This window comes from Aeromonas sp. PI_26 (assembly GCF_027854445.1).
Lineage (GTDB): Bacteria > Pseudomonadota > Gammaproteobacteria > Enterobacterales > Aeromonadaceae > Aeromonas > Aeromonas veronii.
Genome location: NZ_JAJNOE010000001.1, coordinates 1 through 56,705, shown reverse-complemented (window position 1 = coordinate 56,705; position 56,705 = coordinate 1). Strand labels below are relative to the sequence as shown.

Genomic DNA, 56,705 nt, shown 5'->3' with positions numbered 1-56,705 from the left:
GAGGTAGAGAAGCTCAAGGGCTTTATCCGCCGTGGCGACATCTTTCAGGTGGTGCCGTCCCGCTGCTTCTCCTTGCCCTGCCCGAGCCCCCTGGCCGCCTATCGCCGCCTCAAACAGACCAACCCCAGCCCCTACATGTTCTACGTGCAGGATGAGGGCTTCACCCTGTTTGGCGCCTCGCCGGAGAGCGCGGTGAAATTCTGCGCCGCCAGCCGCGACGTGGAGATGTACCCCATCGCCGGTACCCGCCGCCGCGGCTTCAACCCGGATGGCAGCATCAACCGGGATCTCGATGGCCGCATCGAGCTGGAACTGCGTCAGGACGAAAAAGAGGTGGCCGAGCACCTGATGCTGGTGGATCTGGGCCGCAACGACATCGCCCGCATCTCGGAGCCCGGCACCCGCTACGTCAAGGAGCTGCTGAAAGTGGATCGCTACAGCCACGTGATGCACCTGGTCTCCAAGGTGGTCGGCACCTTGCGCTCAGACCTTGACGCCCTGCACGCCTATCAGGCCTGCATGAACATGGGCACCCTCACCGGCGCACCGAAGATCCGCGCCAGCGAGCTTATTCGCATGGTGGAAGGCAAGCGCCGCGGCAGCTACGGCGGCGCGGTCGGCTACATCAACGGCGCCGGCGAGATGGATACCTGCATCGTCATTCGCTCGGCTTTCGTGAAAGATGGCGTGGCCCATGTGCAGGCCGGTGCCGGGGTGGTCTATGACTCCAAGCCGCAAGCAGAAGCGGACGAAACCCGCGCCAAGGCGGCCGCCGTGCTGGCCGCCATCGCTGCCAGCCATGGCACCTCCCTGCAAGCTCTGAGTGCCCAGCAGGAGCAACATAAGGACGTGAGCCATGACTAATATCTTCCTGCTCGATAACTTCGATTCATTTACCTACAACCTCGTTGACCAGTTCCGATCCCTCGGCTATCCGGTGCGGATCTACCGCAACAGCCTGCCGGCCAGCCGCATCATGAGCGAAATCGCCGCCTGTGAAGGGGACGCCGTACTGGTGCTCTCGCCGGGCCCGGGCGCCCCCCACGAAGCGGGTTGCCTCATAGACCTCATCAAGCTGGCCCGTGGTCAGGTACCCATCCTCGGTATCTGCCTCGGTCATCAGGCCCTGTGCGAAGCCTACGGCGGCACCGTCGGCGCGGCAGGCGAAATCGTCCACGGCAAGCGTTCGCTGATTGAGCACAACGGCCACGGCGCCTTCGCCGGTCTGCCGAGCCCGCTGCCGGTGGCCCGCTACCACTCGCTGGTCGCTACCTATGTTCCGGAAGAGCTGACGGTGATTGCCCACTATCAGGGCATGCCCATGGCCATCGAGCAGCAGGATGAGCGGGTGCTGGGCTTCCAGTTCCATCCCGAATCCATCATGACCTCGGAAGGGGCCCGTCTGCTGACTCAGGCGCTCGCCCATATCACTCGTCCAGAAAGCAGCGTGCGGTAAGGTAAGGAGACCAACATGCATCATCATCTCAACACCCTCTATCAGGGTCAGTCTCTGAGCCGTGAAAGTACCCGCGACGCCTTCGGCCAGGTGGTACGTGGCGAAGTGGACCCCATCGTACTCGCAAGCCTGCTGACCGCCCTCAAGATCAAGGGAGAGACCCCGGAGGAGATCGCCGGCGCCGCCGAGGCTCTCTTGGCAGAAGCGCGTGACTTCCCGCGTCCGGACTATGAATTTTGCGACATCGTCGGCACCGGTGGCGATGGTCTCAACACCATCAACGTCTCCACCACCTCGGCGCTGGTCGCCGCCGCTTGCGGCCTGAAAGTGGCCAAGCACGGCAACCGCTCGGTCTCGAGCAAGTCGGGTTCGAGCGATCTGCTCGATAAAATGGGCATCAAGCTCGACATGAGCCCGGCGCAGGCGCGCCGCTGTCTGGACGAGCTCGGCATCTGCTTTTTGTTCGCCCCCCAGTACCACGCCGGGGTGCGCCACGCCATGCCGGTGCGTCAGGCCCTCAAGACCCGCACCCTGTTCAACGTGCTGGGGCCGCTTATCAACCCCGCTCGTCCCACCTATCAGCTGATGGGGGTCTATGCCCCCGAGCTGGTGCGCCCCATCGCAGAAACCCTGCTGGCACTGGGGCTGAAAACCGGTATGGTGGTTCACGGCGCCGGGCTGGATGAGATTGCCATCCACGGCCCGACCCAGGTGGCCCAGATCCGTGACGGCGAGATCCGCGAATTTATGATCACCCCGGCTGACTTTGGCCTCGAGACCTATCCGGTCAGCGCCATTCAGGGCGGTGAGCCTGAAGAGAACCGCGCCATCACCGCCGCCATTCTGGAAGGGCGTGGCACCCCGGCCCACAACGCCGCCATCGCCGCCAATGTGGCGCCGCTGCTGCTGATGGCGGGCAAGGCGAAGGATCTCAAGAGCGCGGCGGCCGAGGTGCTGGCGGTGCTGGCTAGCGGCAAGACGGCGGAGCTGGCCGCTCGGCTCGCCACTTTAAGCCATCAGAATGCGGGCCAGCAGGAGGCATGATGTCAGCCACCACATTGCACAGCAGTCATTCAGAACGCCCGCAGGGCAAGAGCCAGTTTCGCAAGGATAACGAGATGTCAGACCTTATTGCCCCCCATGCATTTCTGAACATGGCCTCCATCAGCCAGACCATCCTCGGCAAGATCGTGGCGGCCAAACAGGAGTGGGTCGCCGCCCGCAAGCAGGCCCAGCCGCTGGAGAGCTTCCAGAGCACGCTGACCCCCAGCGATCGGGATTTCGTCGGGGCGCTCAAGGCGGGCTCCACCCGCTTTATTCTGGAGTGCAAGAAGGCCTCCCCCTCCAAGGGCTTGATCCGCGACGATTTCAGCCCGGAGGCCATCGCCGACATCTATGGCAAATACGCCACCGCCATCTCGGTGCTGACCGACGAGAAGTTCTTTCAGGGGGATTTCGCCTTTTTGCCGCGGGTGCGCAGCCGCGTCAGCCAGCCGGTGCTCTGCAAGGATTTCATGATTGACCCCTATCAGGTCTATCTGGCCCGCCACTATCAGGCGGACGCCATCCTGCTGATGCTCTCCGTGCTCACCGACGAGGGCTATCGCGCCCTGTTCGCGGTGGCCAAAGAGCTGGGCCTTGGCGTACTCACCGAGGTGAGCAACGAGGAGGAGCTGACCCGCGCCATCGCGCTGGGCGCGCCGGTGATTGGCATCAACAACCGGGATCTGCGCGACTTGAGCGTCGATCTCGCCCGCACCAAACAGCTGGCCAAAGACATTCCAAGCGATCGGGTGGTGATCAGCGAGTCCGGCATCAACCACCGCGCTCAGGTAGCGGATCTGCGCCACCACGCCAAAGGCTTTCTGGTGGGCTCATCCCTGATGGCCGAGCCGGACCTGGAAGCGGCAGTGCGCAAGCTGGTACTGGGCCAGAACAAGGTGTGCGGCCTCACCCGCGCCGAGGATGCTGCCGCCGCCCATCAGGCGGGCGCGGTATTTGGGGGTCTTATCTTTGTGGCCAAAAGCCCGCGCTATGTGGACATCCCCGCCGCCCGCGCCGTGATGGCGGGCGCACAGCTCTCCTACGTCGGGGTATTTCGCAACGCCCAGCCCGCCACCATCGCCAAGACGGTGGAGGCGCTGGGGCTCGCCGCTGTCCAGCTGCACGGGGATGAGGATGCCGCCTATATCGAGATCCTGCGTCCCCTGCTGCCAACCGGCTGCCAGATCTGGAAAGCCGTAGGCGTCTCTCTTGGCAAGGAAAGCGGCGAGCCGCTGCCCGCCCTCGACTACCCGGCCGATCGCCTGCTTCTGGATACGAAAGTCGGCAGCCAGAGCGGCGGTACCGGTCAGGCGTTCGACTGGGCCCTGCTGGCCACGCTCGACAAGAACAAGCTGATGCTGGCGGGCGGCCTTAACCCCGACAACGCCCTGCAAGCGGCACAAGTGGGCTGCCTCGGCCTTGATTTCAACTCCGGGGTAGAGAGTGCCCCGGGCCAGAAGGATGCGCACAAGATTGCAGCCGCCTTCGGCGCACTGCGCAACCTGTAACGCAACCCTTTTTGACGTTTCGATTTAGCTAATACAAGGAAGAAGCCATGACCCTGCTCAACCCGTTTTTCGGTGAATTTGGTGGCATGTATGTGCCCCAAATCCTTATCCCGGCCCTGCTCCAGCTGGAGAAAGCCTTTGTCGATGCCAAGGATGATCCAGCCTTTATCGCCGAGTTTCAGTCCCTGCTGACCGAGTATGCCGGTCGCCCGACCCCGCTCACCCTGACCCGCAATCTGACCAAGGGCACCAAGACCCGCCTCTATCTCAAGCGTGAAGACCTGCTGCACGGCGGCGCCCACAAGACCAACCAGGTGCTGGGTCAGGCGCTGCTGGCCAAGCGGATGGGCAAGAGCGAGATCATCGCCGAGACCGGTGCCGGTCAGCATGGCGTGGCCACTGCACTGGCCTGCGCCCTGCTCGGCCTCAAGTGCCGGGTCTATATGGGTGCCAAGGATTGCGAGCGCCAGAAGCCCAACGTCTTTCGCATGAAGCTGATGGGCGCCACCGTCATTCCGGTGCACTCAGGCTCGTCCACCCTGAAAGATGCCTGCAACGAGGCACTGCGCGACTGGGCTGCCAACTACGAGTCGGCCCACTACCTGCTCGGCACCGCCGCGGGCCCGCACCCCTTCCCCACTATCGTGCGGGAGTTCCAGAAGATGATCGGCGAAGAGGCCAAGGCCCAGTGTTTCGAGAAGGAGGAGCGGCTGCCCGATGCGGTGATCGCCTGCGTCGGCGGCGGGTCGAACGCCATCGGCATGTTTGCCGACTTTATCGATGAGCCGTCGGTGCGTCTGATCGGTGTCGAGCCGGGCGGTCACGGTATCGAGAGCGGCGAGCACGGCGCACCGCTCGGTCACGGCAGCAAGGGGGTCTTCTTTGGCATGCACTCCTACCTGATGCAGGACAATCAGGGGCAAATTCAGGAGTCCTACTCCGTCTCGGCGGGGCTGGATTTCCCCTCCGTCGGCCCGCAGCACGCCCATCTGGCTGCCATCGGCCGCGCCGAGTACCCCTCGGTGACCGACAAGGAGGCGCTGGACGCCTTCCAGGAGCTGGCCAAATCCGAAGGCATTATCCCGGCGCTGGAGTCCTCCCACGCGCTGGCCCACGCCCTCAAGATGGCCCGCAGTGAACCGGAAAAAGAGCAGGTGCTCATCGTCAACCTCTCCGGCCGTGGCGACAAAGATATCTTCACCGTCGCTGACATTTTTGAGAAAGAAGGAACCTTGTCATGAACCGTTACGCACAACTCTTCTCCCGTCTGGACAAGGCCAATCAGGGCGCCTTTGTGCCGTTCGTGATGCTGGGTGACCCCAGCCCCGAATTGTCGCTGGCCATCGTCGATGCGCTGGTCGCAGGGGGCGCCGATGCCCTCGAACTCGGCATTCCCTTCTCCGATCCGGTGGCGGACGGCCCCACCATTCAGGGCGCCGCCCTGCGCGCGTTTGCCAGCCACACCACCCCGGACGACTGCTTCGAGCTGCTCGGCCGCATCCGCGCCAAGTACCCGCAGTTGCCCATTGGCCTCTTGGTCTACGCCAACCTGGTCTATGTGCGCAAAATTGACGGCTTCTACGAGAAGTGCCAGCAGGCAGGTGTGGATTCGGTGCTGGTCGCCGACGTGCCGGTGCAGATGTGCGCCCCCTACAAGGCGGCGGCCGACAAGTTTGGCATCGACAGCATCTTTATCGCCCCGCCCAATGGCGATGCCGAGACCCTGAAACAGGTGGCGGAGCTCGGCAATGGTTACACCTATCTGGTGAGCCGCGCCGGCGTCACCGGTGCCGAGACCAAGGCCGGTATGCCGGTGGAGGGGCTGATCAATACTCTGCGCGAGTTCAACGCCCCCCCCGCCCTGCTCGGCTTTGGCATCAGCGAACCGGCTCAGGTGCGTGAGGCCATCGCCGCTGGCGCCGCCGGTGCCATCTCCGGCTCCGCCGTGGTAAAGATCATCGAGACCCACCACCAGAACCCGGAGCATATGCTGACTCGTCTGAAGGAGTTTGTGGAAGGGATGAAGGCCGCGACCAATCGATAAAGAATGACATTGGCCAAATGCTATTGGCCGTGAGTGCAGAAAGGGAGCCTGACCGGCTCCCTTTCTATTTCCTGCTTGTTGCCACTCCCAGCGTCTTTGTCCCCTCTCCCCTTGGGAGAGGGCTGGGGTGAGGGTATTTCCGCACTCTCTGCTAATCCGACTGCTCACTTAAACAACAGTTTTCCCTAATTGATTGAACCAGCTTAGATTTCTATCACCTTCCTCTTTCCATGTCTCAATCCGGCCCCTTAAAATAGCCAAACGACAATCCATCTCTCGGGAGAGTGTCATGGAAGCAATTGTTGCTATCTCACGGGTGAAAAGCAGCGGACTGGGGGCTGAAACTCAGGGGCGGTAGCGTGGTTTTTTGTAGGTTGGCTCAGAGCGTTGTGAAGCCCAATCTGCGAGCATCATTATTCCACCCAGATCGGGATAAACAAGGATGTAGCAGATCCGTAAAACAGATTTACAGGTATATTTTCGGTAAACGTTGGGCTTCACTTCGTTCAGCACCAACCTACGATTTTTAGCCTAACATACGAGATGGTAAAGATTATTATTTAAAATATGCTTTCCGCAGTAATTATCAAAATAGTATGGTGTTATATGAAAAACTATATTATTGGACTTATACCACCTTCCATCTAATAACCCTTAGATATTCGGTCTCATAATGCAAAACATCATCGCCACCCTTTTAGAATCACAGCTTGAGTCATTCTCAAAAGGATTTTTAGACACATCAAGAACCGTATTTTATAACGATAAGGAAAAGAGGCTTATCCACAACGGCGAATTTGGAATGCTTCGGGAGGCCTGCGTTAGAGAACTTCTAAAAAACTTTCTTCCAAACATATATGGTGTCGCTCAAGGATATGTAATCGGTCAGAATGATGAAATAAGTCACCAGTGCGACCTAATAATTTACCACAAGAGCTATACTCCTTACTTCCACACACCTGAAGAGCAGAGATTCTTTCCTATAGAATCTGTAATTGCCGTAGGTGAAATAAAATCAAAAGTCGACGGTACGGTTCTTGATGATGCGCTAGAAAAACTAGCCAATATAAAACTCATGCGAGAGGCTATAACTGACGCAGAAATTGCCCTATGCCGTCCAAGTACAGACAGAGATTATGCCCCAAAAGATTATCTCCGGGACCAAGTTGTTACATTTATTGTTTGCGAGGAATTCACCTGCAGTAATGAGATATTGTCGGGACGCATCAAGAAATCTTGGGCAGACTCGCTACCACGACATAGGGTGAATTTAATTTGCGCTATAAGAAACGGGACATGTACATATAAAGATGGTAACAATAGACCATGGATGTACCCAATAGAACCAGATGGAACCGAGCTGCCTGTGCGCCTAGTAGTACCGGCCCCAGGTAAATATGGCCACATTGCATTGTTCCTCAGATACCTAATAATTCTCATAGAAGATAACACTGTGCTATATCCAGAGCTAACAAGGCACCTAAATAGCCTTTTTGTTTGCAGTAACATTGACATATCTTAAATCTAACCATGCGATCAAATTGTTCGTTCAGCTCACTGTAGGCGGCTAAAGCCGGCCCATTAGGTTATTTTTATATTCGTAGGATAAACATCGGTCTATAAAGCAATAAATTAGCACAATATCAGGACACCCACCTTTCTGAGCAAGACGCCACATAGCCAGAATCAAAGAGATGGGTGTCCTGGGTCTGATTTGTTACTCAGCCACAATTTATCCAATAACAATTTCCCTCCCCACCACTACCTCTCCTTTCTCCACTCCCGCCACCCCATCAATATCAGCATCAATACAACCCCCGGCAACCAAACCCAGTAGAGCTCGGAGAGGATCACCGCTTCACCTCGGGCAGTGAGATAGGCCTCCAGCTTGAAGGGGGCGACCCGGATCACCTGCCAGGGGGCAAAGAAACGCTCGTCACGCCACGGCCAGAGCCAGCCAACCCCCTTGCCGCCGGTGGTGAGCGAATCGAGCAGGCTGTGGGAGAGCAGCGACACCAGCAGAAACGACCAGACGGTGGCGGCGCTGGCCCGAAATTGGCGGTGAAACAGCATGGCCAGCGTGGGCAGGGCAAAGGCGAACAACAGGGAGTGGGTAAAGCCGCGGTGGCCAAAGACATGGCCGTAGGCGACCCCCAGTTTGAAGGCAAGCACATCGGCATCGGGCAGCATAGCGATAGCGACCCCAGCCAGCAGCAGGCGCGGCGGGATAATCCGGCTGCCAAGCCCGAGACCAAGGCAGAGGGGTACGGCAGCGTGGGTGACGATGGTGGGCATAGAGTGAAGCTCCAACAGAAAACGTGAGCCTACCCTACCCCCGCTCGGTGAAGTGAAGGTGAAGTGCGTCCACTGTATTGGCTCGCTGTTAGATAAACGCAGCGCCAATCTGCGTTGGCGCGTTAACTTGACATGTTCATTTAACAGCGGCTGACATGCAGAACGGGATCGTGATAAGTAGTCTCTTCGATTCACATCACAGGGATAGTGGCAGCGATGAATGTACCAAAAAGCGTCGTGCAGATTGCGAGCGTTATCAGCCTTTGGTTAATGACAGGATGCATGGCAGAGGCCGCCTCTGCGCAGCCGCAGCAAGAGCCGTACGCGCTGATCTATAACGGGCCGGTTTCTGATGGGGATAGCACCAGAGCGATTGCGGATGTGGTCAAGCAGGTGGGCTTGCCGGTCAGGTATCTCTCCAATATCGGGGCGCTGCCTGCAGAGCTCGATAATGCCAGGGTGTTTATCGTTGGCGGCACTGAGGATGATGTTGAGCCGCTCCTCAATGGGTTTACCCCGCAAGCGCGTTCGGCGTTAAAAACCTATTTGCTAAGCGGTGGCCGCTACCTCGGGATCTGTGGGGGTGCCTTTGTGGCATCCACCGGCTGGTCTGAAGAAGAGGGCTTTGTGCCGGCGCTGGGCCTTGTCCCTGCCACATCCGATGATTATGACGGCGACTTTAGCGCCAGGATCTTCCCGATCAGCTGGCTTGGTGAAGAGCGCCAGATGTATTACCAGGCCGGTCCGCAGTTTACGCCGGTGCCAAGCTCCGAGCAGGTCAAGGTTATCGCCCATTTTCAAAACCATCAGATTGCCGCGCTGATCAGCTCATACGGCAAAGGCAAGGTGGCGGTTTCCGGGCCACACCCGGAAGCACCCGAATCGTGGAAAGCCAACGCGGTGGACGGCAACCAGATGGAGTCGAATATTCATCTGGCCGCAGGACTCGTTAACGAGTTGCTCTCCGAAGAGCCCGTCACCGATTCGAAGTAGGCGCGTCCCTACGCCCCTGGATGTGACCCCATTGCTCGGCCCGGAAGTGAGGGCAGCCAATCAGCCGCAATCCATAAAAAACCACCGACCTGCAAAAGGTCGGTGGTTTTTTTATCGGTGGTAGATAACGGGTAGCCGATACGAAGCGTTCGCTACCTCAACTTTCGCCCGGGAGCGAGCACTACTCTTCCTGCTCCTCCGGTTGTCTCTCCTCACCCCGTATCTGTAGCAGCTCTTCGACCCTGGCTTGCCACTTGTCGTGGGCCTGTTTGCGCTCCTGCTGCATAAATGCTTCTCGCATGGTGTCGATTTTCTGGTCAAGTGTTTCCATCAGAGTGTCTCCTTGTGTGACCGCGTAAAGACTGGCTGACGGCGCGTTGGCCAACCTGCTCCCCTAATCTGACACCGCTAATGCCGTTACTGCCCAATCAAATAATCGATTGGAAATGCTAAAACCAATCTAAAAATTCTTTTTCGTGTTTATTCCACCACGCCAGCGCAAGGGAAACAGACCGCTCAGAGCGGGATGATCCGGCACGTGGCCAACACATGATTGAGTGCAGTCGTCCCCCTTTTCAGGGGAATGAGGCGCCGTTGCCCCATCCGTCCAGTGGGGGGTACCGGCAGATTTCCGGGATGTTGCTGTGCCCATGATCACACAGTCACAACTCTCGCCCTCCTCTCACCGCGCCCCCGCTTTTTATCATCTAGAGTTAGCGGGCAGTCCAAAGCTGCTGATTTATATACATTCGCCGCCAAGAGGGATCTTTTTTCATGACCGAGCATATCGATCTGCTACCTATCAACACGGATGATGAGCAGGACGCAGGCAACCGTTACCTCTACTACACCGAAGGGGATCTGGCCCGCATTCTTGCCAATCTGGAACAGCTGCGCCACGCGGTGTTTCCGGCCGCCATCGGAGAGAGTGAAACGGGCGCCACCGTGCCCCACAACTTTCCGTCCGTCTGTCTGGTGGGGCTGGGACGCTGCGGCTCCAACATCGCGCAGGATGTAGCCTCGCTGGTCTACAACGCCCGCAGTTTTTATCTCAATGAGTTCAACAGTGAAGAGCAACGCAAGCGGGAGAAGGAGTTTGGCCCGGTAAGCTGGATCCGGCGCAACCTGCGGCTACCAAACAACGGTGCCCGGCCGGTCTTTCTGATCGAGCCCATGGTGATGCTGGGGGATCTGGACAAGGACATCGATGGCCGCATCCGCCACTCCAATCGCAGCGGCGAAGGTGGCTCCTTGCGTGACTACGCCAAGATGCGGGTGATGGACTTGTCGGAGATCCACGCGGGAGGCGCGGGTAACGCCCCCATCCTGGGTCAGTATCTGGCCAAGATCATCCTCAACAAGAGCCCCCACTACTTCGCCAACTCCGAGTGGCAGGCCATTCATACCTATCTGGTGGACTCCTGCGGCATCAAGGCCAACCAGTCCCGCCTCTATTTCTACATCTTCAGTGCCGGGGGCGGTACCGGCTCCGGCATGGCCTCCGAGTTCGGGCTGGCCCAGCAGTACTCCTACATGAGCAAGACCTTTTCACCCCCGTCAGAAGAGGAGGAGCACCTCTCCCTCGGGGAGCACTTCATGTTCGATCCCATCTTCACCAGCGGCATCTGCATCCTGCCCAATATCTGTGATCGGGGTATCGAGATCTCGGAAGCGCTGCACATCAACGCGGGGCGTTTGCTGTGCAAGTATCTGGCCGAGGAGTGGGACTTCTCCTATCACTTCGACAACGAGCAGGCGTGCGATGCCAGCATGCTCAAGCGGATCAGGCCCTGGAATGCCATGATGCTGATCTCCAACGACATCATGCGCTACGCCGAAGAGAGCGACGATGGCGAGATCCAGCATGTTGATGTCAACACCATGGAGAAGTACGCCAACCAGTACATCTCCCAGCAGATCTTCAACATTCTTACCGCTCAGGCCGTCACCACCGACTACGACGAGAACTACTTTCGCCGGGCGGGCATCGATATCAGCGAGACCATTCGGCTCGATGCCAACGACCTCTTTATGAGTCTGGCGGGGCCGGTGGCGGTGGCGTATGCCGAGTCCATCTCGCCCCCCGGCGGCCTGTTTGACAAGGAGGACGGGCTCAATGTGGACGATCTCTTCACCCGTTCCATCGAGCTGCCCCATTTCAACAAGATGACCCAGGCCATCGAGGGGATCAGTTTGCTGCCCATCGAGGCGGGCAACTATCGGGAGTATCTGGACGACTATGTGAAAAGCGGCCATGACCCGGCCCACCTCAACGAGCTGCACTTCTTCAAGAACTGCTCCTCTGTGGTGTCGATCATCTCCCTGCCCAAGGAGTACAAGCTCTCCTATATGGATCTCAACCGGCTCAAGTCTCACCTCAACGGGCTCTTCCCCAATACCACCCTCAAGCGGTATGCGCTGGTCATCGGGGCGTCGGCCAACATCTCCCTCACCACCCTGATCGTCAAGAGCCCCTGCCTGAGCGATGACTTCCTGACCCTGATCGTGGCCTTTATCAAGCGCTGCTTTGCCAAGGATCACTATCGCTTCGATGAGCATCTGGACAAGGCGGTGATCGAGATGATCTGCAATGAGGAGTGGAACGATGCGCTGCTCGACAGCATGCTCAACGAGTTCGAGAACCCGGCCAAGATCCTCGATACCAACTGGTACGCCATCAAGCCCATGTATGAGAAGAAATATCGGGAGCTTATCCGCGAGAAGGAGAAGTTCGTCTCCATCAACGATATTCGCCTCAGCCGCGAATCGGTGAAAAAGGCGCTGCTCTATCTGCGGGAGATCTATCGCCACCGGGTCAGCAAGACCCGTATCCTCTCCCTCAATCCAAGGCTGGGGGAAGCGAACGCTCGCTAGCACCCTGCTCATAAAGCAAAGCGCCCGCCCCAGATGGGGCGGGCGCTTTTTTTACTGGCGCAGCCACGTTTTATCTCATCAGAGGGAGACAAAGATCCCGGCCAGGGTGGCGCTCATCAGGTTGGCCAGGGTCGCCGCCAGCACCGCCTTGAAGCCCATATTGGCCACATCGTGGCGGCGCTCCGGCGCCATGGTGCCGATGGAGCCGAGCTGCACCGCAATGGAGCCCAGATTGGCGAAACCACAGAGGGCGAAAGTGATGATGATCTGGGTGTGGGCGCTCAGATCTGCCTTGATATTGGCAAAGTCCAGATAGGCAACGAACTCGTTCATGATCACCTTCTGACCAATCAGGGATCCTGCCGCCATCATCTCGCTGGCGGGCACGCCAATCAGCCAGGCCACTGGGGCAAACAGATAACCCAGCAGCTGCTGCAGGGAGAGATCGGCCCAGCCGAACCACTCGCCGACAGTGGTGAGACCGGCGTTGATCATGGTGATGACGCTAACAAAGGCCAGCAGTATGGTGCCGATGGCCACCGCGATCTTCATGCCGCCCATGGCGCCGCCCGCCAGCGCGTCGATGGCGTTGCTGTAGTCGCTCTTGTCGAGGGTGATCTCGGTCTGATCGCTCACCTGCTGCTGCTCCGGCACCAGCAGTTTGGCCATCAGCAGGCCACCGGGCGCAGCCATAAAGGAGGCGGCAATGAGGTATTTAAGATCCACACCCAGACCGGCGTAACCGCCCAGCACCGAACCCGCCACCGAAGCCATGCCACAGGTCATCACCGCAAAGAGCTCGGAGCGGGTCATACCGGCGAGGAAGGGGCGAATAAGCAGCGGCGACTCCCCTTGCGACAGGAAGATATTGCCGGTGGCCACCAGGGATTCGGCGCGGCTGGTGCCGAGCAGACGGTGAATGGCGCCGCCCAATACCCGGATCACCCACTGCATGATGCCGAAGTGGTAGAGCACGGCGATCAGCGCGCTGATAAAAATCACCAGCGGCAGCACCCGCACGGCGAAGATAAAGCCATTGCTGGCCAGATCGCCAAACACGAAACGGATGCCGCTGTCGGCGAAGCCGAGCAGGGCGGAGACGCCATTGCTCATGGCACCGAGCATGATTTGTCCGGGGGGGAAATAGAGCACCAGGGCAGCAAAACCGGTTTGCAGGGCGAGTGCACCCAGCACGGTTCGCCAGCGGATGGCTCGGCGGTTTTCACTCGCCAGCCAGGCGATAAACATCAGGGCCAGCATACCGACCAGACTCAATAACAGTGTCATCTTGCACCTATGAAGAGAGGAGTTTCATATGGCAAGTCTGCAGACAGGCGTCGCGGGCGATCCGGCGGGAGAGATGCCGACCCACGCGACACGCAGACCACAAACCTACAGGTTAGTGGCGGGTCCCATCCTGGGGTCATTCACGTTCCGGGTGACAGCATGTATCGGGTGACGCCAGCGCCGTCGCAGGAGGAGATGCGGCCGGGTGGCAGGTCGGGCGGCGATGGTACAGTGATCATCGTCACAGAAAAAGCGGTAAAACGATTGGCCGGAGTAACTTTTTCAACTTGTTCACACAACGAAACAGGGCCAGCGTGAAGCGGGCCCTGTTTCAATCCGTACTTGAGTACTCAGATGATTACTTGAGGCGCTTGCCGCTCGCATCCACCACCTGCTCGCCATCCTCCTTGGCGAAGGCCCCTTTTTGCTGATCGGGCAGAATATCGAGCACCACTTCCGACGGACGGCACAGTTTGGTGCCAAGCGGCGTGACCACGATGGGACGGTTGATGAGGATGGGGTGAGCCAGCATGGCATCGATCAGTTCATCATCGCTGAAACGATCTTCCGCCAGCCCGAGCGCCTCGTAGGGGGGCACGTTCTTGCGCAGCAGATCCCGCACCGGCATGGCCATGGCGGCGATCAGCGCCACCAGCTGGTCACGGGAGGGGGGCGTCTCCAGATAGTGGATCACGGTGGGCTCCACGCCGCTGTTGCGGATCAGCTCCAGGGTGTTGCGGGAGGTACCACATTCCGGGTTGTGATAGATGGTGATTGCACTCATTTGCGTGTCTCTCATTAATCAAGTGAATAGAAAATGGATAGCATCAGTTCGCGGCCAGCCGTTAGCGGCCATCAGTTAACGGCTCAGCCCCGCTTCGTACCAGGGTTTGCTGGCGTTAACTACCCGCACCACCAGCAGCATGACCGGCACCTCGATCAGCACCCCGACCACGGTGGCGAGCGCCGCGCCGGAGTGAAAGCCGAACAGGCTGATGGCGGCGGCCACCGCCAGCTCGAAGAAGTTGGAGGCGCCGATCAGGGCTGAAGGACAGGCGACCGAGTGCTTCTCCCCCACCTTGCGGTTGAGCCAGTAAGCCAGTCCGGAGTTGAACAGCACCTGGATCAGGATGGGCACCGCCAACAGGGCGATAACCAGCGGCTGCTCGATGATGGCGTTGCCCTGAAAGGCGAACAGCAGCACCAGAGTGAGCAGCAGGGCCGCCACCGACCAGGGCTGGATGCGGGTCATGACGCCGTCAAAATGGGCCTCTCCCTTTTTCAGCAAAGCCTTGCGCAGCAGTTGGGCGATGATGACCGGGATGACGATATAGAGCACCACAGAGGTAAGCAGGGTATCCCACGGCACTATGATGCTGGAGACCCCGAGCAGCAGCGCCACCAGCGGCGCGAAGGCAAACACCATGATGAGGTCGTTCACCGCAACCTGCGACAGAGTGAAGTAGGGATCGCCGTTGGTTAGGCGACTCCAGACAAACACCATGGCGGTGCAGGGGGCCGCCGCCAGCAGGATCAAACCCGCCACATAGCTGTCGAGTTGATCCGCCGGCAGCCAGTCGGCAAACAGCACGCGAATAAAGAACCAGCCGAGGAAGGCCATGGAGAAGGGCTTGACCAGCCAGTTGATAAAGAGAGTGACCCCAATGCCCTTCATGTGGCCCTTCACCTGATGCAGGGCGCCAAAGTCGATCTTGAGCAGCATGGGGATGATCATCACCCAGATCAGCAGCCCCACCGGCAGGTTGACCTTGGCCACCTCCATGGCGCCGATCGCCTTGAAAAGATCCGGCAACCCCTGCCCAAGCCCAATCCCCACCAGAATGCAGAGGGCGACCCAGGCGGTCAGATAACGTTCAAAAAAGCCGATGGCAGGCACGGCCTTGGCATCACATGTTGCAGACATCACAGCTCCCGATGCGGCGCAATTCCGCATCTTCTATTGGTTCAAAACAAGGGTTTATAACAAGTAACGGCATATTCAAGCCGCCCCGGCAGCAGACCGGGACGGCGACTCAATGGTGCTGGCAGAGACGGCGCAGGGCATCGGGCCCCACCGGCTCCTCGGCGAGCAGCGGCACCACGGCGTAGCGGCTGGCGTGTTGCTGCTCGACCGCCTCGATATAGGGCAACTGGCGCTCGGCCCGCAGTTGCAGCAGCGGCGAGCTGACCGCGGCTTGCTGCAAGCTGTGGTTGATGAGCCAGCCCCAGGGCTCGATGCCGGCCCGGCGCAGGTCGGCTTGCAGATTGGCCGCCTCCTGTACCGGCGTCGGCTCGGGCAGCGTCACAATCAACACCTTGGTCTGCTTGGGATCCTGCAACTGCATCATGGGGGTAGTGAAGTGCAGCCCCTTGTTTCCCATCTGGCGAGCGATCTCCCTGTGGTAGGCGCCGGTGGCGTCGAGCAGCAGCAGGGTGTGGCCGGTGGGGGCAGTATCCATCACCACAAAGTGCTTGCCCGCTTCGCGAATAATGCGCGAGAAGGCCTGAAACACGGCGATCTCCTCGGTACAAGGGGAGCGCAAGTCCTCCTCCAGCAGCGCCCGCCCCTGCTCGTCCAGCGCAGCCCCCTTGGTGGCCAGCACCTGAGCGCGGTAACGCTCGGTCTCGGTGTGGGGGTCGATGCGGCTCACCTCCAGATGGGGCAGGCTGCCTGCTAGGGTCTCGCTCAAGTGCGCGGCAGGATCCGAGGTGGTGAGGTGCACCGGCAGGCCGCGGCTCGCCAGCTCCACCGCCACGGCAGCCGCCAGCGTGGTTTTGCCCACCCCGCCCTTGCCCATCAGCATGATGAGGCCATGACCGTCGGCGGCCAGCTCGTCCACCAGCGAACTCAACTCGGGCTGGGCTTGCTTGACAGTGGGCTGTACTGCCGGGGATTGAGCGGCTGTTCCCTCTGATTGCAGCAGCTGGCGCAAACTGTCGACCCCCACCAGATTGGTGGCCAGCAGCGGGATATGATCCTGTGCCAGCCCCTTTATCCCCTGCGGCATATGGGCGAGAGCCCGTTGCTCACGCTGCCAGAGCGCCATTGCCAGCGGATCTCCGGCAATGGCGCCTTCGGAGAAGAGGCCATTGATCACCAACTGCTGATTCAGCAAGCCGATGGCGGCAAGCTCCTCGTTGGTGCGGGCCACTTCCCGCAGAGTGGATTGCTGGGCCCGCGCCACCAGCACCAACCGGGTGCGAGCAGCATCGGCCAGCGCGGCGACCGCCTCGCCATACTGGCTGCGCTGTTTCTCCAGCCCCGCCAGCGGGCCAAGGCAGGAGGCATCCCCCTTGCCCTGCTCCAGAAATTCGCTCCAGGCACCCGGCAGTTGCAGCAGCCGGATGGTGTGGCCGGTAGGCGCCGTATCAAAGACGATATGGTCATACTCGGCCAGCAGTGTTTGGTCGGTCAGCAGCGCGGTGAATTCGTCAAAGGCGGCGATCTCGGTGGTGCAGGCGCCGGAGAGCTGCTCCTCGATGCTGCGTACCACGCTCTCGGGCAACTTGCCGCGCACCGGCCCGACGATCCGCTCCCGATAGGCTTTGGCTGCCGCGGGGGGATCTATCTCCAGCGCCGACAAACCGGGCACAGCGGCGATGGCTGTAACGCGATTGCCGATCTCGGTAGCAAACACCTGCCCCACGTTGGAGGCGGGATCGGTGCTCACCAGCAGCACCCGCTTGCCGGCATCGCAGAGTGCCACCGCACTGGCGCAGGCTAGCGAGGTCTTGCCCACCCCGCCTTTGCCGGTGAAGAAGAGAAACGGCGGTGGATTGGTCAGAAAGTGGTACATAGTCTCTCCCGAGTGGTACGTCGCGACTTAGCAGCAACCGCTGCCAGAGCAGCAGCCACCCTTGACGATCCCCTTGATGGCCGCTTGCGGCGCAGGCAGCCCGGCATAACGGGCGAGCTCGCTGCGGCTCGGATAACGGCCGGTCAACACCACCTGCCCCTCTACCAGCACCAGTGGCAACCCCTCCTCCCCGGCGTGTGTCAGAAAAGCGCTGACGGCAGGTGTCTCGGCAAACTGCATCGGCTGCTGGGCCAGATTGAAACGCTCGATGGCAACGCCCTGCTCCTTGGCCCAGGCGAGGTCGGCTGCGAAAGTGACCAGAGCCTGATCAACCTCGGTGCCACAAACTCCGCTGGAGCAGCAGAGGGCGGGATCAAAAATCTGAATGGAGGACATGGCATTACTCCTTGTTGCAGCAGGGCTGCGCAGGCAGAACATGGGGGGAACAGGCTGACTCGGCACGCATCACGCCGCACGCCTCGGGATGACCAGCGCAGCACTCCTCGGTGAGGTAGGCGATCACATCCAGCATCAGGGGAATATTGGCGCGGTAGCGAAGAAAGCGCCCCTCCTGCTCCACCGACAGCAGGCCGGTGTTGAGCATCGCCTTGAGGTGAAACGAGAGGGTGTTGGGGGCAATATCGAGCTCGCTGGCCAGTTCACCGGCGACCCGCCCCTCCAGCCCGGCCTTCACCAGCAGCCGCCATACATCGAGCCGGATGCCGGATGCCAGCGATTCAAAGACCTTGGTGGCCATCTCTTTGTTCATCTTCACTCCCCTTGGTGCGACTTTTCATTTCAACTATACAAGAATTATTGAAATGATCAAGATACGTACCAAACCGAAGATACGAGATTCTGGTATCAAACCGGGCTGACTGGAGAATCGACGAGTGAACAACAGTTGCGGACGACCACACAGGGTTCATTGCAGATAAACAGACGCCCTCCAGAGGGAGGGCGTATCAGAGCGTTTGACCGGCAGCACAGTCAAAGCTGTCTGGGCAATCAGACAAACGCGTGCCTTATTTGGCAGCAGGCACCGCGTTAAAGGTGAGCAGGGCCGCCTTGTTGGCATCGCTCAGAGTCAGCTGGTTGCCGTTGATGGAGTAGGTTGCCACCTTCTCCAGCTTTTGCAGGAACTCGGTCTCTTTGTTCATGGCGTCGCCGATGCACATCATGCGAGTGGAGCCCATGGCGCCCAGCGTCAAGACACCGTCACCCTGCTTGGTGATACCGCCAAAATAGCGGTTGCAGCCGCCCTTGCCCGCCACCTTGCCGTCGACCACTTGCAGGGTGAAGGTATCGCCGGTGGCGCCTTGCAGCTGCCAGCTGGATGCTTGCAGTTGAGCCATGCTGGAACCTGTTGCCATTGCGCAGCCTCCCAGTGCCAGCGCGGCCAGCAGAATCAGTTTCTTGTTCATGGATTCACCTCTTAATGATTAGAGCCATCAATACGGCAGCCTGTTTATCATGGCTGGCGCCCATGCCAAAGGATTTTATTGTGATCTCCCTTCACTTTACTACCAGCTGGCATGTGCCATGCTTAGGCTCAGTTCCGGACCCAGGGAGGGGAAACGAATGGTCAAATCACTCATCATCACACTGCTTGCAACCTGCGCCAGCATGGCCGTACAGGCCGCCGACTGGGCAGTGGTTCAGCCGCAATCCAACCCGTCTATCTATGTCAAAAGTTACTCGGGTGTGCTGCTCAATGGCCATAGCCATCACAGCGACAGTTTTGATCTCTGGCTGGTCAATAGCGGCTATCAATATCCGGTGGTGGATGATGTGACCCTCTTTATGGAAGCGGGCCCGGCGGTGGCGGATCAGAATCGCACATCCGGTTTCAATATGAGTTCGGGGGTACGCTACCAGCTCTCTCCGGCATTCAATATCGGCAGCCAGATCAAGCATCTCGATCTCAACAAGGCCAGCACCCTGCTGGAGCTCAACTCCAGCCTGCTGCTGACCCCCAGACTCTCCCTCACCGCCAACTACGGCGTCAGCGCCATCACTGCCGATCAGGCGCTGAGCCTGGGGGTCGGTTTCAACTTCTGAATCAGATCAGCGGCGTGGCACTCACCACCACGCCGTTGCGATCCGCATAGACGTAATCCCCTTCGTGGATGGTCACACCGGCAAAGCTGACCACGGCCCCCAGCTCACCCAATCCCCGCTTCTCGGTCTTGACCGGACAGGCCGCCAGCGCCTTGACCCCGAGCGCCAATGTCGCCAGGGTGCCCACATCCCGCGCCGCGCCGTGGATCAGGATCCCCTCCCACCCCTGCTCCACCGCCTTGACCGCCAGTTGATCGCCAAGCAGCGCACGGCGCAGCGAGCCGCCGCCGTCGATCACCATCACCTTGCCGTGACCGGGGCGGGTCACCAGATCCCGCACCAGACTGTTGTCTTCATAACAGGAGAGCGTTACGGCGCGACCATAAAAGAGGGCCTTGCCGCCAAAATCCTGAAACACCGGGTCGGCCACTTGCAGCAAGTCGCCATGTTGATCGCAGAGGTCGGGCAGGAGATCCAGCATGATTTGATTCCTTTCAGATACATGAAGATGTTCATTCTTTCATCAGGCAAGGTTTCTGGCAATCCAGAAGGATTCAATATTGCCCAGACAAACTGCTGACTTACCCGTCAATAATGGTGTCAGCCAGAGCTGGCCATCCTCCACCCAGTAGATGGCGTTCTGGCCAAAACGCGCAGCCAGCTGACGGGCTTGTGGCAGGGATAGCGCCACCGCCAGCGATGACTCCTGCCAGCGTTCGTCCGGGTCAGATCCCCAAAATGGCCCCACCACGGGCACCTGCAAATCCACGGTCAGATGGCGCCACAGCGCCCGTTCCCGCCGCATATTGCGTCGTTCTGTGACCCACTGGCTGGCCGGATTCCAGGCTGTGATGATGGCAAAGGCAGACCAGTCTGGTGGCTCAAATGGCGCGATAAAGCAGATTTTCTTGTAGTTTTCCCACAAATTCATGTCAATCACATGTTACATTCCATTACATTTTGTAGGGGCGAAAACCCGGTTCAGGCCAAGTATGATGCTGCTGTACCAGGGTTTGACCTATATCAAATCAGAGTTAAAAAGTTGCTATCTGACGGCAAAGAGTGTTGTTATGCTCCTGTTAACTGATAAAATGCGGCCACTTTCGTAATGGACGACCTTTCCAGGCTCTGCTCGACCAGACTTGTCGGGAACCTATAAGTGGCACAGGGATACTTGCCGGTACTGATGCCTAATTCGCGATATTCCGACCTGACTCTCATACCCAGGATGACGTAATAAATTTTCAGGATCAGTCAGGAAATCGGTTTGAAACGCCAAAGAGTGTTAAATTTAAGATAATTAACTGATAAGAATCTGGGAATACTCATGCAAACACCACACATTCTGATCGTCGAAGACGAGCTGGTCACACGCAATACCCTGAAAAGCATTTTTGAAGCCGAAGGCTACATCGTGCTCGAAGCCAACAACGGCGACGAGATGCATCAGGCCCTCACTTCCCACACCATCAATCTGGTGATCATGGACATCAACCTGCCGGGCAAGAACGGCCTGCTGCTGGCCCGTGAGCTGCGTGAAAACGACAACATCGCCCTGATGTTCCTGACCGGTCGTGACAACGAAGTGGACAAGATCCTGGGTCTGGAGATCGGCGCCGATGATTACATCACCAAGCCGTTCAACCCGCGCGAACTCACCATCCGTGCCCGCAACCTGCTGAGCCGCACCATGAACGTGGCTGCCGGTGGCGAAGAGAAGAAGCTGGTTGAGCGCTACCTCTTCAACGGCTGGGCGCTGGATATCAACAGCCGCGCACTGGTCAGCCCGACTGGCGACATGTTCAAGCTGCCGCGCTCCGAGTTCCGCGCCATGCTGCACTTCTGCGAAAACCCGGGCCAGATCCAGACCCGTGCCGAGCTGCTGAAGAAGATGACCGGCCGTGAGCTCAAGCCCCACGACCGTACCGTCGATGTGACCATCCGTCGCATTCGCAAACACTTCGAAAGCGTCAACGATACTCCGGAGATCATCGCCACCATCCATGGCGAAGGCTACCGTTTCTGTGGTGAGCTGGAGCAGGAATAAGCTCCCGCGACGCTGTTGCTCTGAAAAGGCGCCTCGGGCGCCTTTTCTGTCTCTGCGATTTGCTTTAAAAGCTGAGAAACCGTGAGCGTGACGTCGAACGGCGCACAAGACAGATGAAAAACAAAAAGCCCACTCGCAGGAGTGGGCTTTTTGTTTTGAAGCTGGAGCGGGCAGCGGGAATCGAACCCGCATCATCAGCTTGGAAGGCTGAGGTAATAGCCATTATACGATGCCCGCCTGGCATCTGAAATTTGGAGCGGGTGATGGGAATCGAACCCACGTATGCAGCTTGGGAAGCTACCGTTCTACCATTGAACTACACCCGCGTCAGGGCTCCTACTATATGCATTTTGCCGCCGAGCGCAATGGCGCCTTTGCCACTTTTTTCAATAAATCAATCTGTTCGGACAAGGATTGAACAGACGGTTGCTTTTTCAATCAAACATTTTCAACACAGATAATTTACAAGGTTGCCAAGGCCAAACGGCAAGGATAGTCTTGCGCCACTCGACGCGAGGATGGTGGTAATGGATAAAAAAACGCAAAAACGTCTCTATGGCTGGTTGCGCAAGCAATCGAGTCACGGTCGCCGCTGGATCACGATATCCATCGCTTTTGGCCTTGGCCAGGGCATTCTGATGGTGGCGCAAGCCTGGCTGCTGGCGACCCTGTTGCACGGCTTTATCATCGAAGGCTCAACGCCTGAGCAATCCATCACGTTCTTTATTACCCTGCTGCTGGTGACGCTTGGCAAAGCGGCGCTGGCCTATGGCCGCGAAGTGGCCAGTTTCAAGGCGGGCAGCGCGGTGCGCCAGACCATCCGCCAGCTGGTGCTCACGCGCTTAAGTCGCCTTGGCCCTGCCTATATCCAGCGCCGTCCGGCCGGTAGCTGGGCCAGCCTGTTGCTGGAACAGATTGAAAACATGCAGGATTTCTTCTCCCGCTATCTGCCGCAGATGGCTATCGCCGTCTTTATTCCGGTGGTCATTCTGGTTGCCGTGTTCCCGGTCAACTGGGCGGCAGGTCTGATCCTGCTGGGCACTGCGCCCCTCATCCCCATCTTTATGATCCTAGTGGGTGTGGGCGCCGCCGATGCCAACCGCCGCAATTTTCAGGCGCTGGCCCGTCTCTCCGGCCACTTCCTCGATCGGCTGAAGGGGCTGCGCACCCTGCAACTCTTTATGCGTACCCAGGCAGAAGGTGACGCCATTCGCGACGCCTCGGAAGATTTTCGCGAGCGCACCATGGAGGTGCTGCGCCTGGCATTTTTGAGCACCGCCGTGCTGGAGTTCTTCGCCGCCATTTCAGTCGCGCTGGTCGCCGTCTACTTCGGCTTCTCTTACATCGACCATCTGAACTTTGGTAGCTATGGGGTCAAGGTCACCCTCTTTACCGGTCTGTTCGTGCTGTTTCTCGCCCCCGAGTTCTACGCCCCGCTGCGGGAACTGGGTGCCCACTACCACGCCAAGGCGCAGGCCATTGGCGCTGCCGAGCAGCTGCTGGAATTCCTCGAAGCCGAGGTGAGCGAACCGGCCGCAGGCACGGTGCCATTCCATGCCGACAGCCCGGTCAAGGTAGAAGCCAAAGGACTTGAAGTGCTGAGCGCCGAAGGCAAGGTGCTGGTCGGCCCCATCGACTTCACCCTGGAAGCCGGTTCACGCACCGCCCTCATCGGCGTCAGCGGCGCAGGCAAAAGCTCGCTGGTCAACGCCCTGCTCGGCTTTGCCCCCTATCGCGGTGAGCTCAAGGTCAACGGGCAGGAGCTTGCCACCCTCGACATGAGCCAGTGGCGCCTGCAACTGGGCTGGCTCTCGCAAAACCCGCAGCTGTTCCACGCATCCTTGCGCGATAACCTGCTGCTGGCCAAGCCAACGGCCAGCGATGCCGAGCTGGAAGATGCCCTGAAACGGGCGCAGGCGTGGGAATTTGCCATGGAGAAGGGGCTCGACTATCCGGTCGGCGATCAGGCCGGCGGCCTCTCGGTCGGTCAGGCTCAGCGTCTCGCCCTGGCGCGCACCCTGCTCAAATCGACCCAGCTGATGGTGCTCGACGAACCGACCGCCAGTCTGGATCGCCACTCCGAGCGCGCCATCATGACCACCCTTGAGCAGGCGATGGCTGGCCAGACCCTGCTGATGATCACCCACCGCCTCGACCAGCTTACCAAGATGGACAAGATAATGGTGCTGGCCCGCGGCCAGCTGGTGGAGCAAGGCAGCTTCCAGCAACTTAGTTCTGGGCAGGGGCTTTTTGCCCGCCTGCTCTCCCAACGTTCCGGAGGTTCTCTCGATGAGTGATCTGTTGCCGTTTCTGCGCCTCTATCGCCAACACTGGCTCAGCCTCACCATTGGTTTGCTGCTGGCGCTGGTGACCCTGGCCGCCGGCATGGGGCTGCTCTCCCTCTCCGGCTGGTTCCTCTCCGCCGCCGCCGTGGCAGGGATGACAGTTGCGACGACCCATGCCTTTAACTACATGACCCCCGCGGGCGGGGTGCGCTTCTTCTCCATCGTCCGCACAGCCGGTCGCTGGGGTGAGCGGGTAGTGAGCCACGACGCCACCTTCAGGGTACTGACCCGACTACGGGTCTGGTTCTGGCAGAAACTCTCGCCGCTCTCCACCGGTACTCTGGCCGGTTTCCGTCAGGCGGATCTGCTCAACCGGCTGGTGGCCGACATCGATGCGATGGACCACGTCTATCTGCGGCTGATCACCCCCATAGGCGCGGCCCTGCTCAGCACCGCCGGACTGGTCTTCTTCCTGTCGTTTTTCGACAGTCGTCTCGCCCTCACCCTGGGTGCCATTCTGCTGTTTGGCATGATTGCCCTGCCGCTGGTGTTCTACTTCCTCGGCCGTCGCCCCGGTCAGGCGCTGATTGCCGAAAAATCGACCCTGCGTACCCGGATGGTGGACTATCTGGATGGTCAGGCCGAGCTGCAGATGTTTGCCGCGGCTCCCAAGGCGCTGGTTGAGCTGCAACAGGCCGAACAGGCGCTGCTCGCCGCACAGGCCCGGATGGCCAAGGTGAGCGGGCTGGCCAACTTCTCGGTGCAACTGCTGAGCGGCTGGACCCTGACCCTGATGCTCTGGCTGGCCGGCCATGGGGTGGCGGGTGCTGCGCCCGACCCCATGACCGCATTGATGGTCTTTGCCACCCTGGCAAGCTTCGAGGCACTGATGCCGTTGGCGGGGGCTTTCCAGCACCTCTCCACCAGCCTCACCTCGGCACGCCGCCTGAACGAGATCCTGCAAGAGGCAAAAGCCCCCGAGTGGGGCGACGAGCAGACCCACGCTACCGCTGGCGCGCTGCAGATCAATGACCTCTATTTTGGCTACCCCGGCAACCCCCAGCCGGTGCTGCGTGGCTGCACCCTGCAACTGCACGCCGGTGAGAAGCTGGCGCTGCTGGGCCAGACCGGCTGCGGCAAATCGACCCTGATGGGGCTGCTGACCCGGGAGTGGAGCCCGCAGGCTGGCAAGATCCTTCTCGATGGCAAGCCGCTCACCGACTATAGCGAAGGGGCGCTGCGCGCCTCCATCTCGGTGGTGAGCCAGCGGGTGCACCTGTTTGCCGATACCCTGCGGGGCAACCTCAAGCTGGCCGCCCCGACCGCCACTGACGAGCAGTTGATTGCGGTGCTGACCCAAGTCGGACTGGCCAATCTGCTGGAAGATGAGGCGGGCCTCGACGCCTGGCTCGGTGACGGCGGCCGCCCCCTCTCCGGTGGTGAGCGTCGCCGTATCGGTATCGCCCGCGCCCTGCTGCACGATGCGCCGCTCTGGCTGCTGGACGAACCGACCGAAGGGCTCGACAGTCAGACCGAACGGGAGATCATGGATCTGTTGTTCAAGCTCGGGGCAAATCGCACCTTGCTGCTCATCTCCCACCGCCTGCTGGGGATGGAGCAGATGGACCGGATTGCCCTGATGGAAGAGGGACAGATCCGCCTCTGCGCCCCTCATGACAAGCTGCTGGCGGATGATTACTACCGCAGCCTCTATCAGCGACTGGCTCCGGTTTGATATCAGGCTGATGGGGGTCACACCCTGACAACAGGGCGCAAAACGGGGCTGGTCGCCGCAGGCGGCTGGCCCCTATAATGTCCCCCTCATTATTCAACAAGATGCCGACATGGAGCGCCTGCGCATTTCTACTGTCCTCATCACCGACACAAGATACGAGACGATGAAACGCCTGATCCTGATGATGCCCCTGATTGCCTCCGGCTGTGCCAACTACGCCTTCAACAGCAATCTGGATAAAGAGAACTTCGACGAATACTTCAAACCCGGTAGCGTGCGCATCTATGAACAGGATGAGCTGGCTGACCTCAACTACCTCTACCTCGGCACCATCGAGGGTGAATCCTGCCAGGCCGATGCCAACCAGCCGGTGCCCAACGCCGGTGAAGCACGCACCCTGGCCCGCCGCCGCGCCGCCGACATGGGCGGCAACGGCGTCACCATCGACAAGTGCGCCGAGTTCAGCGACACCCCGGGCTGCCTGAAACAGGTGATCTGCTACGGGCAGGCGCTGAAAGTGGCCGAAGAGAAGTAACCGCTGTCATGGCCCTCGCTATCGTTCGCCTTGGCAGCCCGCGCCTGCCCGATGAGGGGCTGCGGATCGGCACGGTGCGCCGCCCGCCCCGCGGCGTACCCAAGAGCGAATTTGCCAGCCAGCATTGGTACGATGTCTGGTTCCCCAATCTGGCCCCCAGCAGCGAAACCATGAAGCTGGGGCAGGCAGCCGAGACACCCGCCCAATGGGCGGCGTTTGGCAAACAGTACAAGGCCGAGATGGCGCAACCTGCCGCCAGGCATGATCTGGCGCTGCTGGCCGCCCTCTCCCACACCACCAATCTGTCGGTGGGTTGCTACTGCGAGCAGGAGTCCCGCTGCCATCGCACAATTTTGAAAGAGCTGCTGGTAGCCGCGGGGGCCGCCATCCGCTAACTCGGCGAGCGACAGCGATGGGATGGGGAATCGCGTCAGCCTGTATTCGGCAACCATCAGACATTGGATAGAGAGAGAGGGCATCCCGCGGGCTGCCCTCTCTCGTTGTATTCACACCTGCCGCGCCACGCTTGGTAGCAGCGTCTCGATGCACCCTCTCTTATTGCAGACTGGGCTCCAGCAACTGCTGCCGTAGCGCAGTCTCCTCGGCCTGAGTCATGGCATGTTCCGCCACCTCGGCGGCAGGCTCGATGGCCAGCCAGTGGGCAAGATCGGCGGCGGTCTCCTCCAGCGGCCGGAAGTTCAACCCGTGGACGATGGCCGCCTCGGCGCTGACCGAACCATAACCGGCAAACTCCGCCTGCGCGCAGGGCAGCAGGGTGGGATAGCTCTGCCAGGGCTCGATACCGGCCGCCATAAGGGTCGACCAGGGCAACCACTCGGGCTGGATGGGGCGGGCGGGCTGCAACCGGGCGCTCAGCCGCTCCAGCCAGTCGCAGAGGGTAATGCCGGGCTTGAGCAAGTTGAATGTGCCCCCCAACTGCTGCTCGGCCGCGCGCAACACAAACTCGGCGCAATCGCGCACATCGAGATACTGCAAGCGATCCTCGCCACTGCCCGGCAGCAACCAGGGCCCGCCCTGCTGCACCCGCTTAATCCACCAGGCCATGCGCCCGGTAGGATCATGGGGGCCGCACAACACGCCCGGGCGCAGGATGCAGAGCCGCCCGTCCCAGCGGGCGCGATACTCCTGCTCGCACAACACCTTGAGGGGGCCATAGTCAGTGGGCATTTCCCCTTCGGGGATAGCATGAAGCGGCGCCGACTCATTCATCCCGGGCATTGAGAAATCGCGATAGACGCTGATGGTGGAGATAAAAATCAGCCGCGCGCAGCGCCCGCGCAAAGCCGCCGAGAGGTTCGCCGCCTGCTCGGGGCGATAGCAGCAGGTATCGATGACGAGGTCCCACTGCAACCCGGCCCCTTGCAGGGAGCTCAGGCTCTTGTCCCTGTCGCCGGTGAGCTGCACCAGATCGCGCCAGTCCGGATGCTGGTGCAGGCCACGGTTGAACAGGGTCACTTCATGGCCCCAATCCAGCGCGAGCGCGGTGAGGTGGCGCCCCAAAAAGCCGGTGCCACCGATAATCAGCAGTTTCATCCCTCTCCCTCCCCCTTCGGCGCGAGTGCGCACATTTCATCCTGACACGCCAGTTGCCTTCACCCTACGCAACTTGGCGCGCGGGCACAGCCCCCGACTGGCCGGGATGGGACAGGGATCACGGCAGCGCCGCAGAAAAGGGCGTATCGAGGCCAAGCCTGCGTTTTGGGGCTGTCTGTGCTAAATTGCCGGGGTTTTCAGTCAGGATCCGCCATGAAGTTCGAAATCGACACCCTCGGGATCATCCGCTCTCCCTACAAGGAGAAGTTCGCCATCCCCCGCCAGCCCGGTCTGGTCAAATCGGCCCGCGCCCGCCTCGAGCTGCTTCCCCCTTACGATCAGCCGGATGTACTGCGCGGCATCGAGCAGTTCTCCCATCTGTGGCTAAGCTTCGTGTTTCACCAGACCATGGCGCAGGGCTGGCACCCGACAGTGCGCCCGCCGCGCCTTGGCGGCAACGAACGGGTCGGCGTCTTTGCCACTCGCTCCACCTTCCGCCCCAATCCCCTTGGCCTCTCTGTGGTCGAACTGCACGGGGTCGGTCGCGAACGGGGCAAGCTGTGGCTGGAGCTAGGGGCGGTGGATCTGCTCGATGGCACCCCCATCATCGATATCAAGCCCTACATTCCCTATGCCGACAGCCTGCCGGATGCCCGTGGCGGCTTTGCCCCGGACGCGCCCACCCCGCCGCTGGCGGTGAGCTTCAGTGCCGAGGCAGAGCAGCAGTTGCAACCCTGGCTCAAGGCCCATCCCGAGCTGCGCCAGCTGGTGAGCGAAGTGCTGGCACAAGATCCGCGCCCCGCCTACAAGAAGGGCAAGCCCGATGAGAAGGAGTACGGGGTGCGGCTGTTTGACTGCAATGTCCGTTTTCGCATCAGCGAGCCGGATTGCGTGGTGCTGGCCATCGAGCCCGCCTGAACCTGGGCGGGCCGACATCACTGATGCTATTTCACGCCGTCTTCACGTCACAAGGGGCTTAATGAGCCTGTAAATTGTGTGGCATTGATCAGACTATCCCCCCGGTTACCAGTGATACCATGCAGACAGCAGAGGGCATCTCCTCTCTGACTGATGCCAGCGGCAGGCTATCGATGTATAGCAAGCATGCTAGCTCTGCTATTGCCGCCAAAGGATCTGGCCTCGCCCCGACACGCTTGAGTGCGGGGATGCCACACGGATGTGACAGCACTTCGAAGGAACAAACCTATGCTGATGAACAGTGAACAACGTTATGGCACCCTGAATATCGGGCTGCACTGGCTGACCCTGTGGGCCATGATCGCCGTCTACGCCCTGATCGAATTTCGCGATATCTTCCCCAAAGGGGACCCTGGCCGGGATCTGATGAAGGAGTGGCACTTTATGCTGGGGCTGCTTATCTTCGCCCTGGTGTTTGTCAGACTGGCCCTGCGCTGGATGAGCCCGACACCCCGTATCGTGCCCGAGCTATCCCCGGTCATGCACAAGCTGGCAAAACTGGCCCACCTCGCCCTCTACGGTTTTCTGATTCTCACCCCGCTGTTTGGCTGGCTGCTGCTAAGCGCCGCGGGCAAGCCCATCCCCTTCTTCGGGCTTGAGCTGCCTGCCCTGCTCTCCCCAAGTCCGGATCTCAAGGGGCTGATCAAGGAGGTGCACGAGACCCTGGGTAATATCGGTTACGCCCTGATCGGCCTGCACACGGTGGCGGCCCTCTATCACCACCATATTCTCAAAGACAACACCCTCACCAATATGCTGCCGCCGCGCCGCAGCTAACGGGTGACAGATAAACGCAGAGGGGGCCGTTATGGCCCCCTCTCTGTTTTCCTGAACAACCGTCATCTGCACCGCTGGCAAATGGCATCACGCCTGCTTGGCCAGCTCCTCGGTCGGCTTGCCTTTCGGCTCGTGCGGCAGCTTTTTCACATTGTTCTTGCTCTCCAGCGGCTTGCTCCCGGACGAACTGTTTTCAGACAAGGCTTGCAACACGGGATCGGCCTTGCCGGCCACGGAGGGCTGGGACTGGCCAACAAAGTTGCCGCCTTTGCAGATGGAGAGACTGCCCCCCTTGAAGATCCCCTGCATCTTGCCGCTCTCCAGGATCTCCACCTCGGCGGAGGTACAGGTGCCTTCCAGCAGACCATTGATGATCACGTGGGGCGCACTCACCTCCCCCTCAACGCTCCCCCCCTGCATGATGCGCAGCACACCACCGATGAGCTGGATGGTGCCATTGACCTGACCGCGCACCTCCAGATCCCCCTCCACCTGCAACTCGCCCTTGAAGCGGGCACCGGCTGCAATCACAGTGGCCCCGGCCGACGCAGTAGCCGCACCACCTTTGTTTCTTCCAAACATCCGTACTCTCTCCACCAACCACACAAGCAGAACCAGCGGCATCGGCGCCACTGGCCACAGAAAACAGGGCGACCCCAGCACGTAGAGCAGCAAGGCTGCCCCCCAGCAGAGCCAGACAATATAGAGGAGGTCGCTGCGCTCACGCTGTTGCAGTCGCGCCAGCAGCCTTCCGGCCATCTCTCTCATCACATCAAACCTTTCGCAGCATGGCTGCCGACCAGCATGCCATCGACAACCCGGACCATGGTTAAACGACCAGTTGGCGCGAACTCTGAAGTCCCGCTGATTCAGTCCCGATACAGCCGGGATGCATTAGGATTCGAATTGACTCGAAGCGACATACACTTTCTAATTGACAGCCTGGATCCCTATGACCGCTCACATCATGAAAATTCTGTTGGTCGAAGACGACAAGCTGCTCAATCACCACCTCTCCTCTCTGCTGACCGAAGCCGACAATCAGGTCTACAGCACCGACCAGGCCGGGATTGCACTGCACTACGCCGCCGACTATCCGATTGATGTGGCCATCATCGACCTCGGTCTGCCCGATATGGACGGCCTGCAACTGATCCGGCAACTGCGCGAACGGCAGATCCCCTTCCCCATCATTGTGCTGACCGCCCGTGGCAACTGGCAGGACAAGGTCGAAGGACTGGAAGCGGGTGCTGATGACTATCTGGTCAAACCGTTCCAGAAAGATGAGCTACTGGCCCGACTCAATGCGCTGGTGCGCCGCAGCGCCGGTTTTATCTCGCCCAGGGTGAAGGCCGGTGATTACGAGCTGGATCTCTCCCGCAAGGAGCTGACTATCGCCGGAGAAGTGGCGGTGCTCACCAGCTTTGAATACCTCATTCTGGAGTACCTGATGCGCAACGCCCGTCAGGTGGTCTCCAAGCAGCAACTGCTCGACCAGCTCTACGGCGACGGCGAAGGGGACCCCAACACCATCGAGGTGATGGTGAGCCGCCTGCGCAAGAAGCTGGATCCGGAAGGGACGATTCAACCCATCTCCACCATCCGGCGTCAGGGTTACATCTTCAACCTCTCCTGTAACTGATGCAGTTTCATCTGCCGCGCCCCATCAAGATGATCCGCAGCTCACTGCACATCAAACTGCTGCTCAGCTCGCTGCTGGTGATCGCACTGATCATGGGGTTTGCCGTCTACGCCCTCTACCTCGGCCACGTCGAGGAGCAGACCCAGAAGGCCAGCGCCCGGATGCAGGAGAACCTGGCCAAGCTGTTTTCCTCCACCGAACCGGATGACAAGGGATCGAACGTCGAGCTGGGGCGGATATCCCGTGGTGCTGGGGATCGCAACCTCGATACCCTGATCTGCCGCGCCGATGGCGATCTGGTCTGGTCGAGCCTCCATATGCCGGAGGTGATCAAGGCCAAACAGACCATCTGCGGCGACCTGATGAAGTATCTGGGGGGGATGGATCTCGACTACTTCTTCAAGAAGCACACCATCAAGAACGGCGAGAGCTACTTCGTCTACAGCCTGCGGTTTATCCGCAATCCCGGCAGCGGCACCACCGCCTACTACGTGGTGATGATCGACTCGGCCAAACGCTATCACGAAGAGTCCCGCACCTACCTCTACCAGACCGCCAAACAGGCGCTGCTCGCCTATATGCTGCTGGCCGGGCTGCTGCTGCTCACCACCTTCTGGAGCCTCAGCTCCCTGCGCACCATCGCCCGTCAGATCGACGATATCCGGGCCGGCAAGCGTGATGACCTCTCGAGCGATTTTGAGCGGGAGCTAGCCCCGCTGACCGACTCCATCAACCAGCTGCTGGAAAACGAACGCCAGCAGACCCAGCGCTACCAGCACGCCCTCAATGATCTCGCCCACAGCCTGAAAACCCGGCTGGCGCTGATCCAGATCACTACCCGCGAAGTGAAGCTGGGGCGGGAGATCCACGACAACATCAACGAGCAGATCCTCACCATGGATCAGATGATCCAGTATCAGCTCAGACGGGCTGTGACCGGCCGCCAGCGCCTTGCCAGCAAGGGTACCGAGCCGGTACCGCTGATTGAAAAACTGCTGGCCAGCCTGACCAAGGTCTATCGCCACAAGAAGCTGCAAACCCACTTCAAGTTCGACGATGACGCTCTCTTCCACGGCGAACAGGGCGACCTGATGGAGCTGATGGGCAACCTGCTCGACAATGCCTGCAAGTTTGCCATCAGCGAAGTGAAGGTGACGGTGCGCCGTCATCTCGAGCGGCTGCGTATCGAAGTGGAAGATGATGGCCCGGGAATCGATCCGGCCAAATCGGAGCAGATCTTCCAGCGCGGCGTGCGGGCAGACAGTTCACCCGGTCAGGGCATAGGTCTGGCGGTGGTGACCGAAATCGTCCACAGCTATGGCGGCCAGATCCGGGTCGATGAATCCCCCCTCGGCGGTGCCCGCTTTACCCTGGATCTTCCCTGACACCGGATAGGCCCGACCACGGGCCCTCTGCCACCCGCTGCACTGCCCTACCCAGGGTTAAAAACTCCTGCCTGACACCACCCAATTCAGCAATATGCTATCGAGATGCTTGAGATGTGAGGCATCTCGGTTAAGCTATGGCCGACTCGTTTGTTAACCATTTGATGGACCTGTAATCGCACTATGGAAAACATGTTTGAAAGATTGATGTACGCATCCCGCTGGATCATGGCCCCCATTTATCTTGGGCTCAGCCTCATACTGCTGGCACTGGGAGTGAAATTCTTTCAGGAAATCCTCCATATCCTGCCCAACATACTGGAGATGAAAGAGGTGGATCTGGTGCTGGTCACACTGTCGCTGATCGATATCACCCTGGTGGGGGGACTTATCGTGATGGTGATGTTTTCCGGCTATGAGAACTTCGTCTCGCGCCTCGATGTCGGGGATGAGGGCGACAAACTGGTGTGGCTCGGCAAGCTCGATGCCGGCTCCCTGAAAAACAAGGTCGCCGCCTCCATTGTCGCCATCTCCTCCATTCACCTGCTCAAGGTGTTTATGAATGCCGAAAATCTCCCCAACGACAAGATCAAGTGGTACCTGCTGATCCACATCACCTTTGTCCTCTCGGCCTTCGCCATGGGCTACCTCGACAAGCTGACCCGCAAATAGTAGCCAGCTTGCGATAGACGATATGCCCGATAACACGACATGGATCGGGCATATCGTGCGACCACTCTTCACTGTCGAGTCCACTATGATCCGCCCATTATCTGCCACCGATCTGGATGCCGCCGTCGAGCTCTGGTATCAGGCATCGGTGCAAGCCCACGACTTTATTCCTGCCGCCTTTTGGCATGAGCAACGGGCAGCGATACGGGATATCTATCTGCCCGCCAGCAAGAGCTGGGTCTATGAGGAGGATGGACAGCTACTGGGCTTTATCTGCTGATATCAGGGGTCTGTTGCCGCCCTGTTTATTTCCCCTGATCACCAATCACACGGGTTGGGTCGCCAACTGCTCGAACACCTCAAAGCCCAATATGATCGACTCGAGTTGACGGTCTACGCCGAAAATGAGCAGGCGCGGCGCTTCTATTCCCGCAACGGTTTTAAAGAGGGTGAGCAGCAGTTGTGCGAGCGTAGCGGTCGCCCCGAGCTGGTGATGCATTGGCAACGAGGATAAGCGGGTCGCCCATAGCGATGGCGAGCACGCTTTGCCTGTTTTGTGGCCTCCTTGAATGCCATGGCGGCATTCTCTACAATGACCCACTTTTTATTCATTTCGGGTTATATCGATGAGCGATACCAGCACCAAACCGGCTCTGCCGGATCACCTCTCCTGCAATCCCCGCAGCCCTCACTATGTGGCCGCCTGCTTCGAGCACCCGATCGGTATTCGCCTGAATGGCAAAGAGCGCACCGATGTCGAGGAGTACTGCATCAGCGAAGGTTGGGTGAAGATCCCCTCCCCCAAAGCGCTGGATCGCCGTGGTCAGCCCATCCTGATCAAGCTCAAGGGCACCGTTGAAGCCTTCTACAGCTAATCAGCGCGCTGCTGCTTGATAAACAACAAGGCCACCCTCGCGGTGGCCTTGTTGTTTCCGGTATTGCTGCTGGCGTCAGCGTTATCTACGCGGCACCCACCAGCCCACATTTCTCGCATAGCGGCTCTTATACCCCCAGCCGATCGCGCAGGGTGTACCAGGCGGCGCCCGCGGCGGTGAAGGGGATACGGAACAGACGGCCACCCGGGAAGGGGTAGTGCGGCAGTTTGGCAAAGGCATCGAAGCGCTCCGCCTGACCGCTCAGCACTTCCGAGAGCAACTTGCCCGCCAGATGGGTGCAGGTGACGCCGTGGCCGCTGTAGCCCTGCATGTAGTAGATATTGGGGCCGATGCGACCAAACTGCGGCAGCCGCGACAGGGTGAGCAGGAAGTTGCCGGTCCAGGTGTACTCCACCTTGACGTCGGCCAGCTGCGGGAAGGTTTTCAGCATCTTGGGGATGATCAGCCGCTCGATATCCGCCGGATCCCGCGCGCCATAAACCACACCGCCGCCATAGAGCAGCCGGTGATCGCCGGAGGTGCGGTAGTAGTCGAGCAGGTAGTTGCAATCCTCCAGACAGTAGTTCTGTGGCAAGAGTGAACGGGCCCGCTCCTCTCCCAGCACTTCGGTGGCGATCACCTGGGTGCCGCAAGGCATGCTCTTGCTGGCCAGTTCCGGCACCAGATTGCCGAGGTAGGCGTTGCCGGCCACCACGATAAAGCGCGCCTTCACCGCTCCTTTGGCGGTCTTGACCAGCGCCGGCTGACCCGGGGTAATGCTGGTGACGGCGGACTGCTCGAAGATCTGCCCCCCCTGGATGCGGATCGCTTCCGCCTCCCCCAGCGCCAGATTCAGGGGGTGAATATGGCCGCCGCTCTTGTCGAGCAGGGCGCCGACGTAGCGATCGCTCGCGACCACCTCGCGTACCCCCTTGGCATCGAGCAGCTCCAGCTGCTCATTGCCCCACTTCTCCCAGCGCGCCTTCTGCGCCTTGAGCTCGTGGAACTGCTTCTCGGTCTCGGCGGCAAAGACGCCCCCCTCCTGCAGATCGCACTGGATGTTGTAGCGCTTGATCCGCTCGCGGATGATCTGGCCCCCCTCAAACAGCATGGAACCGAGCAGCCTGGCCTGATCCGGCGGGCAGTTCGCTTCTATGGTGTCGATGTCGCGGCTGTAGGAGTTGACGATCTGGCCGCCGTTGCGGCCGCTGGCGCCAAAGCCGACACGGGCTGCCTCCAGCACCACCACCTTGTAGCCCTTCTCCACCAGATGCAGGGCGCTGGAGAGGCCGGTATAACCCGCCCCGATGACACAGACATCGCACTCCAGCAGCTCGGTCAGTGTCGGATAGGGCGCGTGTTTATTGGCGCTGGCTGCGTAGTAACTGTTTACATGTTCGGTCATGATCCCTGTTTCCTTACCGGTTCGGTTGCCAAACTTCTGTCAGGATTAAAAGCTCGCCGGGGTGTGGGCGCTGACGATGCGACAGATCTGCCCCGACGGATTGCTGAAGCTGTGGGGCTCGCCGGTGTCGATCACATAGCTGTCGCCCGCCTCCAGCTGATAATTCTGGCCCGCCACCGTCAGGATCACCGACCCCTCCAGCACGGTGCCGACCTCCTCCCCCTGATGGGTCACCTGACCTCCGGTGTCGGTGCCGGGGGGATAGGTCTCCAGCATAAAGCCGAGCTGGCGGCGGTTGTTGCCGTTGTGCACCAGCTTGAGGGAGACCCCCTGACTGCCCAGCTCGATAAGCTGATCAGCCTTGATCACCACTTCCGGAGTGCGGCTCTCCTCCTCGGCGAAGAAGCGCGACAGCGGCAGGCCGTAGATGGTGAGCAGCTTTTGCAGGGAGGCGACCGAGGGGCTCACCTTGTCCTGCTCGATCATGCAGATGGCGCCGTGGGTCAGGCCGCTCAGCTCGGCCGCCCGCCGCTGTGAGAGCCCCAGCTGATGGCGCACCGCCGCCAGCCGTTCCCCCATGGTGCGCGCCCCGGCGTCAGCCCCACTCAACGGCCGAGCCACGCTCTCCCGGCTCTGCGGCCCGCTCACCGCAAGCCTCCTCTTGCTGCGCTATCTCTGCATCCTTGCATCATCAGCCTCTCCTGCTTGCGCGTGATCGCATCGGATCAAGCGCAGCCTGTTTACCCTGCTGGTTAAAATAGCCAACCAGCTTTCCCTTGCCGTTCACTATGTTACACAGCACAACCGTTCATTATTTTGCACACCTGATTTACCATCTCCCGGTCGCCTGCCCACTTGCAGCCTGCAAGCGAACCGGAAAAAGCGCGCTACACAGCCCATTTTCTAGCATGGCGCCCCCCAGCAATTCAAATATATTTAACACTTGAAAAACATTTCAGCTCAAATTATGGTCTTCCTGTGCTTATTATTTTATACGGCAGCGGCGCAGGAAGGGTCGGCTCACTCCGGCAACCAGCTGCTCTGACCCACACTCGAGGCTTCTCATGTCAGGAACAACATCCCACTCCAGCTTGATCACATCCCGTGCCTATATAGATGGACAGTGGTGCGAGGCCGCCAGCGGCCGCACCTTCGATGTCACCAACCCCGCCAGCGGTGCCGTCATTACCCAGGTGCCCGACATGGATGCCGAGGATACCCGCCGCGCCATCGCGGCCGCCCACGCGGCGCAACCCGCCTGGGCGGCGCTGACCGCCAAGGAGCGCAGCAACAAGCTCTACGCCTGGTTTGCCGCCATCACAGCCCACAGCGACGAGCTGGCACGCATCATGACCTGCGAGCAGGGCAAGCCGCTTGCGGAAGCCAAGGGCGAGGTGGCCTATGGCGCCAGCTTTATCCAGTGGTTCGCCGAGGAGGGCAAGCGCGCCTATGGCCGTACCATCCCGGGCTTTAGTGGCGATCGCCGGCTGGCCACCATCAAGCAGCCGGTCGGGGTGGTCGCCGCCATCACTCCGTGGAACTTCCCGATTGCCATGATCACCCGCAAAGCAGGCCCGGCGCTGGCCGCCGGTTGCACCATCGTCATCAAGCCGGCCGCCGAAACACCGCTCTGCGCACTGGCGCTGGCGGTACTGGCCGAGCAGGCGGGGATCCCCGCCGGGGTCATCAATATCGTCACCAGCCACCAGCCGAGCGCGGTGGGCAACGAGTTGTGCAACAACCCGACTGTGCGCAAGCTCTCCTTCACCGGCTCGACCCGCATCGGCAAGCTGCTGATGCGCCAGTGCGCCGACACCATGAAGCGCCTCTCGCTGGAGCTGGGCGGCAACGCCCCCTTTATCGTCTTTGACGACGCCGATCTCGACGCCGCCGTGGCCGGGGCGCTCGCCTCCAAATACCGCAACGCCGGGCAGACCTGCGTCTGCGCCAACCGCATTCTGGTGCAGGCCAGCGTCTATGACGCCTTCGCCGAGAAGCTGACTGCCGCCGTTGCCGCCTTCAAGGTGGGAGATGGCATGAGTGAAGGCACCCAGATCGGCCCGCTCATCAATCCGGCCGCCGCCAGCAAGGTCGCCGAACTGGTGCAACAATCTGTTGCCGCCGGTGCCGAAGTGCTGCTGGGTGGCGAGCCCCACCCCGCCGGCCCCCTCTTCTACCGCCCCACCATTCTGGGCAAGGTAGCCAAGGACAACCCCATCCTGCAGGAGGAGATCTTCGGCCCGGTCGCGCCGCTGGTGCGTTTCGAGAGCGAAGCCGAGGCCATCGCGCTGGCCAACGATACCCCCTATGGTCTGGCCGCCTACTTCTATGGCCGCGACATCGCCCGGGTATGGCGCGTCGCCGAGCAGCTTGAATACGGCATGGTCGGCATCAACGAGGGGATCATCTCAACCGAATTGGCCCCCTTTGGCGGCATCAAGGAGTCGGGTCTGGGTCGGGAGGGGGCAGCCGAGGGGCTGGAGGAGTATCTGGAGACCAAATACCTCTGCTTTGGCGCCATTCGCTAGGGCAGCAGAGGGCTAAAGCATCGTATTTATCGATGCTTTAGCTGCAATATTCATCGCTTTTACAGATAGATGCAGACGTTCACCCGAGGCGGCAAGGGGCGCAATTTGGCCTGCGCTGCCTCGCAAGAGGGCTTCTGCAACATACACCACACGCAGCCGATCTGGCCCGATGGGCTGTTCGGCGGTAATGGGCGCCAGATCGCCCGCCACATTTTCAGGGAATATCCGGGGCTGTGGCCCCTCAGGGAGGAAAGATGAGTCAGTCAGAATCAAACAAGGCGTGGCAAGCGCGCCGCGAGGCGGCCGTGGTCAACGGTGTTGGCACCCTGCTGCCGGTCTTTATCGACCGCGCGCAAAATGCCGAGCTGTGGGATGTGGAGGGCAACCGCTACATCGACTTTGCCTCCGGCATCGCCGTGCTTAACACCGGCCACAACCACCCGAAAGTGGTGGCGGCGGTGCGCGAGCAGCTGGAAAAATTCAGCCACACCTGCTTTCAGGTCACCCCTTACCCGGGCTATATCGAGCTTGCCGAAAAGCTCAACGCCCTGGTGCCCGGCCCGACCCCGAAACGCACCCTGTTTCTCTCCACCGGCGCCGAGGCGGTCGAGAACGCCATCAAGATTGCCCGCGCCCACACCGGTCGCAGCGGCACCATCGCTTTCAAGGGGGGCTTTCACGGTCGCACCATGATGGGCATGGCGCTCACCGGCAAGGTGGTGCCCTACAAGACCGGCTTTGGCCCCTTCCCGGGCGAGGTCTACCACATCCCCTTCCCCGCCGATTATCTGGGGGTGAGTGAAGAGGATGCCCTGCATGCCCTCGACCTCTGCTTCAGCGCCGACATCGAGCCCTCCCGCGTTGCCGCCATCATTATCGAGCCGGTACAGGGTGAAGGGGGCTTCTATCCCGCCTCCCCGAGCTTTATGCAGAAGCTGCGCAGCATCTGCGATCAGCACGGCATTCTGCTCATCTGCGACGAGATCCAGAGCGGCTTCTGTCGCACCGGCAAGACCTTCGCCACCGAGTATGCCGGCATCGAGCCGGACATCATGACGTTGGCCAAGAGTCTGGCGGGCGGCTTCCCCCTCTCCGCCGTGGTGGGCAAGGCAGAGATCATGAACGCAGCCAAGCCGGGCGGCCTTGGCGGCACCTATGCCGGTTCCCCCATCGCCTGCGCCGCCGCGCTGGCGGTATTGCAGGTGATCGAAGAGGAAAAACTCAACCAGAAAGCACTGGATCAGGGTGAGCAGATCAAGGCGGGGCTGCAACGCATAGCCGAGCGTTTTGACTGCATAGGTCAAATTCGCGGACCCGGTGCCATGGTGGCCATGGAGCTGGTGAAACAGCGCAATGCCGACCAGCCTGATCCCGACCTCACCAAACGTCTGGTGGCCGAGGCGGGCAAACGCGGTCTGGTCCTGCTCTCATGCGGGGTGCGCGCAAATGTCATCCGTTTTCTCGCCCCGCTGACCGCCCCGGCGGCAGTGATTGACGAAGGGATGCAAATCCTTGAAAAATCACTGGAGGCCGCGCTGGCCTGACCAGCAGGAAAGTAACCGCTAACCTGTGCAAAAAAATGCAGTTTTGCCCCCTTTTTTTCTTGTCAAGGGGGCCCTGCAAATGCACAATGCGCCGCCACTGCAAGGACCGGTATTACCACATCTCGCCGGTCCTTTTTTGTACAGTGAACAAACCCATAAACGAGGCCGGATCACCCCCGGAAAAGATAGCGAGATTGGCAGCAATCTCCCGACACCACATTCAGTGAGGAACAACATGGGGCATCTCAATGCTTTCCGACCGGCTCTGCCCGGTGCGCGCCACCCCGGCGCCCTTGATTCCCGGGCCTCTTTCCCGGTTTCGTTGATGGAGTGTGCCGCCCCGGCACCGCGTGAGGAACAGGCATGATGAACGCCCAACCGGTTGGTCTGAAAAAGACCCTGAAACTGTGGCAGGTCGTGGTCATGGGTCTTGCCTACCTCACCCCCATGGCAGTGTTCGACACCTTCGGCATCGTTACCGAGATCACCGAAGGCCATGTCCCTACCGCCTACCTCTTTGCCCTGATCGGCATGCTGTTCACCGCCCTGAGCTACGGCCATCTGGTACGCAAGTTCCCGTCGGCAGGCTCCGCCTATACCTATGCCCAGAAGGTGTTCCACCCCTATGTCGGCTTTATGGTGGGCTGGACCTCCCTGCTCGACTATATGTTCATGCCGATGATCAACATGCTGCTGGCCAAGATCTATCTGCAGGCGCTCTTCCCGAACGTAGAGCCCTGGACCTATATCTTCGGTCTGGCGGCGGTGATGACCGCCCTCAACCTGCGCGGCATCAAGCTGGTGGCCAACTTCAACAGCGTCATCGTCATCATGCAGTTCAGCATCATCGCCGTCTTTATCGGCCTGATCGCCTGGGGCGTGCACAATGGCGAGGGGCTCGGCACCGTGGCCAGCAGCCGTCCCTTCTTCTCCGAGCAGATCAACATCTCGCCGCTGCTGATGGGGGCCTCGATCCTCTGTCTGTCGTTCCTCGGCTTTGATGCCATCAGCACCCTGTCGGAAGAGACCCCTGACGCGGATCGGGTTATCCCCCGCGCCATCGTGCTGACGGCACTGATCGGCGGTGTGCTGTTTGTCACCACCTCCTACTTCCTGCAGCTCTTCTTCCCGGACATCTCCCGCTTCCAGCATCCGGATGCGGTGCTGCCGGAGATCGCCCTCTATGTCGGTGGCAAGCTGTTCCAGGCGGTGGTGCTGGTCTGCACCACAGTGGCGGTACTCGCCTCCGGGCTCGCCTCCCACGCCGGCGTATCGCGCCTGCTCTATGTGATGGGACGGGATCGCGCTCTGCCGAGCCGCTTCTTCTCCTATGTGCATCCGAAGTGGCAGACCCCGGCCTGCAATGTGCTGCTGGTCGGCCTGCTCGCCCTCTCCGCCGTCTCGTTCGATCTGGAGATGGCGCTGGCCCTGATCAACTTCGGCGCGCTGGTGGCCTTCACCTTCGTCAATCTGGCGGTGATTGCCCACTTCTATGTGAAGCTCGGTCGCAACAAGAGTCTCAAGGATCATCTGGTCTATCTGCTGCTGCCGCTCTGTGGCGCCGCCTGCATCGGGGTGCTGTGGCTCAACCTTGAGCCCTCCTCCTTCGAGTTGGGTCTGATCTGGGCTGCGCTCGGTGCCATCTACCTCTTCCTGCGCCTGACGGTGTTCCGCATTCCGCTGCGCACCAGCGAGGAGATGGCGCAATAAGCCAGCCGCGCGGATAAAACGATAAAGGAGCCTGCGGGCTCCTTGTTTTTACTCTGTCATGCTGATTGTTTAGCGCGTTGCTCTCCGTTTTAACGCTTTGCGGTTGCTCTCCTTCACCGCGCTGGCGCTCCCCTGATCTGCTGTGTGTGATGCGGTTATGGCCGCCACCTTTTGATAGCCACGCATGTTTTGCCATTGCGCTTTTTGCTGAAAATGTGACTGATTTCAAATCGGCGCCCACCACTATTGCCCTCCGTGATTTTGATCCGACTCAGTAAACCACTTTTACCAGTCATTTTAATGACTAAATATGCAACTGCTATTTTCTCCCACCAACCCCCTTATTCCCGCCAGCAAAGCCCCCAGGAGGTTGGGCTACAGTCCGGGGAATGGCGGCAAATATGATCAGGATCAATCTTGAGGCGCAATGCGCCCTGCAGGGACAATCAGGACAAATTTCGAACAGCATGAAAATAGTGCGTCGCCCCCCTCTATGCCCCCGTAAAGAGGGGGGCGGCACGGGGTCGGCCACAGGGGGCGAGTGACCACTTACCTTCGCTGCGCTTATGCAAAAAAATGCGATATTGAGCCGATTATTGCTTGTCAAGGGGGAATCCCGAATGCACAATACGCCGCCAATAAAGGACCGATGTTCACTGCGACATCGGTTTTTGTATTTTGAAGAGCAGTGCAAACCCACCACAAGAGGCCGGAAACGTTCCGGAAGTGATACCCGAGATTGCCAACAATCTCCCGACGTTAATGAGGAAAAACATGGGGCGTTTCAATGCTTTCCTGCCGGCTAATACCGGTTTGCGCCTCCCCGGCGCCTTTGATCTGCAGGCCTGCGAATCCACCGCAATCCTGTACTCGTTGCAAGCACGTGCTGCGGCACTGATTGAGGAGAAAGCGTAATGGCATCTCAAGGCGCCAAGCTGCTCAAAACCCTGACCCTGACCCAAGTGATCGTCATGGGTTTGGCCTACCTGACCCCCATGGCTGTATTCGATACCTTCGCCATCGTCGGTGACATCACCGAAGGCCGGGTCGCCACTGCCTATCTGCTGGCCCTCGGCGGCATCCTGCTGACCGCCTTCAGCTACGGCCATCTGGTGCGCAAGTTCCCCTCTGCGGGCTCTGCCTATACCTACGCCCAGAAAGTGTTCAACCCCTACATCGGTTTCATGGTCGGCTGGTCCTCCCTGCTCGACTACATGTTCATGCCGATGATCAACATCCTGCTGGCCAAGATCTACCTGACCGCCATGTTTCCGGGCGTCGAGCCCTGGGTCTTCATCTTCGGTCTGGTGACCGTGATGACCTTCCTCAACCTGCGCGGCATCAATCTGGTAGCCAACTTCAATGGCCTCATCGTGGTGATCCAGCTGGCCATCATCACCCTCTTTATCGGCCTGATGGCGTGGGGCATCTACCACGGCGAAGGGGCTGGCACCCTGATGAGCAGCCGTCCGTTCCACTTCGAGTCAGCACAGCTGGTACCGCTCTTTACCGGTGCGACCATCCTCTGCTTCTCGTTCCTGGGCTTTGACGGTCTGAGCTCCCTCTCCGAAGAGACTCCGAACGCTGGCAAGGTGATCCCCAAGGCGATCGTGCTGACTGCCCTTATCGGCGGCATCATCTTCGTGGTGGTCTCTTACTGCCTGCAGCTCTACTTCCCGAGCCTCGCCCGCTTCCAGCATCCGGATGCGGTATTGCCGGAGATCGCCCTCTACGTTGGCGGCACCTTCTTCCAGTCCGTGGTGCTGGTCTGCACCACGGTCGCGGTACTGGCCTCCGGCATGGCGGCTCACGCCGGTGTGTCACGCATCCTCTACGTGATGGGGCGTGATCGCATGATCCCGGAGCGGGTGTTTGGCTACATCCACCCGAAATATCGTACTCCGGCTATCAACGTGCTGATGGTAGGCGGTCTGGCGCTCTCCGCTGTGTCGTTTGATCTGGATACCGCGCTGGCGCTGGTCAACTTCGGCGCTCTGGTGGCGTTCAGCTTCGTCAACCTGTCGGTGATCGGTCAGTTCTGGGTGCGCGAGAAACGCAACAAGACCCTCAAGGATCACGTCATCTACCTGTTGATGCCGCTGCTCGGCGCCGCCACCATCGGTGCGCTGTGGATCAACCTGGAGCAGAGCTCGCTGGAGCTGGGCCTGATCTGGGCGGGCCTCGGCGCAACCTATCTGTTCCTGCGTCTGGCGGTGTTCCGCATCCCGTTTCGTCAATACGAGGAAGCGGCTGACGCCTGATCCTTTGCGGATAACGGATAGACAGAAGGGGAGCCATGGCTCCCCTTTTTGCTGCCGGTCTGTTGCCGGTCACACGGGCTTGGGCCCGGTCTGCTTACTGCTTATCCAGTACGGCGGTCGCCGCAGCCTTGAGCGGATCGCGAGCGATGGTCTTGGCATCCTGCTCCGCCTTGTGCAGCTGCTGGTTTGCCTTGTCCATCTTCTGCTGCATACCGTTGCCGCTCTCCTTGAGGTCGGCACGCTTCTCGCCCAGCAGGTCGTTGCGGCCTTTTTGCACCTCAGCTTTCACCTTCTCTTTCTCCTGCTTCACCAGCTTGCTGGTATCACAGTTGCCCTTGACCCCCAGAGTGGCATTCACCGCTTCGTTTTTGAGGGCCTTGTCGAGGTTGCAGTCGGTTTTCAACAGGCTGGCCTGTGCCCCTGCCGAAAGCAGCCCCAGCGACAGAGAGAGGATCCATGCACGCATCATCTTGTTTACTCCTGCTTGCCAATAAAGGGGCGCAGTGTAGCGATCACATTCCGGCTGACAAGGCAGCAGTGCTTTCGTCCCCCCTTTTGCCACCCCAGAGCCAACCGGCTCGGTCAGCGCCTGTCGCCGCAGTTCGTCGTCATAAAAACATCATCGAAATGTCACGTTGTCATATTTCTGTCATTAACCACTGATTAAATGCGCGGGTCATCAACAACCCAAGACGGAACGACCGTCTCAAGAGGCTTTATGCAACACCATCACTCCTTGTCACAGCCGCCCGCGACCCGCGCCCTGTTCAACTGGATGAGTGTCATCGTACTGGTCTACCTGATCCTGGTTGCCGTGGGCGCCATCTCCCACGGCTTCAAAGATTTCTCCGGCGGCGCCGAGGGCGCAGCCCAGATCTTCGCCTTTGCCAACAACCCCTTTGTCGCCCTGCTGCTGGGTATTCTCGCTACCGCGCTGGTGCAATCCTCCAGCACCGTCACCTCGGTGATCGTCGGTCTGGTGGCTGGCGGCCTGCCCATCAGCATGGCCATCCCCATGGTGATGGGTGCCAACCTCGGCACCACCATCACCAACACCATCGTCTCCATGGGCCATGTGCGGGATCGCGCCGAGTTCCGCCGCGCCTTCGCCGCCGCCACCGTGCACGACTTTTTCAACCTGCTGGCGGTGTTCATCTTCCTGCCGCTGGAGCTGATGTTCGGTCTGCTGCAACATAGCGCCGAGTGGCTGGCCAACCTGCTGGTAGGCTCCGCCAATATGTCGATGAAGGGCATGGATTTCATGAAGCCGCTGACCGCACCGGCCCAGCAGCTCATTGACAGCGCCGTCGCCTTCCTGCCGGGCAAGGGTGCCGCCATCGCCACTATCGTCATCGGTATCCTGCTGATCCTCGCCTGCGTCACTTATCTCGGCAAAGTGCTGCAACAGGTACTGGTTGGCCGTGCCAAAGAGGTGCTGCACAAGGCGCTGGGCCGTGGCCCGCTGACCGGCATCACCTCAGGTGCGCTGGTGACCATCATGGTGCAGTCCTCCTCCACCACCACCAGCCTGATGATCCCGCTGGCCGGCGGCGGCGTGTTCAGCACCCGTCAGCTCTACCCTTTCACCCTGGGAGCCAATATCGGGACCACCATCACTGCCCTGCTGGCTGCCACCGCCATCAGTGGAGCCGGTGCCCAGCTGGCCCTGACTATCGCGCTGGTCCACGTGCTGTTCAACCTCTTTGCCGTGGTCATCATCTATGGCATCCCCTTCCTGCGCGACCTGCCGGTGCGCGCCGCCGAGGGGCTGGCCCGGGTAGGCAGCGAGAACAAGCTGCTGGCTCTGGGTTATGTAACGGGTCTCTTCTTCGCCCTGCCCGCCCTGATGATGGTGGCCGCCAAGTAAGCGCCGCCGCCATGACAAGGGGCGAGTCACCGACTCGTCCCTTTTTGCGTCCAGCTCGCCGGGCTTTGCCTGCCCGCTCACATCCTCCCGCCCTGTGGCTCGCCATCAGGGGCGGTGCGCGATAAGATGGCGCCCTCATTGCACTTTTTACATTTCATGGAACAGGAAAAACCGATGAAATTCATACTGATCGCGCTGCTCATCGCCGGTGTGGCCTACTACTTCTACTCCAGCAGCAACAACAACAAGAAGCTGGCGGCCGACAACGTGCGGATTGGCGCCGAGTTCCTCGCCAGCAACAAGGACAAACCGCTGGTGACCACCACCGCCTCCGGCCTGCAGTACGAAGTGCTGACCCCGGGCACCGGCACCGTTCACCCCACCGCTACCAGCAAGGTGAAGGTGCACTACGAGGGCAAGCTGCTGGACGGCACCGTCTTTGACAGCTCGGTTGCCCGTGGCGAGCCCATCGAGTTTGGCCTCAATCAGGTGATCGCTGGCTGGACCGAAGGAGTACAGCTGATGGTGGAAGGTGAGAAGACCCGTTTCTACATCCCTGCCAACCTCGCCTACGGCGACCGCGCCGCTGGCAAAATCCCGCCGGGATCACTCCTGATCTTCGACGTGGAGCTGTTGGGTATCCAGTAACCGCGCAGGATGCTCCAGTGGCAATATCCCACTGAGCGCCCGTCCTGATCTTCGACGTGGAGCTGCTGGGTATCCAGTAAGCGCACCATCAGCAACAAGGCCAGCATTATGCTGGCCTTGTTGCTATGGGAGCGTCACTCCCCCTTGGCGATCCCTTCCCGGCGCGGATCCGCTGCGCCAAACCAGCCGCCAGCGTTGCGCTCAACCCCCTGCAGGCCGGAGGTCTGCTCGTTCAGTACCACCTCGTGTCCCCTCGCCTTCAATCCCTCGACCACCGACATGGGGGTGCGTCCCGCTTCCAGCTCGGTGGGGCCGTTGCGGCTGCCAAAATTGGGCAGGTTGATGGCCTGTTGCAGGTTCAGGCCCCAATCCTGAGTGCCGAGCAGGGTCTTGCCCACGTAGTTGATGATGGCGGAGCCCCCCGGCGAGCCCAGCGTCATGGTCAGCTCGCCGCTTGGCTTGTCAAACACCAGCAGGGGTGACATGGATGAGCGGGGCCGCTTGCCCGGCTCCACCCGGTTTGCCACCGGCAGACCGGCGGCATCCACCGAGGTGAAGGAAAAATCGGTGAGCTGGTTGTTGAGCAGGTAGCCGTTGACCATCTGACGCGATCCGAAACCATCCTCGATGGAGCTGGTCATGGAGATGGCCATCCCCGCCTTGTCGACGATCGAGACATGGCTGGTCGAGGGGAGTTCCGGAGTCGCATCCTTGCCGCGTGCCAGCACCAGTGGCGGCGTGCCGGGCTTGGCAATCCCCATGGAGTGCTGACCGACAAGCTTGCCCCGCTCGGCCAGATAGCCCTTGTCCAGCAGCCCCTGCACCGGCACGCTGACAAAATCGCTGTCGGCGACGTACTGGTTGCGATCGGCGAAGGCCAGACGCGCCGCTTCGCTGTAGAGGTGGATAGCCTCGCTGGAGGCAGCCAGTCCCCCCTCCTTCGTAGTGATCGGCTTGAGGGATGCCATATCGCGGCTCTCCAGCATGCCGAAGATCTGGCCGAGCGCCAAGGTGCCGGACGAGGGAGTGGGGAAGCCACAGATCTTGCTCTGGCGATAGTCAAAGCAGAGGCCATCCCGCAGTTTGGCCTGATAGCTGGCCAGATCGGTGGCCGCCAGTACCCCGGGATTGGTGGGATGTTGGCGTACCTTGGCCACCATGGCATCCGCCAGCGGCCCCCGATAGAAGGCATCCGCCCCCTCTGCGGCCAGAGTGCGCAACACCTTGGCCAGCGCCGGGTTGGTCAGCCGGGTGCCTGCCGTTTTGGGGCGACTATCCGCCTGATAGAAGTAGGCTCGCGCCTGCGGATCCCGTGCCAGATAGGGATCCTTGGCCAGCAATGTGGCCAGCCGTGGACTTATCACAAATCCTTGCTCTGCCAGCGTGATGGCAGGCTCGAACAGCGCAGCCCAGGGCAACTTGCCATAACGCTGATGGGCCAGTGCCAGAGCGCGCAGGGTGCCGGGAACGCCGACCGAGCGGCCCCCCACCACCCCGTCATAAAACGCCAGCGGCTTGCCATCTTGCATAAACAGCTGGTCGGTGGCAGCGGCCGGCGCCGTCTCGCGGCCATCCACCGCACTCACCTTGCGGCCATCCCACACCAGCAGCAGCGTTCCGCCACCGATCCCGGAGGATTGCGGCTCCACCAGCGTCAACACCAGCTGCACCGCAATGGCGGCATCGACGGCACTGCCACCGGCCTTGATGATCTGGTAGCCCGCATCCACCGCCAGCGGGTTGGCGGCCGCCACCATGAAGTCATGGCCCTGCCAGCCCTGCTTGTCGGTCCAGCCACTGGCCGCCTCCGGCGCGATCAGGGTCTGGGCTGGCGGGGTGTAGTGAAAGCCGCTGTCACTGGCACAACCGGCCAGCAGGGCAAGGGCGACAGCCAGCCCCAGAGGTTTGCGCAACATGACACTCTCCTTGTCTGTTTTATGACCATGAAGAGGGACTATGTCACGATTGGCGCTGACAGCTCAAGTTATTGAACAAGATCAATATCTTACTCATCTATCAATAATGGCTATCCGCAATAGGTATAAAAAAACCGCCCGAAGGCGGCTTTTACGATGGGATGGCAGAGGCCAAACAGGCGCATGTCCGGTTAGATGGACTGCTCTTCGCCACCCAGGGCGGCAAACAGCGCCGGGATAAACTGGGAGAGCTCGGAGGTCACCAGCGCGAAGTCCGCATCCAGACGGGCGGCCGGATCTTCGCTGGTGACATCGTCGTTCTGCTCGCGCAGCTCTTCGCTGAATTTCAGGCGTTTGATGGAGAGATCATCCCCCAGCACGAAGCTGACGGTCTCGCCCCAGTTGAGGGCCAGCTTGGTCACCAGCTTGTCGTTGGCCAGGTGGTTCTTGATTTCATCCGTCATCAGATCCTGCTGCTTGCAGCGGATGATGCCGCCGTGCTCCATGGCACTGCGCAGCTCGGCTTCGTCTTCCAGAGTGAAGGAGGCTGGCAGATTGCCCTCGTTCAGCCACTCGGTCATGGTGATCTCCGGCGGGTTCTTGAGGGCCACCGGCACCACCGGCAGGGAGCCGATGGATTTGCGCAACAGTGCCAGCAGATCATCCGCCTTCTTGGCAGAACCTGCGTCCACCACCATCAAATTGTCGGCCGGATTGATCCAGGCGAAGGTCTGGCTGGTACGACTGAAGGCACGGGGCAGCAGGGTGTGGAGGATCTCCTCTTTCAGCGCCTCCTTCTCTTTCTTCTTGAGGGCACGTCCCTGTTCGAACTCGATCGCCTCTACCTTCTCGGCCAGCATCTCCTTGACCACGGTACCGGGCAGCATCTTCTCCTCTTTGCGGGCGCAGATGAGGATGTGACCGGAGGCAGAGTGAGTCAGGGTTGAGCCGAATTTGCCAAGGGGCTTGACCCACCCGAAACGGGAGATGTCCTGACTGCCGCAAGGGGTGAAGGCACAGGCTTCCAGCTGGGTTTCCAGCTGATCCACGGTCAGGTCAAAGGGGCGGGTAAAGCGATAAATCTGCAGGTTTTTAAACCACATGGCGTCCTCGGTCTCTAGATTGTCCGGCGGGCATTGTACTAGAGAGGCGCTTTGTGATCAGCCAATCATTCTCGCTAAATAAAGGGCGATCGACCTCACAGGGTCTCATTTATGTCACCAGTTTGTTCATCAAGTTCTCCTAGACTGCGAAAGTAAATTGTTAATAAGGATGAAGGTATGTTGCGGCCCAGTCGCCCGGAAGATATGGAAGAGATCGTCGAAATCTGGTTGCTGGCCTCCCTGCAGGCCCACGATTTCGTCGATGCCTCCTGCTGGTGGCAGGCCCAGGAGGATCTACGTACCCGCTATCTCGATCGCGCCGCCATCTGGGTGTTCGAGGAGCGCGGCGATCTGCTCGGTTTCATGGCGATGGTGGACAACTATCTCGCCGCCCTGTTCGTACGCCCCGACCGTCAGGGCCGCGGCGTCGGCCACGCCCTGCTGCAGGAGGCCAAGCGTCAGGGGGCGTCGCTCCACGCCCGGGTCTTTGTCGAGAATGATCAGGCGGTGCGTTTCTATCGCCGCCACGGCTTTGTCATTGAGGCCGAAGAGTCCGATCCCCTCACCGGCCACCCCCAATACCGGATGTGCTGCGAACCTGCCTGAATCGATGCCAGCCCCCTGTTTTACTTGAAAAAAGCACGGGGCATCCTCATCTTGTCTTCATCGGGTGCCACCGGCACCGTCCCTGCAACCGGGCTGCTTTCCAATGAAAATCCTCCATACCGCCGATTGGCACCTTGGCCATCAACTCCATGGTCATGACCGCCGTTTTGAACACGATGCCTTTCTCGACTGGCTGAGCGACACCCTCAAGGCGCGCGAGATCGACGCCCTGCTGGTAGCGGGCGATCTGTTCGATACCGCCAATCCCCCCGCCAGCGCCTGGCAGCAACTCTACCGTTTTCTGGCGCGGCTGCGCGCCGAGATGCCCCACCTCAACATGGTGCTGATCGGCGGCAACCACGACTCCCCCTCCAAGCTCGATGCCCCCCACGAACTGCTGCGCGCCTTTGACCTGCATCTGGTGGGCAGCATCAGCCGCGACAGTGAGGGCAAGCTCGAGACCGACCGTCTGCTGGTACCGCTGCAAGACCGGGAGGGCAAGATCGCCGCCTGGTGCGCTGCCGTGCCGTTCCTGCGCAGCAGTGATCTGCGGGTGGAACAGCTGGCAGAAGGACAAGACAGGCTGATTGAAGGGGTTCGGCAGGTCTATGCCGAGGTGCTGGCCGAAGGACGGGCTCGCTGCGGGGAGGCGCTGCCGCTCATCGCCATGGGCCACGCCTATCTGGCGGCGGGCCAGCTCTCCGAGCTGTCGGAGCGGCGGGTGCTCGGCGGCAACCAGCACGCCTTGCCCGCCGAACTCTTTGCCGGTGCCGACTACACGGCGCTCGGCCACCTCCATCTGGCCCAGAGCCCGGCCGAGGGGGTGCACTACAGCGGCTCGCCGCTGCCGCTTTCGCTTGCCGAAGCGAACTACAACCATCAGGTGCTGGAAGTGACCTTTGCAGAGGGGAAACTGGCCGGGCTGGAGCGGATCCCGGTGCCCCGAGCAGTGGAGATGATCCGTCTGCCCCAGAGCCCTCTCGACGACGCATTGAAAGCCATCGAGGCACTGACGCTCCCCCCTTGTCCACAAGAAGCACAGCCTTTCCTCGAAGTGCGGCTGCTGCTGCCCAAGCCAGAGGCGCGCATTCGCGAGCGCATTCTCGCTGCCATCGCAGACAAACCGGTGCGTCTGGCCCGCATCAGCACCCAGTATCAGGGCTCGGGGGAAGGGCTGGCCGATGGTCGCGAGCTGCGCAGGCTCGATGAGCTCTCCCCCACCGAGGTGTTTCGCCTCTGCTATCAGCGCCAGTTTGAAGGGGAGCCCGAGGCTGGGCTGGTCGCCTCGTTTGAAGAGATCCTGGAGCAGGTGAAGGAGTCTAACCAATGAAAATCTTGTCTCTGTCTGGTGAGAATCTGGCCAGTCTGACCGGCGCCTTCACCATCGACTTTACCCGCGGGGCACTCGGTGCCGCCGGGCTGTTTGCCATCACCGGCAACACTGGCGCAGGCAAGAGCACATTGCTCGACGCCATTTGTCTCGCCCTCTACGACGAGATGCCGCGCTTTATCGCCAATCGCAAGAACGTGGCCGAAGTGGGCCGCATGGATGACGAGGAGAAACTCAAGGCCAACGACGTGCGCGGCATCCTCAGTCGCGGCCACGCCAGCGGCTTTGCTGAAGTGCAGTTTCGTGGCTGCGATGGTCGCATTTGGCTGGCCCGCTGGGCGGTGCGCCGAGCCCGCAACCGCTCGGAGGGGCGTTTTCAGGCGCAGGAGCGCACCCTGACCGATGTGGAGTCAGGGCAGGTTTTCTCCGGCAGCAAGCGGGAGCTGCAGGATCGCATCGACGAGCTGGTGGGTCTCTCCTGGGAGCAGTTCCGCCGCGCGGTGATCCTGCCGCAAGGGGAGTTTGCCGCCTTCCTCAAATCGGATGCCAACGAGCGCTCCGCCCTGCTCGAACGGATGACCGGCACCGAGCTCTACTCCGCCATCTCCATCCAGACCTATGAACGGGCGCGGGAAGAGCAGCAGAAGCTGGCCACCATCGCCCAGCGCCTCGGCGACGTGGCGCTGATGGACGAGGCCACCCGCGAACAGTGGGTGAGCCAGCAGGTGAGCCTCTCCACCACCCTCAAGCACGAGCAGCAACAGCAGCAGCTGATGCAGGACTTGCGCGACCTCAACAGCCGCATCGCAGCCCAGTTGCAGGGCTGCGCCGAGGGACAGGCGGCACTCGATGCCGCCCTGCAGGCCCACGGCGCCGCGGCCCCCGAGCGCGAGGAGTTTGCCCGTGCCGAACAGGCCCAGGTGGCCCGCGCCGATCACGACGAGCTGGCCCGCCTCACCCTTGAGGTACAGCAGCAGGAGAAAGTGATCGCCGAGCTGGTACCAGAGCTGGCCAAACTCGAGGAGCAGACCCAGCAGAGCGCGCTGACCGAACAGCAGTTGCTGGCGGAGAAGATTGCCGCCGAGCGGGAATGGGGCGCCCTGCAACCCGAACTCAAGCGGGCGCAGGAGCTCGATACCCGCATCCGGGAAAAAATGCAGCAGTTGCAGAAGATCCAGCAGGAGGGGGCGCAGGAGCGAGAAGTGCAGCTCACCCTCGAGCAGGGCTGGCGCGAGCAGAGCAGACAGGTGGAGCTGCTCAAGCAGCAGCACCTGCAGTGGGGGCTTTGGCTCGAAGAGCACAAGGAGCTGGCACCGGTTGCCCGCCAGTGGCAGCCCCTGCTCACCGCCATGCAGGATTGGGCCGAGGATGCCGACAAGCTGCAGCAACTGCTCACCCTGCGGGATCACAAGCTGCGCGCCCTGCAACAGTTGCAGCGCCAGCTGGAGCAAGGCCAGCAAGAGCGCGACTACTGGCAACATGAACAAGCTCGGCTGCAACAGCAACAGAACGAGTTGCAGGAGCAGCAGTGGGAGAGCCGCCTAGCCAAGGCGCAGGAGCAGTGGCAGCAGCAAACCGAACAGCTGGGCCAACTGCGACAGCTGCTGGAGCTGGCCGATTATGGCCGCAACCACGGCGAACAGCATGGCCGCTTGCAGCAGGAGATTGCCCAGCTGGAGCAAGCGCTGGGCAAGCTCGCCACCCTTGGCGAAGAGCTGGCCCCCGCCCGCGAGCGGCTCGCCCTGCAGCGGGATGAAGCGCGCCACGCGCTGGAGCAGTCCCGCGCCATCGCCAGCTTCGAGCAGTATCGCCATATCCTGAGCGATGGCGAACCTTGCCCGCTGTGCGGTTCCGGGGAGCACCCCTACAGCCAGAGCCAGCCACAGGTGGCTGGCATTCTTGGTCAACTGGCGGAACGGACCCGCAGTCTGGAGCTGGAGTGGGAGCGGCTCAACCATCAGTACATTCAGTGCGAGAGCGAGCGTCAGGAGCTGGCCCGCCAGCTGGCGGTGCGTCAGCAACATCTGCCGGAGCTGGAAACCCGCGCCGAGCAGCTGACCCAGCGCTGGCAACAGCTGGGGGGCGATACCCTGCTCGACCATCCGCTGCCGCTGCGCCAGAGCCCCATTGAGTGGAACGAGCTGATGAGCACATTGCTTGGCCGTGGCCAGGCGCTGGAGCTGGGGTTGGCCCAGAGCCAGCAGCAACTGCGTCAGGCCCAGCTTGGTCAGCAACAGCTGCAAGGGGTGCGTCAGCAACTGAGCCAACTGGCTGCCCAGCACCAGCAGTTTGACCAGCAGTGGCAGGAGGCCGATCGCCAGCGCATCGCGCTGGAAGGGGAAGTGAAGGGGATGGGCGAGCAGGAGGCGACCCTGCGCCAGCGCCTTGAGCAAGGCGCCCACCGCCTCGACGAGCAGATGGGCGGCCAACCGTGGCGCCAGTGGCTCGGCAGCCAGCAGTGGCACGAGTGGCAGCGAGCCTGCGAAGCCTGGCTGCACGGCCAGAGCGAGTGGGAGCGGCTGGCCAGCGAGATCGCCAGCCTCACCCCCGCCCTGAGTGCGCAGGAGGCACGCCTGCAGACCCAGCGCGAGCTGCTGCACAAACTCGAGCGGGACTACAAGGAGCACGAACAGCAGCGTCAGGGGCTGCTCACCAGCCGTGCCGCCTGTCTGGGTGGCGAGGAGATCCCGCTGGTCGAGAGCCGCTGGCAGCAACGACTGCAACAACTCGCCAGCGAACTGGAGCTGATGCAAAGCGGCGGCCGTGCTCTGCGGGAGCGGCAGACCGAGCTCAAGACCCGCCTCACCCATGTGGAGCAGGAAAAGCAGACCAGCAGCCGCCGCAAGCGGGAGGTACTAGGGCGCTGGGCAGCCCACGCCACTACCCTCGGCATCGCCGAGTACGACCTGCGCCGTCTGCTCGCCATCAGCCCCGATGAACTCAAGGCTCGCCGCACTGCCCTGCAAGGGTTGGAAGATGCCCTTGGCGAGGCGCGCACCCGCCTTGCCGAGCGACAACGGGCGCTGGCACTGGAGGAGAGCAAGCGGGATCGCTATCGCGAGCACCACCCCGAGCTGGCCGCCCTGCCGGATGCAGAGCTGAGCGAGCAGCTGGTGGCGCTCGATGCCCGCTGCCGCGCCCTTGAAGAGCAGCTGTTCGAGTGCAAGAGCAAGCTGGCACAGGCCGAAGCCGCCGCCCTCAAGGCGGGTAGCCTGCAACAGGAGCTGGCCGCCCAGCAGGCAGTGGCCGACCACTGGCAGCAGCTGTGCGATCTGATCGGGCAAGCCAACGGCGCCAAGTTCCGCACCTTCGCCCAGAGCCTCACCCTCGAGCGTCTGCTGCTGGAGGCCAACGCCCAGCTCGCCGAACTATCACCGCGCTACCGACTGGAGCGAGTACCCGGCACCGATCTGGCGCTGCAAGTGGTGGATCTCGACATGGGGGATGAGGTGCGCTCGGTGGACTCCCTCTCCGGTGGCGAGAGTTTTCTGGTGTCGCTGGCGCTGGCGCTGGCCCTCTCCAGCCTCTCGTCACGGCAGACCCAAGTCGAGTCGCTCTTTATCGACGAGGGGTTTGGCACCCTCGATCCGGACAGTCTGGATCTGGCGCTCGCCAGCCTCGACTCCCTCCAAGCCGCCGGTCGCCAGATCGGGGTCATCTCCCACGTCCAGACGCTGGTGGAGCGGATTGGCGTGCAGATCAGGGTCGAAGCCCTCGGCGGCGGCGAGAGCCGGGTAGTGGTTCCCTGAGAGCCTTCGGCTCAATCACCACTACCATCGGCTAAATCACTACACCGTAAATAACAAGACCCCGCCAATTGGCGGGGTCTTGCTGAGAGGCTATCAACCGAAGCGGTATGCGCCCATATAGAGGCTGCCACCATCCCAGCTCTCGTGCAGCCGGGTGGGCGCCACACCATCGGCGGCCCCCAACGCCACAAAGAGTGGACGCAGATGATCGTCGTGGGGATGAGACTCCACCGCGCCTGGAGCCTGCTGGCGATAGTCGAGCAGCGCCAGACGATCCTCGTCGGCCATCTTCTGCTCCAGCCAGTCGACAAACTGGCTGGCCCACTCCGGCACCGGCGAGCCTTCCGGTGCCAGCGCCCGCAGGTTGTGGGTGATGGCGCCAGAGGCGAGGATGCCAATCCCCTGACTGCGCAGCGCCCCCAATACCTCTCCCAACTGCCACAATTGGGCCGGGGTGAAGCTCGCGGGAATGGAGATCTGCACCAGCGGGATCTCGCTGTTTGGGTCGATCAGGGATAGCGGCGACCAGACCCCGTGATCCAGCTCGCGCCGCACCGGGGTGGCGGTCAGTCCGGCCAGTGCCAGCTGGTCGCTCACCCCTTGTTGCAGCCACTCGGGGCTGCTGGCAGGCCAGCGCATCCGGTAGAGGGGCTCGGGAAAGCCGTAAAAGTCGTACATCAAGGCCGGTTTGGGCTCGACGTTGATCTGTAGCTCGCGGCTGAACCAGTGGGCGGAGATGACCACCAGCCCCTTGAGCTCACCCAGACGCAGGGTTCGCAGAAAGCGGGTGGCGGGTTGCTCACGCAGCACCAGATCCGGTGCGCCGTGAGAGATAAACCAGACGGGGGCGAGGGACATAAAGCGGACTCCAACAAAGTATCAGGGGGCGATACCGGAGGGGATATCGCTGTTGGAATCGATTATCCTCCCACCATGAAAGGTGAACAATCCAGCAAGATAGATAAGCACTATCAACTAATGGTTGATAATTTCACGCCTTCACGACCGGTAAACAGCAATAGATATCAAGGCTGCGGCGCTTCCGGCAGCGGTCGGGCTACGCGAAGCACCATACGGGTCGCTGCACTGTGATCCTGCCACTCTCGCCACGCCAATCCCTCGGCGGCCACCTCCCCTTTCACTTGGAGGGAGAAAATCGCCAGCAGTCGCGCATTATCAGGCCAGTAGCGGGCTGGCAGCGTCTGAACCAGCAGCAGGGCGGCGCCCAGCAAGAGCAGAGCCCATCCGGTTTCATGGCTGTTTTTCATCCCTGCCTCCTTCACCCGTGCGCCAATGAACTAACATTTTTGCGCAAGCCGGTGACAAGACGGTGACAGCGGACGGGTGGTCATTTTACAACATCTGAACCTCAACCCGGCCAAACAACCACAGATGGCAACATTTGTATCCCTTCAGCCCGAACCTGTGGCCGTATGCTCTAAAATGTGACTCACAGGAAAACGTTATCCCTGAAAAGAAAACGTTATCTGGTCAAAACGTTGTTTCTGGATCATAAAAAGATTCCAAAAACTGGTGTATATTGCTCGGCGGAAATTCCTTAACCATGAAGATTGACATGAAAAAGACCAAAATTGTCTGCACCATCGGTCCGAAGACCGAATCCAAAGAAATGCTGGCCAAAATGCTGGACGCCGGCATGAACGTCATGCGCCTGAACTTCTCCCACGGTGACTACGCCGAGCACGGCAGCCGCATCAGCAACCTGCGCGCTGTAATGGCCGAGACCGGCAAGCACGCAGCTATCCTGCTGGACACCAAGGGTCCGGAAATCCGTACCATGAAGCTGGAAGGCGGCAACGACGTCGCGCTGGTCGCTGGCCAGACTTTCACCTTCACCACCGACCAGACCGTGGTTGGCAACAAAGACAAAGTGGCCGTGACCTATGCAGGTTTCGCCAACGATCTGCGCGTCGGCAACCGTATCCTGGTTGATGACGGCCTGATCGGTCTGGACGTTATCGAAATCACCGAGCGCGAAGTTATCTGTAAAGTGCTGAACAACGGTGACCTGGGCGAGAACAAAGGCGTTAACCTGCCGGGCGTCTCCATCAAGCTGCCGGCCCTGGCCGAGAAAGACAAGCGCGACCTGATCTTCGGTTGCGAGCAAGGCGTTGATTTCGTTGCTGCTTCTTTCATCCGCAAGAAAGAAGACGTTCTGGAAATCCGTGAGCAT

At 60.6% G+C, this 56,705-nt stretch carries 53 protein-coding genes, 2 tRNA genes and 1 pseudogene (1 of these 56 running past the window's edge); 34 read left to right on the top strand and 22 right to left on the bottom strand.

What is annotated here, in order from left to right; all coding sequences use genetic code 11:
- From LRL22_RS00280 to LRL22_RS00250, 7 genes are all read left to right on the top strand, one after another.
- A protein-coding gene (locus tag LRL22_RS00280; RefSeq protein WP_270904419.1) for an anthranilate synthase component 1 crosses the window boundary here: on the top strand, positions 1-864 show its 3' portion. The gene continues 771 nt to the left of window position 1, outside the view; 864 of the gene's 1,635 nt are visible here — the last part of the coding sequence; its start codon lies off the left edge, out of view; its stop codon occupies positions 862-864.
- Complete coding sequence (locus LRL22_RS00275; protein WP_005359135.1) at positions 857-1,456, top strand: aminodeoxychorismate/anthranilate synthase component II; 600 nt, start codon at positions 857-859, stop codon at positions 1,454-1,456. The genes LRL22_RS00280 and LRL22_RS00275 overlap by 8 nt, the downstream gene beginning before the upstream one ends.
- Positions 1,457-1,471: 15 nt before the next feature.
- Positions 1,472-2,500, top strand: a complete 1,029-nt coding sequence (gene trpD, locus LRL22_RS00270; protein ID WP_270904418.1) for an anthranilate phosphoribosyltransferase — start codon at positions 1,472-1,474, stop codon at positions 2,498-2,500.
- Positions 2,500-4,008 (top strand): bifunctional indole-3-glycerol-phosphate synthase TrpC/phosphoribosylanthranilate isomerase TrpF, encoded by a 1,509-nt coding sequence (gene trpCF / locus LRL22_RS00265; RefSeq protein WP_270904630.1) that lies wholly within the window; start codon positions 2,500-2,502, stop codon positions 4,006-4,008. The genes trpD and trpCF overlap by 1 nt, the downstream gene beginning before the upstream one ends.
- A 47-nt stretch (positions 4,009-4,055) precedes the next feature.
- Positions 4,056-5,249: a tryptophan synthase subunit beta gene (trpB, locus tag LRL22_RS00260; RefSeq protein WP_005347359.1), complete on the top strand. Its 1,194-nt coding sequence runs from the start codon at positions 4,056-4,058 to the stop codon at positions 5,247-5,249.
- Positions 5,246-6,052 (top strand): tryptophan synthase subunit alpha, encoded by an 807-nt coding sequence (gene trpA / locus LRL22_RS00255; RefSeq protein WP_270904417.1) that lies wholly within the window; start codon positions 5,246-5,248, stop codon positions 6,050-6,052. The genes trpB and trpA overlap by 4 nt, the downstream gene beginning before the upstream one ends.
- A gap of 673 nt (positions 6,053-6,725) precedes the next feature.
- Positions 6,726-7,574 (top strand): DUF6602 domain-containing protein, encoded by an 849-nt coding sequence (locus tag LRL22_RS00250; RefSeq protein WP_270904416.1) that lies wholly within the window; start codon positions 6,726-6,728, stop codon positions 7,572-7,574.
- A 239-nt stretch (positions 7,575-7,813) separates the two neighbouring features.
- Here LRL22_RS00250 and LRL22_RS00245 read toward each other — a convergent pair whose 3' ends face one another.
- The gene (locus LRL22_RS00245; RefSeq protein ID WP_257687842.1) at positions 7,814-8,347 is read right to left on the bottom strand and encodes a metal-dependent hydrolase; all 534 of its coding nucleotides are present in this window, start codon (positions 8,345-8,347) and stop codon (positions 7,814-7,816) included.
- Positions 8,348-8,563: 216 nt separating this feature from the next.
- Between LRL22_RS00245 and LRL22_RS00240 the strand changes: the two genes are divergently transcribed.
- The gene (locus LRL22_RS00240) at positions 8,564-9,340 is read left to right on the top strand and encodes a BPL-N domain-containing protein (protein ID WP_270904415.1); all 777 of its coding nucleotides are present in this window, start codon (positions 8,564-8,566) and stop codon (positions 9,338-9,340) included.
- 181 nt (positions 9,341-9,521) lie between these two features.
- On the opposite strand, the gene LRL22_RS00235 is transcribed toward LRL22_RS00240, so the two are convergent.
- Positions 9,522-9,671 (bottom strand): hypothetical protein, encoded by a 150-nt coding sequence (locus tag LRL22_RS00235; RefSeq protein ID WP_005338159.1) that lies wholly within the window; start codon positions 9,669-9,671, stop codon positions 9,522-9,524.
- Positions 9,672-10,114: 443 nt separating this feature from the next.
- On the opposite strand from LRL22_RS00235, the gene LRL22_RS00230 reads away from it, so the two are divergent.
- Positions 10,115-12,214 carry a hypothetical protein gene (locus LRL22_RS00230; protein WP_058057745.1) on the top strand — a complete coding sequence of 700 codons (2,100 nt, stop codon included), beginning with the start codon at positions 10,115-10,117 and terminating at the stop codon, positions 12,212-12,214.
- A 78-nt stretch (positions 12,215-12,292) separates the two neighbouring features.
- On the opposite strand, the gene LRL22_RS00225 is transcribed toward LRL22_RS00230, so the two are convergent.
- The 7 genes from LRL22_RS00225 to LRL22_RS00195 form a co-directional block, all read right to left on the bottom strand.
- Entirely contained in the window at positions 12,293-13,501 is a 1,209-nt protein-coding gene (locus LRL22_RS00225; protein ID WP_021230483.1) for a NupC/NupG family nucleoside CNT transporter, read from the bottom strand.
- 358 nt (positions 13,502-13,859) lie between these two features.
- Positions 13,860-14,285, bottom strand: coding sequence for a glutaredoxin-dependent arsenate reductase (gene arsC / locus LRL22_RS00220; protein WP_005338171.1), 426 nt, complete (start codon positions 14,283-14,285; stop codon positions 13,860-13,862).
- Positions 14,286-14,360: 75 nt separating this feature from the next.
- The gene (gene arsB, locus LRL22_RS00215) at positions 14,361-15,425 is read right to left on the bottom strand and encodes an ACR3 family arsenite efflux transporter (RefSeq protein ID WP_270904414.1); all 1,065 of its coding nucleotides are present in this window, start codon (positions 15,423-15,425) and stop codon (positions 14,361-14,363) included.
- 109 nt (positions 15,426-15,534) lie between these two features.
- Positions 15,535-17,298, bottom strand: a complete 1,764-nt coding sequence (arsA, locus tag LRL22_RS00210; protein ID WP_270904413.1) for an arsenical pump-driving ATPase — start codon at positions 17,296-17,298, stop codon at positions 15,535-15,537.
- Between the two features lie 27 nt (positions 17,299-17,325).
- Positions 17,326-17,694, bottom strand: coding sequence for an arsenite efflux transporter metallochaperone ArsD (gene arsD / locus LRL22_RS00205; RefSeq protein ID WP_005347398.1), 369 nt, complete (start codon positions 17,692-17,694; stop codon positions 17,326-17,328).
- Between the two features lie 4 nt (positions 17,695-17,698).
- Positions 17,699-18,067: an ArsR/SmtB family transcription factor gene (locus LRL22_RS00200; protein ID WP_005338181.1), complete on the bottom strand. Its 369-nt coding sequence runs from the start codon at positions 18,065-18,067 to the stop codon at positions 17,699-17,701.
- Between the two features lie 256 nt (positions 18,068-18,323).
- Positions 18,324-18,722 carry an META domain-containing protein gene (locus LRL22_RS00195; RefSeq protein WP_204483912.1) on the bottom strand — a complete coding sequence of 133 codons (399 nt, stop codon included), beginning with the start codon at positions 18,720-18,722 and terminating at the stop codon, positions 18,324-18,326.
- Positions 18,723-18,879: 157 nt separating this feature from the next.
- On the opposite strand from LRL22_RS00195, the gene LRL22_RS00190 reads away from it, so the two are divergent.
- Entirely contained in the window at positions 18,880-19,359 is a 480-nt protein-coding gene (locus LRL22_RS00190; protein ID WP_204483913.1) for a hypothetical protein, read from the top strand.
- A gap of 1 nt (position 19,360) precedes the next feature.
- Here the strand turns inward: LRL22_RS00190 and LRL22_RS00185 are convergent, their stop codons facing one another.
- Together LRL22_RS00185 and LRL22_RS00180 are read right to left on the bottom strand one after the other, a co-directional pair.
- Positions 19,361-19,840 (bottom strand): putative 4-hydroxy-4-methyl-2-oxoglutarate aldolase, encoded by a 480-nt coding sequence (locus LRL22_RS00185; RefSeq protein ID WP_005338188.1) that lies wholly within the window; start codon positions 19,838-19,840, stop codon positions 19,361-19,363.
- A 42-nt stretch (positions 19,841-19,882) separates the two neighbouring features.
- Complete coding sequence (locus LRL22_RS00180) at positions 19,883-20,290, bottom strand: DUF3293 domain-containing protein (RefSeq protein WP_270904412.1); 408 nt, start codon at positions 20,288-20,290, stop codon at positions 19,883-19,885.
- 396 nt (positions 20,291-20,686) lie between these two features.
- Here LRL22_RS00180 and arcA point away from each other — a divergent pair, with 396 nt between their 5' ends.
- Entirely contained in the window at positions 20,687-21,406 is a 720-nt protein-coding gene (arcA, locus tag LRL22_RS00175) for a two-component system response regulator ArcA (RefSeq protein ID WP_005338193.1), read from the top strand.
- Positions 21,407-21,568: 162 nt separating this feature from the next.
- Here the strand turns inward: arcA and LRL22_RS00170 are convergent.
- Together LRL22_RS00170 and LRL22_RS00165 are read right to left on the bottom strand one after the other, a co-directional pair.
- Positions 21,569-21,643, bottom strand: a tRNA-Gly gene (locus LRL22_RS00170).
- A 15-nt stretch (positions 21,644-21,658) separates the two neighbouring features.
- Positions 21,659-21,732, bottom strand: a tRNA-Gly gene (locus tag LRL22_RS00165).
- Between the two features lie 201 nt (positions 21,733-21,933).
- Here LRL22_RS00165 and cydD point away from each other — a divergent pair.
- The 4 genes from cydD (at position 21,934) to LRL22_RS00145 (ending at position 26,356) form a co-directional block, all read left to right on the top strand.
- Positions 21,934-23,703, top strand: a complete 1,770-nt coding sequence (gene cydD, locus LRL22_RS00160) for a heme ABC transporter permease/ATP-binding protein CydD (RefSeq protein WP_270904411.1) — start codon at positions 21,934-21,936, stop codon at positions 23,701-23,703.
- Positions 23,696-25,426, top strand: coding sequence for a heme ABC transporter ATP-binding protein/permease CydC (gene cydC, locus LRL22_RS00155; protein ID WP_216958648.1), 1,731 nt, complete (start codon positions 23,696-23,698; stop codon positions 25,424-25,426). Before cydD ends, cydC begins: the two co-directional genes overlap by 8 nt.
- A 163-nt stretch (positions 25,427-25,589) precedes the next feature.
- Entirely contained in the window at positions 25,590-25,961 is a 372-nt protein-coding gene (gene rcsF, locus LRL22_RS00150) for an Rcs stress response system protein RcsF (RefSeq protein ID WP_013723982.1), read from the top strand.
- A gap of 8 nt (positions 25,962-25,969) precedes the next feature.
- A complete protein-coding gene (locus LRL22_RS00145; protein ID WP_005338205.1) occupies positions 25,970-26,356 on the top strand; it encodes a DUF488 domain-containing protein in 387 nt (128 codons plus the stop codon).
- 160 nt (positions 26,357-26,516) lie between these two features.
- On the opposite strand, the gene LRL22_RS00140 is transcribed toward LRL22_RS00145, so the two are convergent.
- Complete coding sequence (locus LRL22_RS00140) at positions 26,517-27,515, bottom strand: NAD-dependent epimerase/dehydratase family protein (protein WP_270904410.1); 999 nt, start codon at positions 27,513-27,515, stop codon at positions 26,517-26,519.
- A 213-nt stretch (positions 27,516-27,728) separates the two neighbouring features.
- On the opposite strand from LRL22_RS00140, the gene tsaA reads away from it, so the two are divergent.
- Both tsaA and LRL22_RS00130 read left to right on the top strand, forming a co-directional pair.
- Positions 27,729-28,433, top strand: coding sequence for a tRNA (N6-threonylcarbamoyladenosine(37)-N6)-methyltransferase TrmO (tsaA, locus tag LRL22_RS00135; RefSeq protein ID WP_216958654.1), 705 nt, complete (start codon positions 27,729-27,731; stop codon positions 28,431-28,433).
- Positions 28,434-28,721: 288 nt separating this feature from the next.
- A complete protein-coding gene (locus LRL22_RS00130) occupies positions 28,722-29,270 on the top strand; it encodes a cytochrome b (RefSeq protein ID WP_064341216.1) in 549 nt (182 codons plus the stop codon).
- 87 nt (positions 29,271-29,357) lie between these two features.
- On the opposite strand, the gene LRL22_RS00125 is transcribed toward LRL22_RS00130, so the two are convergent.
- Positions 29,358-30,038, bottom strand: a complete 681-nt coding sequence (locus tag LRL22_RS00125; RefSeq protein ID WP_270904409.1) for a bactofilin family protein — start codon at positions 30,036-30,038, stop codon at positions 29,358-29,360.
- 199 nt (positions 30,039-30,237) lie between these two features.
- Here LRL22_RS00125 and LRL22_RS00120 point away from each other — a divergent pair, with 199 nt between their 5' ends.
- From LRL22_RS00120 to LRL22_RS00095, 6 genes and pseudogenes are all read left to right on the top strand, one after another.
- Positions 30,238-30,912, top strand: coding sequence for a response regulator transcription factor (locus LRL22_RS00120; RefSeq protein ID WP_041201856.1), 675 nt, complete (start codon positions 30,238-30,240; stop codon positions 30,910-30,912).
- Positions 30,912-32,297, top strand: a complete 1,386-nt coding sequence (locus tag LRL22_RS00115; protein WP_005338217.1) for an ATP-binding protein — start codon at positions 30,912-30,914, stop codon at positions 32,295-32,297. Before LRL22_RS00120 ends, LRL22_RS00115 begins: the two co-directional genes overlap by 1 nt.
- Positions 32,298-32,489: 192 nt before the next feature.
- Entirely contained in the window at positions 32,490-32,969 is a 480-nt protein-coding gene (locus LRL22_RS00110; protein WP_230848197.1) for a TIGR00645 family protein, read from the top strand.
- Between the two features lie 85 nt (positions 32,970-33,054).
- Positions 33,055-33,249 carry a hypothetical protein gene (locus LRL22_RS00105; RefSeq protein WP_270904408.1) on the top strand — a complete coding sequence of 65 codons (195 nt, stop codon included), beginning with the start codon at positions 33,055-33,057 and terminating at the stop codon, positions 33,247-33,249.
- 15 nt (positions 33,250-33,264) lie between these two features.
- Positions 33,265-33,483, top strand: a pseudogene (locus LRL22_RS00100) (GNAT family N-acetyltransferase); the annotation flags it as partial.
- Between the two features lie 112 nt (positions 33,484-33,595).
- Positions 33,596-33,844 (top strand): DUF3297 family protein, encoded by a 249-nt coding sequence (locus LRL22_RS00095; protein ID WP_005338226.1) that lies wholly within the window; start codon positions 33,596-33,598, stop codon positions 33,842-33,844.
- 127 nt (positions 33,845-33,971) lie between these two features.
- Here LRL22_RS00095 and LRL22_RS00090 read toward each other — a convergent pair whose 3' ends face one another.
- Together LRL22_RS00090 and puuR are read right to left on the bottom strand one after the other, a co-directional pair.
- The gene (locus tag LRL22_RS00090) at positions 33,972-35,249 is read right to left on the bottom strand and encodes an NAD(P)/FAD-dependent oxidoreductase (protein ID WP_270904407.1); all 1,278 of its coding nucleotides are present in this window, start codon (positions 35,247-35,249) and stop codon (positions 33,972-33,974) included.
- Between the two features lie 45 nt (positions 35,250-35,294).
- Complete coding sequence (puuR, locus tag LRL22_RS00085; RefSeq protein WP_270904406.1) at positions 35,295-35,897, bottom strand: HTH-type transcriptional regulator PuuR; 603 nt, start codon at positions 35,895-35,897, stop codon at positions 35,295-35,297.
- A gap of 416 nt (positions 35,898-36,313) precedes the next feature.
- Here puuR and LRL22_RS00080 point away from each other — a divergent pair, with 416 nt between their 5' ends.
- The 5 genes from LRL22_RS00080 (at position 36,314) to LRL22_RS00060 (ending at position 43,292) form a co-directional block, all read left to right on the top strand.
- Positions 36,314-37,777, top strand: a complete 1,464-nt coding sequence (locus tag LRL22_RS00080) for an NAD-dependent succinate-semialdehyde dehydrogenase (protein WP_270904405.1) — start codon at positions 36,314-36,316, stop codon at positions 37,775-37,777.
- 254 nt (positions 37,778-38,031) lie between these two features.
- Positions 38,032-39,321, top strand: a complete 1,290-nt coding sequence (gabT, locus tag LRL22_RS00075; protein ID WP_042033089.1) for a 4-aminobutyrate--2-oxoglutarate transaminase — start codon at positions 38,032-38,034, stop codon at positions 39,319-39,321.
- Between the two features lie 366 nt (positions 39,322-39,687).
- Entirely contained in the window at positions 39,688-41,031 is a 1,344-nt protein-coding gene (locus LRL22_RS00070; protein WP_201909952.1) for an APC family permease, read from the top strand.
- A gap of 678 nt (positions 41,032-41,709) precedes the next feature.
- Complete coding sequence (locus LRL22_RS00065) at positions 41,710-41,946, top strand: hypothetical protein (protein ID WP_133164096.1); 237 nt, start codon at positions 41,710-41,712, stop codon at positions 41,944-41,946.
- A complete protein-coding gene (locus LRL22_RS00060; RefSeq protein ID WP_270904404.1) occupies positions 41,946-43,292 on the top strand; it encodes an APC family permease in 1,347 nt (448 codons plus the stop codon). Before LRL22_RS00065 ends, LRL22_RS00060 begins: the two co-directional genes overlap by 1 nt.
- Positions 43,293-43,386: 94 nt before the next feature.
- On the opposite strand, the gene LRL22_RS00055 is transcribed toward LRL22_RS00060, so the two are convergent.
- On the bottom strand, positions 43,387-43,761 hold the full coding sequence (locus LRL22_RS00055; protein WP_005359057.1) for a hypothetical protein: 375 nt from the start codon (positions 43,759-43,761) through the stop codon (positions 43,387-43,389).
- Between the two features lie 249 nt (positions 43,762-44,010).
- Between LRL22_RS00055 and LRL22_RS00050 the strand changes: the two genes are divergently transcribed.
- Complete coding sequence (locus tag LRL22_RS00050; RefSeq protein ID WP_005359054.1) at positions 44,011-45,159, top strand: sodium:phosphate symporter; 1,149 nt, start codon at positions 44,011-44,013, stop codon at positions 45,157-45,159.
- A 174-nt stretch (positions 45,160-45,333) separates the two neighbouring features.
- Positions 45,334-45,807, top strand: a complete 474-nt coding sequence (locus LRL22_RS00045) for an FKBP-type peptidyl-prolyl cis-trans isomerase (RefSeq protein ID WP_270904403.1) — start codon at positions 45,334-45,336, stop codon at positions 45,805-45,807.
- Positions 45,808-45,941: 134 nt separating this feature from the next.
- Here the strand turns inward: LRL22_RS00045 and ggt are convergent, their stop codons facing one another.
- Positions 45,942-47,723, bottom strand: coding sequence for a gamma-glutamyltransferase (gene ggt, locus LRL22_RS00040; RefSeq protein WP_270904402.1), 1,782 nt, complete (start codon positions 47,721-47,723; stop codon positions 45,942-45,944).
- Between the two features lie 191 nt (positions 47,724-47,914).
- Positions 47,915-48,826 (bottom strand): recombination-associated protein RdgC, encoded by a 912-nt coding sequence (rdgC, locus tag LRL22_RS00035; protein ID WP_005350107.1) that lies wholly within the window; start codon positions 48,824-48,826, stop codon positions 47,915-47,917.
- A 177-nt stretch (positions 48,827-49,003) separates the two neighbouring features.
- Between rdgC and LRL22_RS00030 the strand changes: the two genes are divergently transcribed.
- The 3 genes from LRL22_RS00030 (at position 49,004) to LRL22_RS00020 (ending at position 54,511) form a co-directional block, all read left to right on the top strand.
- Positions 49,004-49,432: a GNAT family N-acetyltransferase gene (locus LRL22_RS00030; protein ID WP_040065867.1), complete on the top strand. Its 429-nt coding sequence runs from the start codon at positions 49,004-49,006 to the stop codon at positions 49,430-49,432.
- Between the two features lie 103 nt (positions 49,433-49,535).
- On the top strand, positions 49,536-50,762 hold the full coding sequence (locus LRL22_RS00025) for an exonuclease SbcCD subunit D C-terminal domain-containing protein (RefSeq protein WP_270904401.1): 1,227 nt from the start codon (positions 49,536-49,538) through the stop codon (positions 50,760-50,762).
- Positions 50,759-54,511, top strand: coding sequence for an AAA family ATPase (locus tag LRL22_RS00020; protein WP_270904400.1), 3,753 nt, complete (start codon positions 50,759-50,761; stop codon positions 54,509-54,511). The genes LRL22_RS00025 and LRL22_RS00020 overlap by 4 nt, the downstream gene beginning before the upstream one ends.
- Positions 54,512-54,604: 93 nt before the next feature.
- On the opposite strand, the gene LRL22_RS00015 is transcribed toward LRL22_RS00020, so the two are convergent.
- Both LRL22_RS00015 and LRL22_RS00010 read right to left on the bottom strand, forming a co-directional pair.
- Entirely contained in the window at positions 54,605-55,369 is a 765-nt protein-coding gene (locus LRL22_RS00015; RefSeq protein ID WP_040065863.1) for a DODA-type extradiol aromatic ring-opening family dioxygenase, read from the bottom strand.
- Positions 55,370-55,536: 167 nt separating this feature from the next.
- Positions 55,537-55,779, bottom strand: a complete 243-nt coding sequence (locus LRL22_RS00010; RefSeq protein ID WP_270904399.1) for a hypothetical protein — start codon at positions 55,777-55,779, stop codon at positions 55,537-55,539.
- A 308-nt stretch (positions 55,780-56,087) separates the two neighbouring features.
- Here LRL22_RS00010 and LRL22_RS00005 point away from each other — a divergent pair.
- Positions 56,088-56,705: pyruvate kinase (locus LRL22_RS00005; RefSeq protein WP_270904398.1), on the top strand; the 618-nt coding region annotated here is incomplete at its 3' end.

Coding starts and splice junctions, on each gene's coding strand:
- LRL22_RS00275 (WP_005359135.1), top strand. CDS start 857: ATGACTAATATCTTCCTGCTCGATAACTTCGATTCATTTACCTACAAC.
- trpD (WP_270904418.1), top strand. CDS start 1,472: ATGCATCATCATCTCAACACCCTCTATCAGGGTCAGTCTCTGAGCCGT.
- trpCF (WP_270904630.1), top strand. CDS start 2,500: ATGTCAGCCACCACATTGCACAGCAGTCATTCAGAACGCCCGCAGGGC.
- trpB (WP_005347359.1), top strand. CDS start 4,056: ATGACCCTGCTCAACCCGTTTTTCGGTGAATTTGGTGGCATGTATGTG.
- trpA (WP_270904417.1), top strand. CDS start 5,246: ATGAACCGTTACGCACAACTCTTCTCCCGTCTGGACAAGGCCAATCAG.
- LRL22_RS00250 (WP_270904416.1), top strand. CDS start 6,726: ATGCAAAACATCATCGCCACCCTTTTAGAATCACAGCTTGAGTCATTC.
- LRL22_RS00245 (WP_257687842.1), bottom strand. CDS start 8,347: ATGCCCACCATCGTCACCCACGCTGCCGTACCCCTCTGCCTTGGTCTC.
- LRL22_RS00240 (WP_270904415.1), top strand. CDS start 8,564: ATGAATGTACCAAAAAGCGTCGTGCAGATTGCGAGCGTTATCAGCCTT.
- LRL22_RS00235 (WP_005338159.1), bottom strand. CDS start 9,671: ATGGAAACACTTGACCAGAAAATCGACACCATGCGAGAAGCATTTATG.
- LRL22_RS00230 (WP_058057745.1), top strand. CDS start 10,115: ATGACCGAGCATATCGATCTGCTACCTATCAACACGGATGATGAGCAG.
- LRL22_RS00225 (WP_021230483.1), bottom strand. CDS start 13,501: ATGACACTGTTATTGAGTCTGGTCGGTATGCTGGCCCTGATGTTTATC.
- arsC (WP_005338171.1), bottom strand. CDS start 14,285: ATGAGTGCAATCACCATCTATCACAACCCGGAATGTGGTACCTCCCGC.
- arsB (WP_270904414.1), bottom strand. CDS start 15,425: ATGTCTGCAACATGTGATGCCAAGGCCGTGCCTGCCATCGGCTTTTTT.
- arsA (WP_270904413.1), bottom strand. CDS start 17,298: ATGTACCACTTTCTGACCAATCCACCGCCGTTTCTCTTCTTCACCGGC.
- arsD (WP_005347398.1), bottom strand. CDS start 17,694: ATGTCCTCCATTCAGATTTTTGATCCCGCCCTCTGCTGCTCCAGCGGA.
- LRL22_RS00200 (WP_005338181.1), bottom strand. CDS start 18,067: ATGAACAAAGAGATGGCCACCAAGGTCTTTGAATCGCTGGCATCCGGC.
- LRL22_RS00195 (WP_204483912.1), bottom strand. CDS start 18,722: ATGAACAAGAAACTGATTCTGCTGGCCGCGCTGGCACTGGGAGGCTGC.
- LRL22_RS00190 (WP_204483913.1), top strand. CDS start 18,880: ATGGTCAAATCACTCATCATCACACTGCTTGCAACCTGCGCCAGCATG.
- LRL22_RS00185 (WP_005338188.1), bottom strand. CDS start 19,840: ATGCTGGATCTCCTGCCCGACCTCTGCGATCAACATGGCGACTTGCTG.
- LRL22_RS00180 (WP_270904412.1), bottom strand. CDS start 20,290: ATGAATTTGTGGGAAAACTACAAGAAAATCTGCTTTATCGCGCCATTT.
- arcA (WP_005338193.1), top strand. CDS start 20,687: ATGCAAACACCACACATTCTGATCGTCGAAGACGAGCTGGTCACACGC.
- cydD (WP_270904411.1), top strand. CDS start 21,934: ATGGATAAAAAAACGCAAAAACGTCTCTATGGCTGGTTGCGCAAGCAA.
- cydC (WP_216958648.1), top strand. CDS start 23,696: ATGAGTGATCTGTTGCCGTTTCTGCGCCTCTATCGCCAACACTGGCTC.
- rcsF (WP_013723982.1), top strand. CDS start 25,590: ATGAAACGCCTGATCCTGATGATGCCCCTGATTGCCTCCGGCTGTGCC.
- LRL22_RS00145 (WP_005338205.1), top strand. CDS start 25,970: ATGGCCCTCGCTATCGTTCGCCTTGGCAGCCCGCGCCTGCCCGATGAG.
- LRL22_RS00140 (WP_270904410.1), bottom strand. CDS start 27,515: ATGAAACTGCTGATTATCGGTGGCACCGGCTTTTTGGGGCGCCACCTC.
- tsaA (WP_216958654.1), top strand. CDS start 27,729: ATGAAGTTCGAAATCGACACCCTCGGGATCATCCGCTCTCCCTACAAG.
- LRL22_RS00130 (WP_064341216.1), top strand. CDS start 28,722: ATGCTGATGAACAGTGAACAACGTTATGGCACCCTGAATATCGGGCTG.
- LRL22_RS00125 (WP_270904409.1), bottom strand. CDS start 30,038: ATGAGAGAGATGGCCGGAAGGCTGCTGGCGCGACTGCAACAGCGTGAG.
- LRL22_RS00120 (WP_041201856.1), top strand. CDS start 30,238: ATGAAAATTCTGTTGGTCGAAGACGACAAGCTGCTCAATCACCACCTC.
- LRL22_RS00115 (WP_005338217.1), top strand. CDS start 30,912: ATGCAGTTTCATCTGCCGCGCCCCATCAAGATGATCCGCAGCTCACTG.
- LRL22_RS00110 (WP_230848197.1), top strand. CDS start 32,490: ATGTTTGAAAGATTGATGTACGCATCCCGCTGGATCATGGCCCCCATT.
- LRL22_RS00105 (WP_270904408.1), top strand. CDS start 33,055: ATGATCCGCCCATTATCTGCCACCGATCTGGATGCCGCCGTCGAGCTC.
- LRL22_RS00095 (WP_005338226.1), top strand. CDS start 33,596: ATGAGCGATACCAGCACCAAACCGGCTCTGCCGGATCACCTCTCCTGC.
- LRL22_RS00090 (WP_270904407.1), bottom strand. CDS start 35,249: ATGACCGAACATGTAAACAGTTACTACGCAGCCAGCGCCAATAAACAC.
- LRL22_RS00080 (WP_270904405.1), top strand. CDS start 36,314: ATGTCAGGAACAACATCCCACTCCAGCTTGATCACATCCCGTGCCTAT.
- gabT (WP_042033089.1), top strand. CDS start 38,032: ATGAGTCAGTCAGAATCAAACAAGGCGTGGCAAGCGCGCCGCGAGGCG.
- LRL22_RS00070 (WP_201909952.1), top strand. CDS start 39,688: ATGAACGCCCAACCGGTTGGTCTGAAAAAGACCCTGAAACTGTGGCAG.
- LRL22_RS00060 (WP_270904404.1), top strand. CDS start 41,946: ATGGCATCTCAAGGCGCCAAGCTGCTCAAAACCCTGACCCTGACCCAA.
- LRL22_RS00055 (WP_005359057.1), bottom strand. CDS start 43,761: ATGATGCGTGCATGGATCCTCTCTCTGTCGCTGGGGCTGCTTTCGGCA.
- LRL22_RS00050 (WP_005359054.1), top strand. CDS start 44,011: ATGCAACACCATCACTCCTTGTCACAGCCGCCCGCGACCCGCGCCCTG.
- LRL22_RS00045 (WP_270904403.1), top strand. CDS start 45,334: ATGAAATTCATACTGATCGCGCTGCTCATCGCCGGTGTGGCCTACTAC.
- ggt (WP_270904402.1), bottom strand. CDS start 47,723: ATGTTGCGCAAACCTCTGGGGCTGGCTGTCGCCCTTGCCCTGCTGGCC.
- rdgC (WP_005350107.1), bottom strand. CDS start 48,826: ATGTGGTTTAAAAACCTGCAGATTTATCGCTTTACCCGCCCCTTTGAC.
- LRL22_RS00030 (WP_040065867.1), top strand. CDS start 49,004: ATGTTGCGGCCCAGTCGCCCGGAAGATATGGAAGAGATCGTCGAAATC.
- LRL22_RS00025 (WP_270904401.1), top strand. CDS start 49,536: ATGAAAATCCTCCATACCGCCGATTGGCACCTTGGCCATCAACTCCAT.
- LRL22_RS00020 (WP_270904400.1), top strand. CDS start 50,759: ATGAAAATCTTGTCTCTGTCTGGTGAGAATCTGGCCAGTCTGACCGGC.
- LRL22_RS00015 (WP_040065863.1), bottom strand. CDS start 55,369: ATGTCCCTCGCCCCCGTCTGGTTTATCTCTCACGGCGCACCGGATCTG.
- LRL22_RS00010 (WP_270904399.1), bottom strand. CDS start 55,779: ATGAAAAACAGCCATGAAACCGGATGGGCTCTGCTCTTGCTGGGCGCC.